Here is a 57,671-nt window from a genome sequence, read left to right on the forward strand (position 1 = left end):
TGCCATTTTTTATTGCATAATCTTCGAGTTTGACATTTGCAGGTAATCCAAGAGATTTTTTAGTTAATTCGATGGTTTCAAACTCTCTGTCAACTTTTAAATTGTTGGTAACAGTTATGATTTTATTCTGAGAAAAAGCAGTAAAATTGGCTGTCAGAATGGCTATGATAAAAAGATGTTTTTTCAAAATTCTTGGTTTTAATATTTTCGAAATTAGAGTTGATAAGAATATAAAAGTACAAATCTAATTATAATTGAAAATACAGAATAGGTGTAATTCTGTACATAATGCTGAAAATCAGAAAACAAAATTTAGATTTTTGATTCGATTTATTTTTACAAATAAATTATTCCGTTAGAAATATCGGGTCAGTAGAAAAAAGCATTTATGAATTTGCATGGTGTCCTGTAAGGCATCTTTTTTTCGGAATAATGGTGTGTGCGTAATCAAACGTTCTTACGGAACGTATTTAATTCTCTAATTATCAAATTCTCTTGTTAAAATGTAATTTATTGCATTAAAATAAAATTTTATATATTTGAGTTTCGACATTCTCTTTTTTGTTTTGATAATACTAAATAATTGTTATTAGTACATTTAAAAAAAAAGAATGTTTTTGTCTAGAAAATTACTTTTCCCAAAGAAGTATTTTTCAAGATTGTGATTTTTAAAATCACAAAACTAACCTACAGATTCAAAGAGAATGATGAAATTTAAAATTAGAATTTTACTTCTATTCCTATTATTTTCTCCAATTATCAATTCCCAAATCAAAAAGATTGGAGTTCCTTTTATAGTCAATTATAGTCCGAAAGCATATAAAGCAGCATCAGAAAATTGGGATGTTTTGCAGGATTCTAAAGGCATGATGTTTTTTGCCAATCATTTTGGTATTATGCAATTTGATGGTGTTCGCTGGGCAATTGTCACACAGCCGGAAAACAGAAGTATGGTGCGTTCGATGGCGATAGATAAAAACGATAAAATGTACGTTGGCGCTCAAGGCGATTTTGGCTTTGTCATTCAGCTTCCAAATGGACAATATCAATATACTTCTTTGGTAAAATTGCTTCCAAAATCGGCTCGAAATTTTGGTGATGTACTGCATACGGTGATTCGAAATAACGAAGTGATTTTTTCTCTTATGAAAGGATTTTTATTTATAAAAACAAAGAAATCAAGGTAATAGACGCTAAAACTGCTTTTGATGATTTCTTTGAAGTTGGAGGAGAAATTTATGTCTCGGATAATGGAAAAGGATTATTAAAGCTAAAAGACGGTGCATTAATTTCTGTTGAAAATGGTGAGAAGTTTGTTGGAATGCATGTTAGAAAGATTTTCCAAACGAAAGAAGGACTTTTGTTGTTCACGCAAAAAAATGGTCTTTTTACATTCAATGAAAATCAAATAAAACCATTTGTAACCGAAGTAGATCATTTGCTAAAACAGAATCAAATTTCAGCAGGAATTGAACTTTCTGATGGATATTTCGGAATTGGAACCCGCCAATCAGGGTTGATAGTTATAGATAGTGATGGACATTTGGTTCAACATATTGATAAGCAAATGGGACTTCAGAATGAATATGTAACCAATTTTAAAATTGATAAAGAAGGCAATTTATGGGTGACGCTCAAAGGTGGAATTTCGCTGATTCAGATTTCGTCTCCTTTGTCAAAAATTATAGATGGCACAAATTCTGAAACCAAAATTTATTGCAGTCAGATTTATCAGAATAAATTGTATATCGGAACAGATAACGGTTTGTTTTGGCTGAATTGGGAAGCTTATAAAAGCGGAAAAAGAGAAAATGTAACTTTTCAGCATGTTTCTGGAATGTCTGAAAATGTCTGGAATCTTGGTGTTTTTGGTAATTCTTTGTTGGCTTTTGAAAAAAACGGAATATTCGAAATCAATGGAAATTCTGCGAAATCGCTGGCCCAAATAGATGGTGCTTGGCAAGGAATTCTAATTCCGAATCGGTCAGATTTATTGGTAGTTGGTGGATACACAGGATTATATTTGCTGAAAAAAGTAAATGGATCTTGGGTTTTTCAGCATCGAATAAAAGGTTTTGAGGAAAGTAGTAGAATTATGGAAACCGATAAACAAGGAAACATTTGGATTGCGCACGGTTATAAAGGAATTTATAAACTTAAATTCAATTCAACATTTGATTCCGTTACCGATATTCAATTTTATAATGATAAGAATGGATTTCCGTCGAGTTTGTTTTTAAATACTTTTAAAGTAGATAATCAGATATTATTTGGAACAACAAAAGGCGTTTACAGGCAAGATGTTTCTTCAAAAAAAATGATTCCGGATCCTGTTTTCAAGAAATATCTCGGATTAGAAAATCATATTCGATTATTAAAACCAGACAATCAAGATAATATTTGGTACGTTTCTGGCGAAAATACTGGAAAAATGAGCAAACAGAAAAATGGGAGTTTTAAGATTGAAGAGCTTCCATTTCGAAAACTTCGATATATATATGTTCCTGGTTTTGAAAATATTCAAACCACAAACAGTGGTGACGTTTTCTTTGGAACACAAGAGGGTTTGATACATTACAGTGCAATTAAAAACAAGAAATACGAAACGAAATACAAAGCAGTTATTTCGGAAGTAAAATGTATTTTTCCGAAAGATAGTTTGTTGTTTTCCAGCCGTTACGATGTGCTCCCAAATAAAACAGGATCAGTAAATGATAAGTTTTCGACTGTGTTATCTTATGCCAATAATGCGCTTCATTTTTCTTTTGCATCGCTTTGTTTTGATGATGCAGATGCAACAAAATATGAGTATTGGCTGGAAGGTTTTGAGCCAACTTGGTCAGATTACAGTCTTCAAACAGAGAAAGAATATACCAACTTGCCAGAAAATGAATATGTTTTTCATGTACGCGCAAAAAATATGTACGATGTGGTTAGTGAAGAAGCTGTTTTTAAGTTTGAAGTTTTACCTCCTTGGTACAGAACTTTCTGGGCTTATTTATTTTATTTTGCGCTTTATAGTATTGTAATTTATTTAATTGTTAGATATCAGAAATTTGTTGCTGAGCGTCAACGCCTTCAATTAATAGAGAATCAGGAAAGAGAATTGCTTCGAAGTCGTGCAGAACTTAACGAACAGAAACTGACATTAGAACAAGAAAATATGGCAATTGTTCGTGAGAATCTTCAAACGACAATTAATCTTAAAAATGCTAAAGTGGCTTCCAATACAGTCAATTTAATTCATTTAAATGAAATTTTGCTTTCAATAAAAGAATTGATCGCGCAGATTGACAAGAAAAACGAACCGAATGTAAACTTTAGTCTTCTGACAAAAATCAATAAATTAATAGATCACGAATTGCAGGGAGACAAACATTGGAACGAATTTGAAGAAATTTTCAATCAGTTGCATGATAATTTTATGCGCCGATTAAAATCGAGTTATCCAGAATTGACTCCACGCGATATGCGATTGTGTGCTTATTTGCGAATGAATTTCAATACAAAAGAAATTGCACCGCTTTTAGGAATTTCTGTTCGTGGTGTGGAAGATACCCGTTATAGAATTCGCAAAAAATTGCAGTTACCGTCTGATACGAATATCACCGAATTCATTCTTAATTTTTAATTTTTCTCGTATAAGTAGAATCTGAAGTGATTTTATGCTTTTCATCGATGATTTGTTACATTTCTTCGATAGTACCGTAGTCAAACCGTACTCAAAAATGTAAGTCTTGCCTGATTTTTTAGTTAATATTGCGCTGTTATTGTCGGAAAATACAATCTGTTTTTATAAATAAGATTTATTGAAGAAATAACAAATACTAACTAAAAACCTATTTAAAAATGAAGCAAAATGACTTTTTTTTCGGCCGACCACCGAAAAGCAATTCTTATTTATTAAAACAATTTTGTGTAGCGGTTTTGTTCTTACTGTTGCCATTTCTCAAAACTCAAGCGCAATGCAATACGCTCGTTTGGTCTGATGAATTTAATGGCACAACGGTAGATTTAACCAAATGGCAAAGCATTTCAGGAAACGGATGTCCGTCGCTCTGCGGATTCGGAAATGCTGAAGCGCAGCGTTACGATCCCAATCAGGCGACAATTGTAAAAGAAGGAACAAATAGTTACTTAAACATTGAGGCAAAATATGCGCCTAACGCACAATTTCCAGATCAGCCGTATGCTTCTTCAAAATTGACAACGGAAGGAAAGTATTCTTTAAAGTACGGAAGAGTAGAAGCTCGTATGAAACTTTCTAACGCACAAGGTGCTTGGCCGGCTTTCTGGATGCTTCCAGTTAATGGCAATTGGCCTTTTACTGGAGAAATTGACATTATGGAAGCCAAACACAGAAATCCAAAATCGGTAGATGGAACGATTCATTATGATGGTGGAGGATATCAGTTTACAGGAAGAAGCTACAGTTCTCCAATTGATTTGTCATCAGATTTTCATGTTTATGCTGTAGAATGGGGACCAAATTTTATTAAATGGTTTGTGGATGATGTTCTATTTCATACGGCAACACCAAACACAACTGTAAACGGCGGATGGCCTTTTAATGACAACAATTTTTATATTATTTTGAATCTCGCAGTTGGAAGCTACGGAACACCTTATACGAGAGTTAACGGTGCAGGAGTAGAGCCAATTCCTGCCGATTTTCCAGCAAAATTACAGGTCGATTATGTTCGTGTTTACGATGGAAGTTTTAAATATGCAGTAACTGGCGATAACAAAGTTTACCAAAACGAAACTAGTAAAACGTATTCTGTAAATGCAATTGCGGGTGCAACTTATAATTGGACTGTTCCAGCAGGAGCAACAATTACATCAGGGCAGGGAACAAATTCTATTACGGTAAATTGGGGAACTTCTGGAGGAGATGTTTCGGTAACGGCTACAGTTTCAGGCTGTAATGTAAATAACTACAAATTGGCAGTAACAACCGAACCAGCATTGCCTGTTGAAAAAATACATGATGATTTCCAAAGCAATCGAAATGTATTGTATCCTGTAAAAACGGGAGTTTTGACCGAAGCTGTAGCGAATCCTTCTGCTACCGGAATTAATACTTCGGCTTTGGTTGGAAAATATGTTCGAAATTCAAGCGAATTGTATGATGTGTTGAACATCAGAAATGTAACCATTACTAATGCTAATGATTATGTTTACGGAAGAAAAAGACTTTCGTTTGATATTTATACTTCGGCTCCGGTTGGAACAAAAATTTCGATGCAGTTAGAAAACAGCAATGTTACGACTGCGACGAATTATCCGTCAGGTAGACATAGTGGTTTTAAAGCTACGACCACAGTTCAGAACAAATGGGAAACAATCGAGTTTGAATTTGAAAAAATAATTGATCCAAATACGAGTGCTTTATCAATTAATAATGTGGTACTTCTTTTTGAATCGAATTCGAATTCTGGAGCGACTTATTATTTCGATAATCTGCTGACAAAAGCAGCGCCAGAAAAGCCAATTATTGCAACAGATGTGCTGCAAAATTACGACGGAGTAAATAAAATCATAAAAGGAACAACAACTGGAACGTATTCTGTTGTGGCAAATCCTGCGACAAATTCGGTCAATTCTTCTGCAAATGTCGCGAAGTATGTTCGAAATGTATCTGAGCAATATGATGTGCTTTTCTTCAATACACAAAGTACGATTGAGGATGCCGGTTTGTTGAAAAATCAGACGAATAAAATTTTGATTGATGTGTACACTTCTGCACCAATTGGGACAGTGGTAAGTTTGAATTTAGAAAACAGTGCAACATCACTTCCAGCCAATTATCCTACAGGAAGAAATAGTACCTACGTAGCGATTACAACCAAACAAAATCAATGGGAAACATTGACTTTCTATTACAATTCTAGTCCAGATGGAGGAACTTCAAATTTGGCAGTAAACCAAATGGTTTTGTTATTTAATTCGGGTTCTTACACAGCTGATACCTATTATTTCGATAATATTCGAATTGGCTCTACTAAACTTCCAGATACATTTACGCAAGGTGTAATTTATGAAGATTACCAGACGATTCACAATATTACATTTAGAGATGCAATTGGAACGTATACGGCAAACACAGTAAACCCAAATGCAAGCGGAATTAATACTTCTTCAAATGTTGGAAAATACGTTCGCAAATCGACAGAACTGTATGATAATTTCTCATTTAATACTACAATAGCCAATATTGGAGATTTTAAAGGTGGAGTTAAAAAGTTCGCAATGGACGTTTACACTTCTGCACCAGTCGGATCTATTATTTCTTGGCAAGCAGAAAGCAGCGCTTCAGTTCCAGCAAATTATCCTGTTGGAAGACATAGTATTTATCAAGGAGTTGTAAAACAAACCAACGCCTGGCATACAGTAACTTTTACTTATGCAAGTTCACCAGATGCTTCAACAGCAGACAGTGAAGTAAATCGTTTTGTTTTCTTATTTGAACCGGGAACAAATTCTGGAAACACGTATTATTTTGATAATTTAAGAGCTTTAAATTTAGTCTCTACAGAAACTCCAGCGGGATTACCTTCGCCTTGGATTAGCACCGATTTAGGAGCAGTTACTCCAGCGGGTGAAGCGACACATTCTAACGGTACTTTTACCATCAAAGGAGCAGGAAATGATATTTGGGATACAAGCGATCAGTTTCAATTTGTAAATCAATCTATTACTGGAGATGCAGAAATTATTGCTAAAGTAAATTCGTTAACCAATACAAATACTTATGCAAAAGCGGGAGTAATGTTCCGTGAAACGCTTACGCCAACATCAAAACACGCCATGACAGATGCTAGCGCAGCAAGCAGGAATTGAGTTTTTAACTCGTGATACTGCTTCGGGAGTAACCACTGCTGAGGTTACAACAGGAGCGACTCCAAAATGGGTTCGTTTGGTAAGATCTGGAAATGTGTTTACATCTTATTCTTCAGATAACGGAACAACATGGACACAAGTAGGAACGCCAAGAACGATTGCAATGGCTAGCACTATTTATGTAGGAATGGCAGTTACGTCTCATGCAAACGGAACTCTAACAACAGGAGTTTTCAGCAATGTAACTGTTCGAAATATAACTGCAAATCCGAATGTGAATTTAGCTTTAGCTAAAACAGCAACAGCTTCTACAGAAGAAAATCCTACGCTTTCTGCAAATAAAGCAACAGACGGCGATAGCACAACGACAAGATGGGCGAGTTCTTTTGCTAATGCGACTGAATGGATTTATGTTGATTTAGGAAGCAATTACAACATTAACAGAGTGGTTTTAAAATGGGAAGCGGCTTATGCAACACAATACAAAGTTCAGATTTCAACTGATAATGTTTTTACAGAAAACGAAACAGTAAGCAATCAAACTGCCGGTGATGGAGGAACAGATGATTTAACAGTGAGCGGAACAGGAAGATACATTCGAATTTTATGTAACGCTAAAGCTTTGCCTCCGTACGGATATTCATTGTATGAAATCGAAGCATATGGATCATCTTCTACAGCTAGAATGGCTATGAATGTTGTTGAAGAACCGCAGGCAGAAGAAGTTGTTTTTGCCATGTACCCAAATCCGACAACTAATTATATTCAAGTTTCATCTCCTGAGAACTTAGATAATAAAATCATTACGATTTACGACGATTCTGGAACTTTAATTTTAGAAAACAAACCTCAAGGAAACGAAAGCGTAATTGACATAAGTAAGCTTCGTAGAGGAATCTACATTCTAAACTTCAAATCAGATCAAAAAAGCTGGACTAAAAAGCTTATTAAGAAATAATTTTAAATCTTTTGGGTGCAATTTAAGGAGGGCATACCAATTGCACCTGGCGGATTTATTTAGTCATTCATTTGAAAATGGCTTTGGTTTAAAACTTATTTGCGTAACCCCAAAATTATTTAGATATGAATAAAATTAGACTTCAAAGATTTTCTTTTCTGATGACACTATTTCTAGTGTTTTCAAACCTGATACACGCTCAAGGGCCTGTACCTTTTACGATTAGTAATAATTCGACGTTTGCTGACAGCGAATTATATGTTGCAATTGTCGGCATCGATTATACAACGGGAAACCACGTTTGGGTAAATGCCAAAACGAGTCAGATATTGCCAATGAACGCTTCTTACAATACAGTTACTGGGCCAACTTATGGAGGAAATACAGGACCGGGCAAAATTCTAAATATGCGACTTTGTTTTACTAAGTTGAGCGAAATTCCAAATAAGACCTTTACACTTCCTTTAATTGCAGGATGTAGAGTTTTTATATCTAAAGGTTCACAATTGTATTTTTACTTTTTTGGCGCAAGCGGAGCTCCTTCAGGATATGCATCGCCAAATCCGCAAAATGCTACAGATCCCAATCAGGGAATTTTGTATGAAATGATCGAATTGACAAATAATCAGTATGGTTTCTTCGGAAATCCAACAAGAGTCGATTCATACAAATATCCAATGGGATTGGAATTATTTGGTGCAAACGGCTACCAAAAGAAAGTGGGTGATTTAAAAAAACACGCAGATATTGTTGTCGCTTTTAAAGCGAATGTTCCTGCAGAGTTTCAAGGTTGTGTGAACGATGCAACTGGCGAAATTACTGCACCTTCTAAAACGGCAGCTTACGCGGAAGGATCTGGACCATATGCAAATTACTTAAAATCGTACATCGATGCGATTTGGAACAAATACAAAAATGAAGACTTGATTTTTTATGCTGGAGATGCTGGTGTTTTTAAAGGAAGAGTTATTGGAGAACAACTAGAAATGGTTGGACAATCTGGTGCTTTTGTTGGAAGAACAGGACGTGTTCAAAATAGGCCAACAACGCAAGAAGCTCTTGAAGGCAAAGGCGTTTTGGACAGAAGATTGGTCGACGGAGATTTAGATCTTGTAATTCAATCGCAATTAACAGCTGCGATTAATCGTCATGTTGTCAATACAACGACCACAAATCCAGGACAGCAAAATTGGTACGATGCATCGAAATATTATCAAGTAAATCCAACAAATCATTATTCTAAATTCTGGCATTTGCCAGGAATCAATATTGACAATTTAGCTTACGGATTTGCGTATGATGATGTTGCAGATCAGTCGCCATCACTTCATTCGCCACAGCCAACAAAAGTTATTGCTACATTTGGAGGTTATTACGGACTTACGACGCCTTCAGTTCCAGCTACAACAGATGTAATCACAGTTTACAAAGATTGCAATTACACTGGATTTTCTGGCGGATTAACAATTGGAGATTATAATTTGGCTCGTTTAAATTCTTTAGGAGTTTTAAATGATGATATTTCTTCGCTAAAAATTACACAAGGTTATCAAGCGATTTTATATCAAGATGATAATTTCGGCGGAGCTTCAACCGTAATTAATTCTGATAATTCATGTTTGAATGCTACTTGGAATGATAAAGTGAGTTCGATCAGAGTAATTGCTAATGGAACAACAACTTTAGGAAACCAGACTTTCTTTCTTCAAAACAGAAACAGCGGTTTGTATATGGATGTTTGGAATTCTAGTATGTCAAACGGAGCAGGAATTAATCAAGGTGCTCTAAATTCTGGAAACAATCAGAAATTTACTTTTACGCATTTAGGAGACGGAATGTATAAAATCATTGCAAACCACAGCGGCATGTCAATGGATATTAATAACTTCAATAAAGCTAATGGTGCAAGAGTAGAACAATATCCATATAATGCGACCACAAATCAGCAATTTATTTTGGTTTCTACAGGTGATGGTTATTATAAAATTGTTGCCCGTCACAGCGGAAGAATTGTTGAAGTGGCAGGAGCAAGTACAGCTTCTGGAGCAATTGTGCAAGCAATGGGACAATAACAATCAGACTTGCGGACAGTGGAAATTAGTTCCTGCTACAAGTTCTCAAACTTCAGTTTTAATTCAGGCAGAAGATTATTCAGCAATGAGCGGTATTCAAGTTGAAGCAACTACAGATACTGGCGGAGGTTCAAATGTGGGTTATACAGAAACCGGCGATTGGTTAGCGTATAATAATATCAATTTTCCAACCACTGGTTCTTATTTGATTGAATACCGTGTAGCAAGTGCCGTGACTGGCGGAAGATTATCTTCTGATTTAAATGCTGGCGCAGTAGTTTTAGGAAATGTTAATATTCCAAACACTGGCGGATGGCAAAATTGGCAAACTGTTTCTCAGACTGTAAACGTAAATGCAGGAACATATAATTTCGGAATCTACATTCAGAATACAGGAATGAATATCAACTGGATTAAAATTACAAAAGTAGCAGGAACAGCAAAAATGGTCGCAACTGAAACGATAGCAGAAGAAGAGCCTACTGCAACAGAATTGAATGTATATCCAAGTCCAGCAGAAAATACTCTTTTTGTGACCACATCTGTAAGCGGAGAAAAAATAAGTATTATAGATCAGACAGGAACGCTAGTTTCTGAGCAAAAAATCAATAATAACAGCATTGATGTTTCGCGTCTTAGAACTGGAATCTATTTTGTTATTTTCCATAAAGATGGTACAAAAACGGTTAAGCGTTTTATTAAAAAATAATTTAAGAATGCAGGTTTTAGATCAAAATCTGAAACCTGCAATTTTTCAATATCCCCATAATTTACAAATTAAAACAAATCACTATGAAAGACAACTACACAAGAATGTCGGCAAAATGGATTCTTATTTTAGTATTGGGTGTTTTTAATTTTTCTGTAGCCCAAAAAAAGTAATTGCATATATTCCCAATTGGATTGATTTAAATGCTTTTTCAAGTACCATTCAATACAGTAAATTAACGCATATTAATATTGCTTTTGAAAATCCTGATGCAAACGGATATTTAAGTTTTAATTCAGGAAGCAATACAATTATAAATGCCGCGCATGCACAAAATATAAAAGTTTTTGTTTCTCTTGGAGGCGGTGCCGTTTCTGAAGGAGGAGCAATTAGAGACAATTATTTTAATCTGATAACACCAGCAAACAGAACAGCTTTCATTCAGAAAATATACGATTATGTTGTTGCTCACAATTTTGATGGTGTCGATGTCGATTTAGAAGGGCCAGCTATTAATGGCGATTATGGAGGGTTTGTGATTGCTTTAGCGAATAAATTGCATGCCAATGGCAAATTGATTTCAGCAAGACTTTCAGAAGGATATGGTGGTGCAAATGTACCTTCATCTACTTTTGCCGCATACGACTGGATCAATATTATGGCTTATGATGCAACGGGGCCTTGGGCACCAAACAGCCCAGGACAGCATTCTCCTTACAGCATGGCGGTTAATCAATTTAATTATTGGACAGGAAGGGGATTGCCTGCAAGCAAGGCTGTAATTGGACTTCCTTTTTACGGATATGGTTTTGGAGCTTCTGCCAATCAGGGAATCTCTTATGCCAATATCGTAGCGCAATATCCGGGTGCTGAAAATTTAGATCAAGTTGGAAACACAATTTATTACAACGGAATTCCGACTATCAAACAAAAAACAACTTTTGCGATTCAAAATGCGGCGGGAGTTATGATTTGGGAGCTGTCTCAAGATGCTACAGGTTCTAAATCTTTGCTTACTGCCATTAATCAGGTTATTACAGGAAGTAATCCGCCAGCAACAGGAACTTTAATTCAGGCAGAAAATTATAACGCGATGAGTGGTGTTCAAACAGAAGCAACCACAGATACAGGCGGTGGATTAAATGTTGGATATTGTGATACGGGCGATTGGATGGCGTATTATAATATTAACTTTCCAACTTCTGGTTCGTATCAAATAGAATATCGTGTGGCAAGTGCTGTAACAGGCGGAAGATTATCATCTGATTTGAATGCTGGAACTATTCAGCTTGGAGCTATAAATGTACCCAATACAGGAGGATGGCAAAACTGGCAGACGATTACACAAACTGTAAACGTAAATGCTGGAACCTATAATTTTGGAATCTATGTTCAAAATACTGGTTTTAATATCAATTGGTTTAGAATTACAAAATCGGGTTCAACGGCAAGAACAGCTGCGCCAGCTACCGAACAGTCTATTGCAAGTTTAGAAATTTATCCAAACCCAACAGAAAGTGAAATCTTTTTTACGGCAGAAGTTTCAGGTGGAAATGTAAATATTATTAATACTGAAGGTGGAGCGACAGTTTCATCTCAAACGGTAAATAACAATAGTATAGATGTTTCGACTTTGAAAACCGTATTTACTTGATTTCGGTTGAGAAAAACGGAATCAAAACCGTAAGACGTTTTATTAAGAAATAATCATAACCCATTTGCCATAATGGTTTTAGATACATTAAATTTTTTAGGTTTTAATGTGTTAAGAAGGCTGTCTTTTTGGACAGCCTTTTTTTATCTGCAACCTTGATAGCTATAAGAACTGTAGTTTTAAAAAAAACATTATCATTTCCATAACAATAACATAAACTGATTCTAGGTTTAAATCGATAAAATTGCGTTCGATTAAAAGCTCCAAAACTTCTAATAAAGTGTCCCCAATTTATTAAAGTTAAAACCTATGAAATTAAAATTTACTTCACTTTTTATAGTGTCTGTTTTTGTTGTTTTTAATAGTTCTGTTTCGGCACAAAAAACAAAGAATTTAAACGGAACACAAATCGCATTTTTATCTGATGTTCATTTGCAGGATTTATTTGGCAGATTTTCAGATTCAGATTACAAAGGCGTTCTAAATCCAAGAACAAATCAATATGCTTTGGTGCGAACCATGTCATCGCAATTGCATTCAACTCGAATTTTTAATGAAAACTATTTTGCTTTTTTAGCGACTTTAGATGATATCGCAAAGCGAAAGATCAAATATGTCGCACTTCCAGGTGATTATACCGACGACGGACAGCCAATTCACATTCGCGGATTAGCTAAAATTTTAGAACAATATTCAAATAAATACGGAATAGAATTTTTCATTACCACAGGAAATCATGATCCAGTTGGACCTTTTGCACAAGAATCTGGCAAAGAAGATTTTTTAGGCAAAGAAGGTAAAAGTCAACCCATTTATAGCAAAGACGGCATGTATGCGCCAAATCTCACCATCGAACAGCCTATAGTGGTTACCGCCGATATTGCTAAAATGGGTTATTTAGAAATTACTGATAATCTGAAAGATTTTGGTTTTCATCCGAACAAGAAAAATAAATTTTGGGCAACTCCATTTTCAAATTATTCTAGTGAAAGTTATACGTTTGATAAAGCTTTAGAAAGTGCAAAATTAGCTAATCGCGTTTATGAAGTTGCGCCAGGTTATGAAGTTCCAGATGTTAGTTATGTTGTTGAGCCGATTGATGGACTTTGGTTAATGGCAATTGATGGAAACGTTTACATTCCGAAGAAAACCGATGGCGACCCTAAAGATTCTAAAAGTTATGCTGAGGCTAGTACAGGATATAATAATGTACTTTCAAACAAAAAACATTTAATTAATTGGGTTTCTGCTATTTCTGATCAAGCTAAAAAACAGGGAAAAACTTTAGTTGCTTTTAGCCACTTTCCAATGATTGATTTTAATGATGATGCTTCTGCAGAAATAAAAGAATTGCTTGGTCCAAACAAATGGCAGTTAAACCGAGTTCCAGTTGAAGAAGTGGCACAGGTTTTTGCAGATGCTGGATTGAAGATTCATTTTGGAGGCCATATGCATATTAACGATACAGGAGTGAGAACTTCTCCAAAAGGAAATACCTTAGTTAATATTCAAACTCCTTCGCTTGCGGCCTACATTCCGTCTTACAAATTATTGACTTTAAAGAAAGATAATGTGGTCGATATTCAGACTATTACAATCGATAATGTTCCGAGATATGATGAACTTTTCGATTTGTATAAAATGGAATATCAGTTTTTAGAAAGTCAGAATACAAAAGATATTTGGAATGCTTGCTATTTTAAAGACTAAAAATTATCATGATTTTACCGATTTTCATTTGAAGGAATTAGTGCGTCTTCGTTTCTTAAAAGACGATTGGCCTTCTGCTTTTAAAGATTTTATTTTGAATGTTTCAGCGAAAGATTTATTGGTTTTAGCGAACATTAAATCAGCAAAAGATTTTGATTTTATTTTGAAAAATAAAGAGCAGTTTCAAAAAGAATGGAAAGAAGCGGAGACGAAATCGGAACAGATTTTAATTAAAAATAAACTTAAAAAAACAGATTTCAATTGGACAGGAAATGATCTTTTAATTGATTTTTATCGCTTTAGAAGTGCAGACGAATTGGCTCTTGCCGATGTTGGAGTTGAAAGAGCAAAACAATATAAAGTATTATCTGATTTGTTTTTAGAAGGTGGTAAAGCTGATCTTTCAAGTGACACACCACTTCAAAAACAAATGAAGCTGTTCTTAATTATCTTCAATAAATTTATGCATGAAGTTCCAGCAGATCATTTTTCTGTTGATTTGAAAAGTGGTGCTGTTAAAAGTTTGAAGTAATTTTTTTTAACCGCAAAGAGCGCAAAGGTTTACGCAAAGTTCGCAAAGTTTAATTTTTGAGTTAGATTTTATAAAATAAAAAAGTTCGCAAAGCTAGATTAAAGCTTTGCGAACTTTGCGTTTATGAGCGTAACCTTAGAGAAAAAATCTTAGCGAACTTTGCGTAAACCTTTGCGCTCTTTGCGGTTAAATAAAACAGCTCAAAAAAATTAAGGTGTCGTTACGGGATTATTTCGAACATAACTTCCATCATCATACTTAATTTGGTATGGAGAATTAAAGAAAATGCTTGGCAGATAATAATCAGTTGTAATGATTTGTGCTCCAGATTTTTTTGCGGCTTCAAAATGCGAATAATCGTTGGCGCGGGCTTCTTTGGTATCAGAATCGGCTCTGGTTCTTATGATGTAACCTTTTTTTACTAAATCTTCAATTGTCGGATCTTCAGCATTATTTCTGAATAAAGCTGCGAGCTTCTGGTTTTCCTGGTTCTGCGTTAATAAAAACGGCGCGTCCCTTAAGGGACGGATGATTCAATGCGTACAAATCTCTTTTTGCGCCGTTGTTATCTAATAAGAATAAAAATCGTCCTTTGGCTTCTTTTAAAGTCGGCCAATTGTTATTTAAAACTGCTTCTTCGAGAGTTTTATATTTTCCGCGAACCATGTCTGGCGTAATCAGTTTGTCTTTTCCTAATTCTTTACGGATTACTTTGTCCATTTCGTCAAAAACTGAGGCTGTGAAATCTTCTGGTTTTGTACCGAAGAAATTCGCATCTCCGTCTTTTGGTTCCAAAGTAATAAAAACAGGAACGTGTCCCAGATTAGCATCTGACCATTTTTTTAATTCCTGAAGACAGATTTCGAAAGTATAAGCAGAAGTTCTAAAATCGATATCTGGCATATGGAAAACCTTAAAACCTGGTTTTTTCATTAATCCGTTTGGGTCGTAAACTTCTTCAGATTTAGCTATATCCAAACCTTTTGGGTGTGCATATTTTCCGCCTTTCGCATCTGCAAAAATGTCAATTTCTAGATTGCGTAAACCTTTGTTTAATTGATCGGTAATGCTAATATGAGTGTATTGCAAGCCTTTAAGAGAACGAGAAGTATCTCTAGCTTGGATAAGATTGTATAAATCGGTTTCAATCGCATGACGATAACTGTTGTGCGATCCGATAACCTGAATCTGGTTAATTTTCAGATTGTCGTTCTGAGCCTGAGCGCTTAAAGCTCCTGCAAATAATAAAGTGAAAAAAAATGGTTTCATAATTCTAAAATGTAATTGATACTGTTGACTGGGACGCATCAAAAGAAAATTGCATTTTTTGAAAGGCACTAAGTTAAAATCTGAAGCCGATTTGTGTGTTAGATTAAAAAAAGAAATCGCAAAGTGATTCTTTCTTTTGCTTTAAAAAAGTAGTATTTCTACAACAAACGTGTTTATTTATTAATTTAAAGATAACCTTGACGCAAAAAACATTGGGTTTTCATTTTATTATTTTACGATATTAAAAAGCCTGTAATTAGTATATGAATAATCCTGAAATTTTTGAAAAAACGTATAACCAATATTGGAAAAAGCTTAATGCGTTTTCTTATACGATGACTCAGGATAAAGACTTGGCGCAGAACATTGTTCAGGATGTTTTTGTGGATTTATGGGAAAGAAAAGAAGAACTGAATATTAATGCTATTGAACCTTTTTTATTTCGTGCAGTAAAAAATCAGGTTTTCAAACATTATCAGAACAATCGTTTTGATAAGACGATTTTAGAAGAAAAATTCGAAGACTACATTATTGACAATTTTTCGACTATTGATCCAGAAGTGATGGATTTGCTTTATTCTTTATTAGACAAACTTCCAGAAAAAAGAAAAGAGCTTTTGTTGATGTATAAATTTCAAGACATGACAATCGATCAAATTGCAGACGAACTTGGAATTTCTAAACAAACTGTAAAAAATCAAATTTCATCAGCTGTAAAACAACTTCGAGAAGGCTTAAAAGACTTGGTTTGGCTGGCTCCATTCATTATTTTCAATCAAAAATTTTAAAATAACTTTCGCTTGATGTTTTCATAATATTCGGCAATAGTACGATTTCTGGTTTCTGGTACTTATCTATAACAATAAGTATTATGATAAAAAGAATTAAACATAGTTTAGAATATCTGCTCGATAAAAGTTCGCGAGGAAAAACTTCATCGGCAGAAGAAAATTTATTGCATGATTTTGCTTTCGACGAATATCAAAATTCAAAATGGGATAACGATCTTATGGGAAATCCAGAAATCGAATCTCAAAACATCTACGACGAAATTCAGATAAGAATTGGAAAGAAAAGATCTTTCAGTCCTTATTTAAAATATATGGTCGCTGCCAGCATTCTTTTTCTGCTTGGTTTAGGATTTTTCTTGAGACCAAATGTTTTAAACCAAAAACAAATCACATTTAAAACGTCATCGATTCCCCAATCTATCCAATTAAGTGACGGTTCGAAAATTTATCTGGCAACGAAACTCATCATTTCAGTATCCTGAAAAATTTGAAGGCGATCAAAGAACGGTTTCTTTACTAAAAGGAAACGCGTTTTTTGAAGTGGCCAAAGACAAAAAACACCCATTTATTATTCATTCTGGCGAAATACAAACCAGAGTTGTCGGAACTTCATTTCACATTCAATTATCAAAATTAAACTGTAAGGTAATTGTCGTAACCGGAAAAGTAAATGTTTCTGGAAAAGGGCAGAGTGTAGATTTAGTGCCAAATCAAGAAGCTTTGTTTGAAGGCCAAAAATTAACCAAACAAGTTGCCGATAAAGCTTTTTTGGTGAATTGGTACAATCAAGATGTAACACTTGACCAAACTACTTTAAAACAGGTTATTGCCATTTTACAATATAAATACGGAGTTTCATTTCGGTATAACAACGAACACGTATTAGCAACGCCGTTAACGGTATTCATTAAGAAGGACGCGACATTAGAAAATGTTTTGGAAGAAATAAATTATATCACAAACCTAAAATTCAAAGTCTATGGCGAAGTAGTAAAAGTGGATTAAAAACAAAAAAAGCAGTTGCTGGAACAACTGCTATTAATAACTAAGCATCGTAAAAACAATTACTTAAATCATGTATTTTAAACCTTCTTATTTAAATCTAAAGAGTTTTGTCTTTTTAGTCCTGGCTTTACTTGCCTTTCAGAGTGGCTACAGTAAAACTAATTTATTAAAAGAGTCAAAAGTAGCAAATAAAATAGAAAAAGCTACTCTGGTTTCTATTTTTTCAAAATTAACGCAACAAACCGACTACAAATTTAGTTACGGACAAGCTGTAATTGCTGATAATACAGCTTATACGGTAAATTATAGTAATGAGTCTATTACTGCAATTTTGAATGATCTTTCGCAAAAGGCAAATTTCAATTATAACATTAGTGGAAAACTGATTTTAATTCAAAAAACAGTCGCGCCAAAAGCAATAAATGCAAAAGCAGTTGATAGAATTAAAGTAAAAGGAAAAGTTGTTGACGAATTTAAAGTGCCAATTCCTGGTGCAACAGTATCAGAAACAAGTTCTTCAAATTCAACAGTTACAAATTTTGATGGAGAATTTGAAATTACGGTTGGAGAAGGAAAAACATTGGACATTTCTTATATGGGTTATAAAACCAAAACAGTTGCTGTACAGACTGGTTTTATGAATATTCAATTAGAGCCAAATACAGCTGAACTAAACGAGGTTTTGGTTGTAGGTTATGGTAAACAATCTAAGAAAGATGTTACTGGTGCAGTTACACAATTAGAAGCAGGAAGTTTCAAACAAGGTGTAAACGTTTCGGTAGATAATTTAATGCAAGGAAAAGTGGCTGGTGTACGTGTTGTAAATACAAGCGGTGAGCCAGGAGCTGGAGTAAATGTAACAATTCGTGGAGTTGGATCTATCAGAAGCGGAAGTACGCCTTTGTTCGTTGTAGATGGTGTGCCTTTGTCAAATGATGATGTAAGCCCTTCTGGAAGTAATGTAGGTTTTGGAACTTCTTCTGCTAAGAATCCGTTGAACTTTTTGAATACGAGTGATATCGAATCGATTACGGTTTTGAAAGATGCGTCGGCTTCTGCAATTTATGGAGCAAGAGGTTCTAATGGAGTTGTTTTGGTAACAACTAAAAAAGGTTCTAAAGGTGAAGGAACACTAACTTTTGATTCTTATATGGGAGTTTCGACTGTGGCTAACAAACTAGATGTTTTAAGTGCAAGCGAATATAGAAATGCAATTACAGACAAAGCATTTGATCACGGCGGAAATACAGATTGGCAAGATGTAATTTATAGAAGTGCTATAACTAAAAACAATTCGCTTTCTTTTTCTAAACAAACAGAAACTGGAAATTATTATGCTTCGATTGCACAAATGGATCAGGAAGGTGTGGTTCGTAACAGTAATTTCAAACGTCTTTCTGGAAGAATTAACGCCGCAGAATCATTTTTAGATAACAAACGTTTGAAAGTAAAAATGAATCTTACTGCAAGTGAAACTAAAGATGACGGAGTTCCTACGAGTGATGATGGTGGTTCTAACGGACAATTGATCGTTCATACTTTGATGGCAAATCCAACACGTTCTGTTTTTGATGCGAATGGAAACTACACCAATTTCAACATGAATGCACATTACAATCCTGCATATTTGTTGAGCATTTACCAAGATCAAACGAGAACATTAAGAGTTTTAGGAAACTTAGAAGCTTCTTTAAGAATTATTGACGGATTAGAATACAAATTAAATATTGGTATTGACCGTTCGATGGCAGAAAGAAACACAACTATTTTTCCAAACTTAACAGATTTGAATCCGAAAGGAAAATATGTTCAGAATAATTTAGATTCTAAAAACTCTTTGGTAGAGCATTATTTGACTTACAATTTAAATTTAGACAAGCATAAAATCGAAGCTTTGGCTGGTTTCTCTTATCAAAAATTTGAAAGATCAGGAACAAGTTTTAGCATTGACGGAATCTCTGATCAAGGAGAAGGAGTTCCTCCATCAATTAATCCTGGATTTAAAGGAACACAATCTGGTACAACAGGTTATGCGCAGGAGAATGAATTACAGTCTTATTTCGGAAGGCTGAATTATAGTTTTGACAACAGATATTTGGTTACGGCTTCTATGAGAGGCGACGGATCGACTCGTTTTGGTAAAAACAATAAATATGGTTATTTCCCATCTTTTGCTTTAGGATGGAATATTGCTAACGAAAGTTTCTTAAAAGAATCTTCTACTTTAAATAATTTAAAACTAAGAGCAAGCTGGGGTCAAACAGGAAATCAAGAAGTTGAAAATAAAATTACTCAGGCAAGTTACTCTTTAGCTGGAGCTGACGGATATTATTTATACGATGATTTAAATTTAGTAAACGGAGTTTCTGTAAATAGAACGCCAAATCCTAATTTGAAATGGGAAGTTGTAACGCAGTATAACGTTGGTTTAGATTTTAATTTATGGAACGATAAATTGTATGGAACATTAGATTATTTCAATAAAACAACAACCGATGCAATTTTAAATGTTCCTTCTCAAGCGTTGAGTCCAACAACTACGATTTGGACTAATATTGACGGTAAGATTATCAATAAAGGTATCGAGTTTATGTTAGGTTCTAAAATAGTAGATACTAAAAACTTTACTTGGAATATCGATATGAATGGTGCGACTTTGAATAATAAAATTCAAGATCTTCCGGTTTCAGAAATCTTAACAGGAACAATTTCAGGTCCTGGACAATCTGGTGTAAATGCTAATATTTACAAAAGTGGATATGCTGCTGGTTCATTCTACTTATTAGAGCACATTGGTTTTGATGCAAACGGAGCAAATATCTTTAAAGATCAAAACGGAGACGGTAAAATTGATAATAGCGACAGAATTATTATTGAAGGAGCATTGCCAACTTTCTACTACGGATTCAACAGTGACATGAGATACAAAAACTTTTCGTTCTCGTTCTCTATCATCGGACAAACAGGTGGTTATTTATTGAATAATACAGGTTTGAATGCATTAAACATTAACAACTTAGCATCAGACCGTAACGTAGCTACAGGTTATTATGAGTCTGGAGCAAATGCAACAAACTCACCAATCTTGTCTACTTTATTCTTAGAAAAATCAGATTTCATTAGATTAAATACAGCTCGTATTGGTTACAATTTTGATTTAAAAGGATTAAACTGGATCAACGGATTAACACTTTACATAACAGGTCAGAACTTAGTTACGATTACAAATTATACAGGTTACGATCCGTTAATCAACAGTCCGAAATCAAACGGAGGAAACCAATCTATCGGTATCGATTATGCAAGTTATCCAACTTCTAGAACATTCAGTTTTGGAGCAACTTTAAAACTATAATTATTATGAAGACAAATACAATTTTTAATATAAAAACATTAGCGATATTTTCTTTTATATGGCTTTTTGCAAGCTGTACAAACCTTGACGAAGTTGTTTTGGATGAGGTTTTAGGAGAAGATACTTCAAATCCGGCTGGGGCTCTTGCAGCTGCTTACGACCGTTTAGGAGACGGAACTTTTGTAGATCACGGAGGTGTTTTCTCTTTGCAAGAATACACTACAGATGAAGCAATATTGCCAACGCGCGGAAGTGACTGGGGAGACGGTGGAAAATGGAGAGACATGCACGAGTTTACATGGAAATCGGATAACGCGATTGTAGTGGATAACTGGAATAAATTGACAAACGGAATTACACGTTCATTAACCGCAATTCAATCAGTTGAAGAAAGTTCAATTCCAGAGAAAAAATTGTTTTTAGCGGAAGCGAAAGGACTTTTAGCGTATTATTTATATACTACTTTAGATTTGTACGGACAAGCTCCATACAGAGATCCGATGAATCCGAACGCGCCTTTGCAGATTTTAAAAGCTGATACACAAATTGATCAATTGATAAAAGATGTTGAAGCTCTAGTGCCAGATTTGGCAGAAATGGGAACACAGCAAACGCATCACGGTAGATTTACAAAAGAAGCCGCGTATGGATTCTTAGCGCAGATGTATCTGAATCGCGCTGTTTTTAAAGATCGTTTAAATGCATCTTCAAGCTTTAATTTTACTGAAGCTGCTGTAACTGGTACAGGAACAGATATGGATCGTGTTATCTATTATACTTCATTGCTAATTAATTCTGGGAAATATTCTTTAGAAAGCGATTACTTCAAAAACTTCGCAAGAGACAATGAGAAAGGAAAAGAATTGATTTTTGCGATTTCTCAAAAGATAGATTACATCAGAAACGGTTCAAACAGTTTTGCTTATGTGTGTATGGAGCGTAACCAAAGAACTTCTGCAGCAAATAGAGGAACAAATGCAGCGTGTACAACTCCTGAGTTTTTTGCAACTTGGGATGGAAATCACGATGACCCAAGATTCCAACAAAAATACCAATATGGAGACGGAACTTGGTTTATGAATGATGGAACAGATATTAGCGTTCCTGCAACAGACATTGTACCAAAAAGTGCCAATTTACCTTGGTTTCACTTTAATAGAGGAATTCAATACGGACTTCAATACGGTCCAATCTTATTGTCTTCTGGTTCATTAGAAATGATAAACGGACGTATTAAAGTTTCTCCGTTAGTTATGGAAAAAAGCACAACAACAAGAATGGATTTTACGCCTTCTTTAACTTTCAAAAATCCAGCTCAAGCTGTTTTTGCTCAAAACGAAATCAATCAAGGAGCGCGTATTTTTAAATATGAATTTGATCCAGAAGGAGGAAACGGAAACAGTAATGTTGATATTCCATTATTCCGTTTAGGAGGAATTTATACAATGAGAGCTGAAGCTTATTTCAGAAAAGGGAATACAGGTCAAGCTATGGAAGATTTGAATAAATTGCGTACAAGCAGAAAAAGAGAATCTCTGTACGGAGGCGTAGCAGGAAAAGCTTTGACTTCAATCGATCAAACGGTTTTATATAATGAAATTGGCTTCGAATTATACTGGGAATTGTACAGAAGACCACAAATGATCCGTTTCGGGAAATTTGATCTTCCAGGAACAGCAAAATCAGCTTCAGAGCCATACAGAAGAGTATTCCCAATTCCGCAGTCAACAATAGATGTGACTAAAGAATTCAAACAAAACCAAGGATACAATTAAGCTTGTGTGTTTATTTTTTATTTTTTTTCAAAAAGGCCTGTTTCGAGTAGAGACAGGCTTTTTTTTTTAAAGATGCTAAGTTTCTAAGGTTCTGAGATGCTAAGGTTTTATGCACTGTATGCATTTTGTGTTAGATGCACTGGAGTGCATCTCTGCTTAAAAATTTACATGCTAAGCTTTTAAGGTTCTGAGCTTCTAAGATTTTATGTGCTGTATGCATTTTGCAGTAGATGCACAGCATTACATTTCTGCATAAAAAACTTAGAACCTTAGCATCTCAGAACCTTAGAACCTTAAAAAAATATAATAAACGAATAGTTAAATGTAAGTGTTATCTGATTGATAATGAGTATATTTGAGTTAGTGAAAAACACGCTGAAAATGTTTAAGAATAAAACGCTATTAAATAACTCAAAAAGTGTAAAAAATCATGATACATCAAATTGACACCACAGATAATATTGTTGCTTTTAGAGCATTGGCAGAAGTGACAAAAGAAGATTTTGTAACTGCTGTAACTCCAGCTGTTGAACATTTGGTAAAACAAATCAATGAAATTAATTTTTTGCTGGTTTTAGATACCGATATTAAAAATTTTACGCCGGGAGCTTGGTTGCAAGACGGACTTATGGGACTTAAGCATTTAGGAAAGTGGAATAGGGCCGCAATTGTTACAGATACAGAAGAAATTATCTCTTTTACAAACGGATTTAGTTATATAGTTCCAGGTGAGTTTCGTGGTTATAAAAAAATAGATTTCAATAAAGCATTAAATTGGGTCGAGGGAAATATTTCTTAATTCAATTGAATCAAAAAAGAGCGCTTATCTTAGATAAGCGCTCTTTTTTTTATGATAGTTTATTTATAAACGATTAGTGGTTGTATTCAATACCGCTGCTCGATTTAGCATCTATTTTATCTTTACTAACTTGATTGTATTTTTTATAGCAAGCTGATGCTAAAATTGGCAATGCAAGACTTCCTACAACAGCACTTGCTTTTTTGTGCCCCGTTTTTTTCAAAACTGCCGATGCCAAAAGAACACCAACACCAGCGCATACCATTTGTTTTACTGACAGATTTAACGGTTTACTTTCAGGTTTAATTCCGTGTAATAATGGGTCTATAAAATTTAAATTCTCCATGATGTCAACTTATTTTAATTATACTTACTTATTTAATTACTATTTTTTATTTTTTACTGTCGTCGCTGTCAGTTTCGCTTTCAATTTTTTCAATTTCAACCTTTTCTTTCTTTATAGCTTGGCGTAAAAGTGCAAAAAGGCTCATATAAGCATTTGCCATAAAAACCAGAGAAAACCCTGCCAAAATATACCCTCTCCAATCATTTAACAAAAGTTTATAATCGCAGATGATCAGAAAGGCAATTGTAACATAATGGCTAAAGCAATATTCACAGGTAAAGAGATAAAAGAACTTTCTGGATAAAATGTGTCTGTCATTTTTAGAATGCCTGACACACCATTCATGAGGCTCTCTAAAAATCTCCTCGTGTGTTACAGTCCAGCTAATACAGGCAATTGGAATTGCGAGAATAAAAAGCCAGACAATTTGATCAGCTAAAGTCATGATTAATGCATTACAATTTACGATATTTTTTCGTTATTCTCTCGGATGATTTTCTGGATAATGTTCTGCGTCAAAGTCATCTAAATTTTCATCTTTGTCAAAATCACTATCTTTTTCTACGTCATTTTCGTAATCTAAATCAGCATCATATTCATCATTTAAATCGTCTTGAGTTCCGTCATTCGTAATGTCATCATCTTCATTGACAATTCTTTCTTGATTCGGAATATTTTCTGCTTTAATATTGGTTTCAAAGTCTCCTTGTAAATGAGAAGGATCTTGAATAAACTCTTCATGATATTGATACGGATCTTCATCGCGAGCATAATCGTCATTATCTATAAGAGTGTTTTGTTCGTAATAATCAGGATCACTTTCGCCAAATTCTCGATTATCGTATTTTTTCAGAACTTGTTTAAACTCATCTTCATTAGAATAAGAACCGTCAACAAGCGTGTTTTGTTCGATATAATCAGGATCAAATTGACCATAATCATGGTTGTGTTGCTTTTCCATAATAGTGTTTTTTTGATTTGTTATTTTTCCAATATTGAATCTTCGCATAGAAGACTTGCTAATTCTTTACAGTTTTACTGTATTCACGTTCTACAACATTTCTGTTGATGTAATTTTTTTCGGCTTTAACTTTAATTATAGGCTTGTACTTCATAGCATTTTTTAAAATGCTGTAATTACAAATTTAACACGTAAATAGAAGGGAGGTTTTATAGAAAAAAGTATTATAGTTGCATAATTAACAGTTACTTATAATGTAAATATTGTAAGAAATTATGTAAGTTTACTATAAGAGAACAATTTACATTTGATATGAAATCAATGTGCAATTAAATTTGAATCAATATGGCATCAGAAAAGATAACGGCATGCTGTGAGGCTTTAATAGAAAAGAACTTAACGATAGCATTTGCAGAAAGCGCGTCTGCAGGCAAAATGTGTTATGAGTTTTCTACGGTTTTTAATTCTGGAAGAGTTCTAATAGGGGGAATTGTTTGTTATCATTCGTCTATGAAAGAAGATTTATTACAGATTCCGTGGGGGACAATTGAACAGCATAGTGCCGAATCTGCAGAAGTCACCAAGTTAATGGCGCAGAACTTTTACCGTTATGTTAATTCTGATATTTGTGTTGGATTAACAGGACTTACAACGCCAGGAGGAAGCGAAAGTGATTCAAAACCAGTAGGAACTATTTTTATACACATTATTTTTGGAGAAAAACAAATAGCCAAACGTTATGAATTTAAAGGAACGCCAGAAAACATTATAAACCAAGCAATAGATGTTGTGGCAGACTTGATTTTGAGAGAAATTTAATAAACCAATCAAACGTCCCTACGCGACGAAACTCGACAAAACATTTTTTTTGTCTACCGATGAGATGTTCCTAGCGGAACATTTTTGTTTTGAATTGATATTTTCTAGGTGTTGTTGCCGATTTGATTTTGAGAGAAATTTAATAAACCAATCAAACGTCCCTACGGGACGATGATCACACAAACATTTTTTTTCTACCGATGAGATGTTCCTAGCGGAACATTTTTTTTGTCCTAAACTAGTACTCTTTAGACTTTTGGGAGTCAAGCTAAACATATGCATTTTTAAAATTTGTATCATCAAAAGGTAAATGTTCCGTTAGGAACATCTCATCGGTAGAACTTTAAATGATTAATGTTTTTTCGTTCCAGAGGAACGTTTGGTTGGTAATGGCAAATACATACACACAATTGCATATACAATTTGTATTTGCAGTCAAATATAGAAAAGCATTAATTGCACAGGATTGGAAAGACAAATTGCATCAATATATTACGGGTATAATACAATCCAACAATCACAAAATGTTATGTGTTAATAGCATGCCAGATCATATACATATTTTTATAGGAATGCGTCCAACACAATCTATTTCTGCGCTAGTTCAAAATGTAAAGACAGAAACTAGTAAATGGATTAAAGAACAAAAACTGTCATCCGATTTTTCATGGCAAGAAGGTTATGGAGCTTTTTCATATTCAAGAAGTCACGTTCCGAATGTCATTCGATATATTCAAAATCAAGAACATCATCATAAAAAAGAAACTTTTTTAGAAGAATACCAGAAACAACTGAATGCTTTTGAAATAGAATATGATAAAGAGTATATCTTTAAGGAACTCCTTCAGTAATTCTAAAGATCATTTTAAAAAACGACACATTTCTTGCAATCAGATGTTTCAATGGAATATTCTTTCATTCATTTAATTACTTTTTAATATATAAAGAACCATTTTTAATCGTCTTTTTATTCAATAAACCTTGCTGATATAATTTCTCTAAAATAGAAGTAGCTTCAGAAGTCGATTTATCCAAAATAACAGCATATTCTTTTGGTGCTAATGTTGGAAAAATCTCAAACAGATTTAGCGGATTTTCATTTTTAATACTCTTCTTTTTTGCTTCAGGAAATAACGCTAATAAAGCATTTTCATAAGCATCATAAGGTTTAGAGCCGTAAACAGTTAGTTGATTATTATCTGCATTGGCTAAAAATAAAGTTGGAAAACCTCTTACGCCAAGAGTTTTTGCTAAATTTAAATCATCTTGAAAAAGTTCTTCGGCATCATCATAATCTGCTTTTAGTTTCGGAACATCTAGACCTGCGATTTTTGCGGCTTCTGCTATGTTTTCCCATTTGGCAATGTTCTTTTTATCTAGATAAAGTTTTTCGCGAAGAACACGCATAAAATTAACCGCTTTTTCTTTACTCTGCATTTGTCTTGCTTTCACAGCAATACAGGAAGGATAAGAAGAATCTAACGGATCTTCAATCCAAACATTTCCATCAATTGGCATTTCGTAATACAAACTAGCTTCATCCCAATGATGCGCCACATCAGAAGGTTTGCTTATTCCGCCGCTGTTATAGCTCCAATCTGGCAATAAACCGCCCATTCGATAATCAATTTCGAAATAATCGCCGTATTCTAGTTTTAGTTTTCTAAGCTGAGGTTCAATTCCCCAGCAAGAAGAACAAATTGGATCGGTATAGTAAATTATCTTTATAGGTTTATTTTCTGTCGGAATAGCTGTTTTGGCATTTGAACTTTCGCCAAGAGGCATTTCACACATTCCGCTTACAGGATCACATAATAACGGATTTGTTTTTTCTTCACTCATTTTAGTGCTGGTTTGTGATTGACAGCTTACACTGAAAATCGAGATTAATAGTATCGACAGTATTTTCATAATAGTTTTAAAAAGGACTCTCGGATTTATGAATATGTTGCAAAGTTGAGCTGAAAATCATAGCCAGTCAATTAGTCAAAAAAACATGACTAGAAAATACACCTTAATTTTCGGAAATTGCTTTTTCGGAAAAGTAGGATTATCACTATAAAGTAATTGCAGGCTTGTAATTAATTGTTTATTTTTGACTTCCTAAAAATAGAAGCCTAACATGAATTATATTCAAAAAATTAAACGCCTTTATAACCTGTCTGAAAATGAAAACTACGGATTTTCAGAAGATCAAATTCTCAACTTAGAGAAAACATTAAATGTAAATCTTCCTTCAAAACTCAAAGAATATTACTTAGAACTAGGAAATGAGGAAAACCTTAATTACTCCTTTAACAGACTTTTGAAACCTGAAAATGAAATTGGATTTTCTGATGATGATTTTTTGGTTTTTTATGAAGAAAATCAAAACGTAGCTTTTTGGGGAATTAAAAAGGAAGATCTATCACAGGATAATTCACCAGTATATGGTAATTACGACACAATAGAAAAATCGGATTGGGAGATTGAAACGGAGACAATAGAAGACTTTTTTTTGCTAATGGCTGTTTTCAACGGTACTTTGGGCGGACTTCAATTTAATGGAAATTACTTGGGAGAAATTGACCTGCAAATTGTAAAGTTTATAGAAGAGAATTATACGCTTGTTCCTAACATCAGCAGAGAAAATCAAAAAGTATATACGGATGATTTTTATGAGGTGATCAGTTTGTCATTCGATCAGGAAAACAATTGTACAGGAGCTTTTATCGGATCAAGCGATCAGGAACGATTTGATGCTGTTTTGGATAATATGTGCATAGATTGGTCCTATCTTTCTTATGATGATGAAGAATATGATGAGGAGGATGAAGAATAATCAAATTAAAAATGTGACAATAAAATAGAGAATGAGAGAATTAAATTATTTAGTAAAAATAGAAGGTAACGAAGCGCTTTTAGAAAAATTCATTGAAGCGATTGATAATAATACCGTTAAAATTGATAAAGCATATCCGAATCCGTATCTATTAGATTCGGGAGAAAAATTTCTGTTATCTCCCATAATTGAATATTTTTTCCAGACGAGACCTTTTTCAAAAGAGTTTTATATTTCGTTTGTTGAAAAACTTAGAAAACTTAACGGATTCGATAGCTACCGTTATACATTAGGGTTGCAAGCTGAAGAATTGGTTTTTAATAGTTTTGAAAGAGTAAAAAAAGGTAAATACAAGATTTTTATACCCAAAACAAAAGAAGAACTTCCGAAACCTATATTGACAGAAGAACAAAAAGAACTTCTGAGCTTTATATGTTATATTGCTGTTTCTCATATAAAATACGGACCAAGTTATGCCACAGTTACGGCAAATGAATATTTTGATGTGGTAACTGAATTAGGTTCTGATGAAGTAGAACAACTTAAAAAGCACGGAACAGGAAAGCTTTCAAAAGAACTGACAGAATACAAAGACAAAGATTTTGTGGGTAAAGCAAATGATGTTTTTGCTAAAATAAGTCTTAAACTGATTACCGAAACAGAAGAAAGTTATGCAAAAGCACTAAACTTCGTTAACAATCTTCTAAAATCTGATTTTCCTAAAAGCTTTGAAATTAGTTTTTCATCCAAAACAAAAGAATTACTTCCTGTAAAAGGACTTCCAAAATGCGGACAGAATTATTTTTTTGCTGGAGCGGTAAAATATCCAAATCTGCATAATGGTATTTTAGAATATATTGCTCTTACAAAAAAGAAATACGAATGGTACACCAATCTTGAAGCTGAAAATTGTGCTATGCCTTCAACTTTTGCTGTTTTTGCTTTAGGATTACAAGATGAAAAATATTTTGATACGCTGATCGATTATTATCAAACAATAGATGGGGAACATCAGTCTATTCAACAGAAATTTACACCAGTGTTTCTGGAGAAATTCGGAATAAACGAAAAATCAATAAAAGTTTATATCAATGCTGTTTTATCCATGCAAGAACATCCGCATAATAAGGTTTTCACATCTTATTTTATAAGTGAAAATAGCTTGAAGTTATTATTGGATAGTAAAGAGAATTTTGTTTCGTATTATTTTACAGAAGAAGATTTAAAAGAATATTCAGAAAGTGGCACTAATGTTCAGGAAATGGCAGATTATTGCTGGGAAAGTGTAATGTATACTACGTTTGGACAAAGCAAAGGTTTTACTAAAATTAGTAAACAGCTTACGGATTCAGAAAGAGAAATCTTTGAAAAACTTTTGTAATGATTAGTTATGAATAGACAAATAGAAATCGAAGAGCTTAGTCAAAATACCTTTTTCTGGAAGTATTATTTCTGTTGGTCAAGAGGCTATGATGAAAAAGAAGAAATAAATATTGATGAAGCTCTTGAAATTGTGGAAACTAATGAAACTGAAGCTCATGAATGGGAATGGAAGTTTTTTAATCAAAATGATATAGAAGAAAATCCTAGATATGTTGCGGGCAAAATAAATGATGATTTGAATTACGCTGTTGAATTTGCCGAATATGAAATCAATTTTTTTCTTAATGATATTTACATCGGTAATTTAGGAGGACATTTTGAATCTTGGTTTTTTACTTTGGATGAATTATTGGCTTTTGAAAAATATTCTAATCTATTTCTTCTTTTTCTTCCAATGGTGGGAATACAAGAAAATGAAAAAGCTGTTTTAAAACCCATAATTGTAAAACATTTAAACGCAATTCCAAAGTTTGAAGCACATTCAGAATATATCTCAGACTGTATTTTAAATGGATTAGTAATGCAATCTCCTTTTGTAGAAATAAAAGATATCGGATTGACAAATATCGAAAATCATAGTGTAAGAAACATAACAGATTATCCGCGCTACAAAGAAGATGTGACGAAATTGAATAAGATTCTGAAAAACAACTTAGTCCCTTAGAATCTTAGTCGCTTAGCGACTTAAAACACTCATTAAACTTTCATTAACAAAAACTAATTTATCATTATTTTATATTTGTAGGAAACAAATTAATTCTAAAGCATTCTTCTCATGAAAATAAAGCCTTTTTTTTATCTATTTTTATTCGGTATTATTTCAGTTTCAGCTTATAGTCAGAATGTGAAACTGATAAATATTAATCAGCTTAATGAGAGAATCAAAAATGGGAAAGACAGTACGTATGTCGTTAACTTTTGGGCGACTTGGTGTGCGCCTTGTATAAAAGAACTGCCACATTTTGAGAAATTAGGAGCAGAGTACAAATCAGAAAAATTGGCTGTTTTATTAGTAAGTCTAGATTTTAAATCGAAACTAACTTCAAATGTGGTTCCGTTTGTAAAAAGGAAAAATCTAAAGAATGAAGTCTTTCTCTTAAACGAAAGTAATCCACAAGAATTTATTGATAGAATAGATCCAAGTTGGTCTGGAAGTATTCCAGCAACACTTTTTATTAAAAATGATAAACGAAAATTTGTCGAAAGTGAATTTACCTACGAACAATTATTAACTGAATATAAAAAACTGTAAACCATTATGAAAAAAATAATCTTATTACTAGCATTAGCATTTTCTGCTTTTCTTTCGCATGCACAAAGTGGCGTAACACTAAAAGCAGGCGACGCAGCACCAGATTTCAAACTGAAAAACGTGGACAATAAAGACGTTTCTTTTGGAACTTTTAAAGATGCAAAAGGATATATTGTTGTTTTTACTTGCAATACTTGTCCTTACGCAGTAGGATACGAGCAAAGAATTATCGATTTGGATAAAAAATTCAAACCGCAAGGGTATCCTGTAATTGCAATTAATCCAAACGATCCTGAAGCTTCTACAGCAGATACTTTTGCTAAAATGCAAGATTTGGCAAAAGACAAGAAATATCCTTTCCCATATTTATTTGATCCGGGACAAAAAATTACCGATGAATATGGAGCAAAACGTACGCCTCACATCTTTATCGTTTCTAAAACGGCAAAAGGAAATGTTGTAGAATACGTAGGAGCAATCGATAATGATCCAGAAGGAAATAATCCGCAAAAAACAAAATATGCAGAAGATGTAATCGCATCATTAAAAAGCGGACAAAAACCAGCAATTACACAAACTAAAGAAATTGGCTGTACAGTAAAAAGAAAAGCTAAAGCTTAATTGTTTTGTTTCAGGTTTCAAGTTTCAAGTTTCATGTTTTATTCCGTTGCGTTTAACTTGGAACCTGAAACCTGAAACCTGAAACAAAAAAATAATAAAATACAAACGCCCCATATTTGGGGCGTTTCTTTTGGCATGTATAATGAACAAGTTTACTTTTTATCTATTCTATAAAGTCTTCCTTGATCGGTAACGGCGTATAATGCTTCATCTTTTCCTTGAGTAATATCTCTAAATCTTTGTCCTTCTCCAGCCAATAATCTTTCTTCTCCAGCTACTTTATTGTCTTTAAAAGCTAAACGCACAATATGCATACCGCTCAAAGCACCAATAAAAAGATTATTTTGCCATTCGGGAACTCGGTTTCCAGCGTAGAAAGTCATACCACTTGGTGACACTACAGGATCCCAGTAATAGACAGGCTGTTCCATTCCAGTTTGTTGCGTAATTCCTTCTCCAATTTTCGTACCACTATATTCGATTCCGTAAGTAATTGTTGGCCAGCCGTAATTTGCTCCGCCTGTAATTCTATTAATTTCGTCACCACCTCTTGGGCCATGTTCACTTTGCCATAATTCGCCCGTAGTTGGATGAATTGCCAATCCCTGCGGATTTCTGTGTCCAATGCTATAAAGTTCTGGTAAAGCTCCCGTTTGTGTAAAAGAAGGATTTCCAGGCGCTGCTTGTCCGCTTGTTGTAATGCGAACAACTTTACCCAAACTGCTGGTAACAGATTGTGCTAAAGGACGCGTTTCTAATACAGATCTTTCACCAATGCTTACAAAGAGATTTCCTGTTTTGTCAAATAAAACTCGGCCTCCGTAGTGTAATGTGCTAGCGTTTGGTGTATTTGAACGATAAATAACCGTTACATTTTCGATAGCTGTTTCGTTGTCTGAAATTCTACCTTTCGCGACAGCGGTAATATTTCCGCCAGCAACAACTTCAGAAAAAGCCCAATAAATCATTCGGTTAGTAGCATATGCAGGATCTAGGCAAATTCCTAATAAGCCACCTTGGCTATCAGGATTAACAGCAGGAACGCCAGTCAAGGCATTGCTAATAACTCCAGCTTGAGTTACAATTTTTATTTTTCCTGCCTTTTCGGTTACCAAAAGACGTCCGTCAGGAAGATAGGCAACTCCCCAAGGAGCGCTTAAGCCGTTGGTAATTATTTTAGATTCAACTTCGGTGGTAGTCTGAATGCTTCCTGCGCGTGTTTGTCCTGAGAATGCGGGCTGATAAGTGGTGTTTGCCGTTCCTGTTTCTACAGGTGGTCCTGTCGGTCCTGGATCTGTGCCTCCTTCAGTATTGTCGTTATTAGAACAGCTACTCAAAGCTAGAAATCCAGCAAGAAGAAATATACTTTTTTGAATAATCATAATGCTTTCGTTTTAATGGTTAAAATTAAATTTTTGCATTATCGAACATTTCTAGAAAGAATAGAGATTCATTAAAAATCGAAATGGTTAATTTCGAGCGAATACTCCGTTTTATTTTCAATTAAGAATGCCTAAATGCTGACGCCATTTTTTATGAAGCAGATGAATTTCAAAAAACAGAAATTAAACTTCTTTTGGAAAGCATTTAGTGGGACATGCCTTATTGGAACGGAAAATTGTTACAAAATATTGCCACAAAACAAGGGTTTGTTCTTTTCTTAGCAGAAATTTAACGTTCTAAAATTCAAGAAGTATTAAGCTGAGGTCTTGCCTTTAAAGGTATTTTTAAAGGCTTTTTAGTTTTTTCATGAAGACTGGAAAAACTTCATTTAGTTCGTCAAAAAGAGGGTTTTTGCGATTTTTTATTTTGATTTCGCTGAATAATTTTAATCCTAAAGCAAACTGAACAGCTTCAGATTCGTTTGCGAAAATGTTTTTAGACTTTATTCTTTCGATAATTCCAAAGATTTCATCGTGATTGTCAAATTCTATTCCGAGTTCTTTTGCTGGTTCGGTTTCACCGTTTGCATATTCCTTAAGGCTTAATGTTAAGTAATATTTGTTTGATCTTTTTTCCATGATTTTGTAATTCTTATTCTAATTTTATTTCAGCCATTTATCGACTAATGTCTTAAAGGCTTCTTTATATTGTTCGCCAACCGTTATTTCTATTTTATCAATAAAAATAGAGTTTTTACTAATGGCGCTTATTTTATCTAATGAGACAATGAAAGAACGATGTACGCGCATGAATTTTGAAGAAGGAAGTTTTTCTTCTAAAGCTTTAAGCGAAATAAGTGACAGCAAGGCTTTCTGAGAATCTTCAAGATGTACTTTTACATAATCTTTTAAACTTTCTATGTACGTAATATCTTTTAAAGAAATTCTAACCCATTGGTATTCTACTTTCAAAAAGATAAATTCATCATCTGCTGTAATAGTATTAAAGTTATTATTGGCTTCTTCGGATAATTGTAAAACCTTGCTCGAAGCACGGAGGAATTCTTCATAACTAAAAGGTTTCAAAAGATAATCTACCGCATTAACTTTATAACCTTCAATTGCATAATGATTGTACGCCGTAGTAAAAATAATTTTTGGCAAAGGTCCAGGCTGATCTTGTATTAATCTTGCCAATTCCATTCCGCTTAAATTAGGCATATTAATGTCTAAAAAAACAAGATCTGGTTTTGTTTCCCTGATAAGCCCCATTGCATCGACAGCATTGTCGCAGGTCGTAATTAATTCTAAAAACGGAGTCTGCTCTATAAAGGTTTCTACCAGTCTTAAAGCCAATGGTTCGTCATCTACTGCTATACATTTTATTACTGTCATTGCTCTAAATTTATCTTCAATTTAATTTTATATGTTCCGTGATCGGTAACTCCAAAAGAAATAAAATGCTGATTCGGATAAATCAATTGCAGTCTTCGTTTGGTGTTGGTCAAGCCAATTCCGCCTACATCAGAAACTGCTGTTTTTTCAAAATAAGTATTTTCAACTTCAAATTCGAGCTCGCTTCCATTTTGTGTAAGCTTAATGTAAATCTCACTTTTATCGGTGGCATGAACACCATGTTTAAAAGCATTTTCTACTAAAGGTAGTAATAACATCGGAACAATTGGGTAATCATGTATTTTTTCAGGAATATCTGTTGTAATAGTCAATTTGCTGTTGGCACGAAGTTTCATTAATGCAATGAAATCTCTCATAAATTCAGCTTCTTTTAGCAACGTAGTTTTTTCTTCTGTGCTGTAAAGCAAATAACGCATCATACGGCTCAAAGTGTGAAGCGCATTTCTAGAATCTTCAATATCGGTGTAAGTAAGTGAATAAATGCTATTAAGCGAGTTAAAGAAAAAATGCGGATTGATTTGTGCCTTAAGCATAGCTAGTTCCGCGGCCGTTTTATCTTGTTCTAATTTTTGCTTATGCTGAGTCGCTTTTTGCCAATATTGCAACATGGCCCAGCTTGTGCTTATTCCTAAAACAAGCAAACTAAGCATTAAAACGTAATTGTCAAAATAAGGATTTTTGTATTTTTTGAATCCTAGAATCAAACTTATTTTGGTGTGAAGATCGGTTTGTGAAGTATAAAAATATGCAATAACCTGCATGACAAAAATCGTAATAAAAGCCCAAACTAGAAATGGAGAAGTATTGTCTTTAAAAATGGTTCTTGGAACTATAATTCTTGCATTCGAATAAAAAATGATGATCAGTAAAATCAATAAGACCATTTGCCAGAGCCAGAAGACACCAGGTAGTGTTACATTCCAAGTTAAAGGTATGTAAAACAGCATTATAAATCCTAATAATACCCAGCTCAGTATGTGTAATCCGGTAAATAAGTAAGGTCTGAAAAAGCTTGGTCCCATTGTAATTCTTGATATTTATGGACAATATTACATTTTATTCAAATACAATTTTTGGGTAATCGCTAAAACGGGATTTAGAGTCTCTAAAAAGCATTTTAGAGCCGATAAGACGAAAATTAAACGCTTGTTTAATATTTTAAATAAAACCATCGGTTCTCATCTTGCCTTTATCGATTGTCTCTTGCTGTTCGTCTATTTGAAAAATTTCGTATCTTATATTTTATTTCTTTTGTTCACATATAATCGATAATTACACATTTTTCACAATGACTAAGCAATCATTTTTAAGCATCCTCGCAGCATCACTTATTATCGCTTCTTGCGGTAAAAATGATAAATCGGCTCAAGCCGGAGGTGCGCCGCAGATTAAAGAATATAAGACTGTGACATTACAGCTAAAATCAGCGACACTAAACAGCGATTTTCCTGCTAGTATCCAAGGACAGCAAAATATAGAAATTCGCCCAAGAGTTGAAGGCTATATTGATAAAATTTTTGTTGATGAAGGTGCTGTAGTTAAAGCAGGACAGCCTTTATTTAAGATTAGCGCTCCAGAATATGAGCGAGCAAGTTCGTACTGCGACAGCAAGCATTAAAAGTGCTCAAGCAGAAGTTAGTTCGGCTAAATTGGCTGTGAATAAAGTAAAACCATTGGTTGAAAAAGGAATTATTAGCAAATATGATTTAGAGTCGGCTCAATATACTTATGAGTCAGCTTTGGCATCTCTAGCACAAGCAAATGCAGCTTTAGTAAATGCTAAAGTTAATTTAGGTTATACGACCGTTACAAGTCCGGTAAATGGAGTTGTAGGTTCAATTCCTTTCCGATTAGGAAGTTTGGTAAGTTCTAATACAGCCGAACCTTTAACAACAGTTTCAAGTATTGGTAATGTATACGCTTATTTTGCAATGAATGAAAAAGTACTGCTAAATTTTACTAAAGACGCAGGAGGTTCATTAAACCAAAAAATTAAAAGCATGCCAGATGTTTCTTTGGTACTTTCTGATGGTTCGACTTATGATCAAAAAGGAAAAATAGAAACCGTAAACGGATTAATTAATACAGAAACAGGTACTGTAAATTTTAGAGCTCGTTTCCCAAATCCAAAAGGAATTATCAGAAGCGGAAGCAGTACTACAGTGCAAATTCCGAACTACGTTAAAGACGCCATTATAATTCCTCAAAGTGCCACTTTCGAATTACAAGATAAAATGTTTGCAGTTGTTGTAGGAAAGGACAAAAAGACGACAAATGCTAATATCACAGTGTTGGACAACTCTGCAGGAAACTATTATGTGGTAACAAGCGGTTTAAAAGCTGGAGATGAAATTGTATTAGAAGGAGTAGCTTCATTGAAAGAAGGAACTGAAATTAAACCTAATAATCAAAGCCAAGAAGCAGTTTACGCCGATTTAAAATAAAAAAAATGTTTAAAAAATTTATACAAAGACCCGTACTCTCGACGGTAATATCTGTTATTATCGTCATCTTAGGTGTTTTAGGCCTAATTGAGTTACCGATTTCCCAATATCCGGATATCGCGCCACCAACTGTAAACGTTGCGGCAAGTTATACTGGAGCCAATGCAGATGTGGTACTTAAAAGTATCGTGATTCCGCTTGAGGAGCAGATTAATGGTGTAGAAAACATGACTTACATGACTTCTACAGCAACAAATGACGGAAATGCTTCGATCAAAGTTTTCTTTAAAGTAGGAACAAATCCTGATTTAGCAGCCGGTAAACGTTCAGAACAGGGTTTCTAGAGCAACCAGTTTATTGCCAGTGGAGGTAACTCAGGCTGGGGTTACAGTAACCAAAAGTCAGAGTAGTAACTTGTTGATTTTCTCTTTATATAGTGATGATAAAGCTTACGATCAGACGTTTCTTCAAAACTATGCAAAGATTAACCTTGTACCGCAAATTCAGCGTGTAGTTGGGGTTGGAGATGTAACGGTTTTTGGTGCCAAAGATTACTCGATGAGAATCTGGCTAAAACCAGACATAATGCAACAATATAAACTGATTCCAAGCGATATTTCGGCAGCTTTAGCAGAACAAAATATAGAAGCAGCACCAGGTAAATTTGGTGAAAACGGAAATCAGGCATTTCAATATGTAATTAAATACAAAGGACGTCTAACAAGTGCTCAGGAATTTGGGGACATTGTTATAAAATCTGTTGGAAATGGACAGATGTTAAGACTTAAAGATGTGGCCAAAGTTGAATTGGGATCTTTAAGTTATTCTTCAACGATTAAAACAAATGGAGTAGAATCGGCAGCAATGGCGATTAGCCAGACTCCTGGATCTAATGCTCGTGATGTAATTATCAATTCTAAAAAACTGATTGAAGAAGTCGCAAAAAGTTTCCCAAAAGGAATGAAGTACACTATTATGGTGGATGTTAACGAGAACTTGGATGCTTCTATTGAAAAAGTAATTCACACTTTGGTTGAAGCCTTTATATTGGTTTTCATCGTAGTATTTATTTTCCTTCAGGATTTTAGATCGACTTTAATTCCGGCAATTGCGGTTCCGGTTGCGATTGTGGGTACATTCTTCTTCCTGAATTTATTCGGATTTACGATCAACTTATTGACGCTTTTTGCAATGGTACTCGCCATTGGTATTGTGGTCGATGATGCGATTGTCGTCGTCGAGGCTGTTCACGCCAAACTCGACCACGGATATAAGTCGGCTAAAAAAGCGACTATTCACGCGATGGACGAGATTTCAGGAGCGATTATTTCGATTACCTTAGTAATGGCCGCGGTATTTATTCCAGTAACCTTTATTAACGGATCAACAGGGGTATTCTACAAACAGTTTGGTATTACACTGGCGGTTGCGATTATTCTTTCGGCAGTAAATGCCTTGACTTTGAGTCCGGCTTTATGTGCGCTTTTATTGAAACCACATGCTGATGATCACAAACATAAAAGTTATTTACAGCGTTTTTATACTTCATTTAACGTTGCATTCGACAATGTTACAGCACGATACAAACGTTCTGTAAGTTTCCTTTCTGCGAAAAAATGGATCGCATTGGCTTCAATTGTAATTGCTGGTGCTGCGTTGGTTTATATGATGAAAACTACGCCTTCTGCTTTCGTACCTTCGGAAGATCAAGGAACTGTTTTTGCTAATATTAGTTTGCCGCCATCAGCTTCTATGGAACGTTCGGATATTATTGCTAAAAGAGTAGATAGTATTGCGAAAACAATTCCAGGAGTTAAAAATACACTTCGTATTGTTGGACAGAACTTTACGGCAGGAGCAGGTAGTGCTTACAGTATGGTAATTGTAAAATTATATCCTTGGGATCAGCGTGATCTTAGTGTTGATGATGTAATTGGACAGCTTTTTGCTAAAACAAGTGGTATTCGTGAAGCAAGTATTTTCTTTATTTCTCCTCCAACTATCCAAGGTTTTGGACAAAGTGGTGGATTCGAATTCCAATTGCAGGATAAAGGAGGACACACGACTTCTGAATTTTATAAAGTGAATAATGAATTCTTAGCGAAATTATCTGAACGTCCAGAAATTCAATATGCGACAACGCCATTTAACCCTGGTTTTCCTCAGTATATGATGGATATTAATTTAGCGAAAGCGAAAGACGCAGGAGTTTCTGTAAATACGATTTTATCGACCATGCAAGGATATTACGGAGGATTGTATGCTTCGAATTTCAACAAATTCGGAAAACAATACCGTGTAATGGTTCAAGCAGCTCCAGAATTTAGAGCGAATACAGAAGGATTGAATAAAATTTTCGTTCGAAACAGCGCAGGAAACATGGCGCCAATTACCGAGTTTGTAAAAATGACTAGAGTTTTTGGACCAGAATCTATTTCGAGATTTAACTTATTTACATCAATTTCGATTACAGGAGCACCAAAACCAGGTTATAGTTCTGGAGATGCTATTAAAGCAATTCAAGAAGTGGCAGCGGAAAATCTTCCAGCAGGTTATGGATATGAATTTTCAGGTTTAACGCGTGAGGAATTAGCTTCAGGAAGCGAAACGATTTTTATTTTCCTTTTATGTTTGGTTTTCGTTTATTTCTTACTGAGCGCACAGTACGAAAGTTACATTTTACCATTTGCGGTATTATTATCGATTCCGTTTGGATTAGCAGGAGCGTATTTATTCTCGATTATTTTTAAATTAAATAGTAATATTTACCTACAAATTTCCTTAATCATGCTTATCGGACTTTTAGCGAAGAACGGTATCTTGATTGTCGAATTTGCTTTGGATAGAAGAAGAAAAGGACTTCCAATTGTACAAGCTCGCTATTGAAGGAGCAGTAGCGCGTTTACGTCCAATTCTGATGACTTCGTTTGCCTTTATTTTAGGATTAGTTCCGTTGATGTTTGCCAAAGGTGCAGGTGCTGTTGGTAATAAATCTATTGGTACTGGTGCCGTTGGTGGTATGTTAATCGGAACCATTTTAGGAGTATTTGTTATTCCGGTTCTGTTTATCATTTTCCAAAACTTGCAAGAAAGAATAAGTGGTCCAGCGAAAGATGGTTATGATGATGACGATGATGATGAAGACGAAATTCATTTAATAGAAGCTCACAAAGAGTAAAATTTAATTACAACAAAAATGACGAATAGTTCTAATAAATATATTTTACTGGTAATAACAGCCGCACTCATTAGTGCGTGCTCTGTTACCAAGAAATACGAACGTCCCACAACTTTAAAAACAGATCAATTGTATCGTGATCAGTCTACAACAGATTCGACTACAATTGCAGACATGCCTTGGAATACTGTTTTTAAAGATGAAAAATTAAATGCATTAATTCAAAAAGGTTTAGAACAGAACCTGAATTTGAAAAATGCAATTGAGAATATTGTTCAGGCAAGAGCTTCTCTGCGTCAGAGTAAATTGGCTTATTACCCAAGTTTGCAGTTAGATGCAAACGTAACGCATAACAAGCAATCTCAGGCAGGATTAAACTTTCCGGCAGGAATCAATATTAATACCTTAACTACAACTTACAAATTAGGTGTAAGCAGTTCTTGGGAAATTGATGTTTGGGGAAAATTAAGCAGTTCTAAAAGAGCGGCTTTGGCAACTTATTTAGCTTCTGATGCTGCAAAACAAGCTGTTCAAACACAGCTTATTGCTGATATTGCCAATAATTACTTCTTGCTATTATCGTATGATGAATCGTTAAAAATTACGGAAGAAACCTTAAAAAGCCGTATCGAAAACGTTGCAACCATTAAAGCTTTAAAAGAAGGAGCAATTGTAACTGGTGCAGCTGTTGTTCAGAGTGAGGCCAATCAGCACGCGGCTGAAGTTTTGATTCCAGATTTGAAACAAAGCATTCGTGAAACCGAAAATGCTTTAAATATTTTACTTGGACAAGGGCCTGGGCCAATTGATAGAGGTGTTTTGGGAACACAAATTATTCCTGAACAAATCGCAATCGGAATGCCAGCACAGTTATTGAATAATCGTCCTGATGTCCGTCAAGCGGAATTTAATTTCAGAGTCGCTTTTGAGTCGACTAATTTGGCTAAAACTTATTTTTACCCAAGTTTGACGCTTACAGCAAGTACTGGATTTTCAAATTTAGAGTTGAATGATTTCTTCAGCCACTCTATTTTTTATTCGATTATCGGAGGATTAACACAACCTTTATTTAATCATGGTTTAAATAAAATGAGATTGACTACAGCGCAGTCACAACAATTGCAAGCATACAACAATTTCCAACAAAGTCTTTTAGTAGCTGGTCAGGAAGTTTCAAATGCATTGTATGCGTACCAAATGGCTGTTGAAAAAGAAGATTCTAGAGCGAAACAAATTGCGGCTTTAGAAAAAGCAGTCGACTTTACACAAGAGCTTTTAGAATACAGTTCGGCAACTAACTATACAGATGTATTAACATCTCAACAAAATCTTTTAGCAACGACAATTAAACGGAGTTAATGATAACCTGCAAAAATTACAAGCTGTTATTAATTTGTACAGAGCGTTGGGTGGTGGTTGGAAATAATTGTTTATAATGATAAAAACCGTCTCAAAACCTGAGACGGTTTTTTGAAAAGTACGTCGTTTAAAAAACGCTCTCCGTCGATTAGTTTGATGATTTTGTATAATGAATGCTTGAATCGTGAATCTTTGGCATTACTTTCGATTAATATCTAATAAGATTAACATTTAAATTCTAAAGACATGAAAAAGTTTATATTCGCCTCAGTGCTTTTTATGAGTGCATTTTTTGCTCAAGCTCAGGTATCAGTAAATGTAAATATTGGTACACCTCCAAATTGGGGACCACAAGGTTACGACAACAGCAGATACTATTATTTGCCAGACATCGATGTATATTATGATGTAAATCAAAGCGTATTTATTTACGACAACAGCGGAAAATGGGTTCGTGAAAGAAGACTTCCGTCAAGATATAGAAGTTATGATTTGTATTCTGGTTATAAAGTAGTTTTGACAGATTATAGAGGAGATGCTCCGTACTATTATCACACAAAACACAGAACTGAATATCCGAAAGGTTACCACGGAAAACCTCAAAAAAATAGAGGAGAAAAACCAAAAGGTAACAACGGAAATCATTACGGAAACGATAAAGGAAAAAACAAAGAAAATAAGTCAGACAAAAACCACGATCACGGTAATGGCAAACACCATTAAATAAACATGACTAAAAGAAAACGCCTCCAATTGGAGGCGTTTTTGATTTTATACCATGAGTAAATAGAAAATATATCGTTTATATATTTCAAACATAGCCCGCGGTTTCAACCGCGGGAAACGTATTGTGTGTTTTGTCGCTCCTCCGTTGCTATAAATATGTCGCTCATCTAGAGCTTTTTTCTTGCGCTGGGAATTTTTGCTATAAATATTTCGCTCCTCTGGAGCTTTTGCATTTTAGTTGCTAATTCGTAGCTAAAATGAATTGCCTCCAGCTTTAGCTGGAGGTTACTAGATTCTACATTTATTGGCTTTAGCCAAACTAGGCGCAAAAGTTTGGCTAAAGCCTTTTATTTGGATAAACAAAAAACCTCCAGCTAAAGCTGGAGGCAATTGATATTTAAATTTTTTATTAAAATAAATTTGTGCTAATTCGTGAAATTAGTGGCTAAAAAAATCCTTTTTAATCCAAATAATCTGTGGCAAAAAAACTATTCAGAAACCGTTTTCACCTTATGGCCAAAAGCCCCAAAAGAAAGAATAATCAAGAAACAAACTAGCGGAATAATATATCCTGACTGAATATCATCGTGATTCATATCGATTAAAGTTCCCATTCCGTACGGAATAATAGCACCTCCAACGATCGACATTACTAACCAAGAAGAACCCGTTTCTGTATTTGATTTTAAGCCTTTAATTCCTAAAGAGAAAATGGTTGGGAACATAATTGACATAAAGAACCCAATTCCTCCAAGAGCGTAAATAACCACAATTCCAGAACCGTAAATTGCGACTAAACACAATAAAACACTCATTACGCAATAGATTGAAAGTAAAACATAATCTTTTACAAAACGTAAAAAGAAAGTTCCAATAAAACGTCCTGCCATAAAAAGGAAACCATAGATTCCTAAATAATATCCAGCCGTTTTTTCATCTAATCCAGCTCCTTGCTGTGCAATTCTGATAAAGAAACTTGTGATACAAACCTGCGCACCAACATAGAAAAATTGAGCTACAACACCCCAGCTTAAATGTCTGAATTTTAAAACAGAGAAAAATCCTGGTTTAATTTCAGCTTCAGCATGAGTCGCTTTCATTGAAGGTAATTGTACGAAATAAAATATAACAGCAACCAAAACTAAGATGCTCCCCAAAACAATATAAGGCATTTTTACAGAAGCAGACTTCGCCCAATAAATAAGCCGCTTTTTCGGCCTCAGGCATTGCCGCCATTTGTTCTTTTGTATGATTTGTTCCAGATAAGATAAATAGCGAACCTACAATAGGAGCTACCATTGCCGCTAATCCGTTGAAAGAAGCCGCTAAATTCAATCTTTTTGAAGAAGATTCTGCTGGCCCTAAAATCGCTGCGTATGGGTTTGCACTGGTTTCTAAAATCGTTAAACCGCATCCAATTACAAAAAGGGCAAATAAGAACAATTCGTAAGTTCTAGTATTAGTCGCTGGAACAAACAAAAATGCTCCTGCTCGCAAAAACTAATAATCCAGTAATGATACTGTTTTTATAACCAAATCTTTTAATCAGCATTCCAGCTGGAATCGCCATAATGAAGTAAGCAAAGAATACAGAAGTATCAATAAGAGTAGACTGGCGATTATTTAATTCGCACGCTTTTTTCAAGTGCGGAATTAAAACTGAATCTAAGTTGTGGGCCATTCCCCACAGAAAAAATAGGCATGTAACTAAAATAAAAGGCAAAAGGTACTGATTTCCTTTTCCGCCTTCTGTTGGCACTTCGTGTTGATCGCCAGCTTGGTTTGTAATTTGCATTTAGATAGTTTTTAGTTTTTAGTTTATTTTTTATAGGTTCTAAGGTTCTGAGATGCTGAGATTCTAAGTTTTTTTCTTTTGCCATAAAGGCATTAAGTTGATAAGTATTTAAAAACTTAGCACCTTAGAATCTTAGCATCTTAGAACCTTTTCTTCACAAGCAATAGATGATCACATACCAAAACGACTTCACCGCGTTGGTTAATGATTTCTACATGTTCGGTTACAGTTCCCATTTCTGGATTTTTGGCTTCGCCTTTTTCAGAAATAGTTACTTCAGAGTGAATAGTATCACCGATATGAACTGGTTTTACAAAACGCATTTTATCGTAACCTCTAGAAAAAGCTTCGGGGTTTATTTCAGATGCTGTTAATCCAATTCCGATCGCAAAAACCATGGTTCCGTGCGCAATTCTTTGTCCGAATGGCTGAGTTTTGCACCATTCTTCGTCCATGTGATGAGGAAAGAAATCTCCCGTGTGTCCGGCATGAACCACAAAATCGGTTTCTGTAATGGTTCTGCCTAAAGTTATTCGTTTGTCGTCGATTTGATAATCTTCGAAAAAAGTTGATTTAAAATACATAATTTATTCTTTTTATTCGCCAGCTCTTTCAAATAGATTTCAAAATCAGGTTTGTTTTGAAGAGGACTTAAATTTTGTTTTTTGGTTTTGAAATATAGTGTTTTAATTACACTTCATCAAAAGAAATTCCGCCGTTTTTGTTACTTTCATAACAAGCTTCTACAACTTTCATCGTCCCCAAAACATCTTGGACACTTGCAGACAATGTTGAGTCAGAACCTTCTTTGTAACGCATCAGATTAGACATTGCGCCAATAAAAGCTTCAGGAAACCACGAACCTTCCAATTTTACTTCTGTCCATTCGTATTCATTTTCATTATCTTTTTTGGGCAATGCATATTCAAAAACATCAGGAAGACCGTCAGGATAGTTCATTAACAAGCCCATTTTTGCTTTAACAGCGCCTTTTGTTCCTTCCCATTTGATGTAACTTTCTTCGTGTTTTGGACCAAAATGATGATCGTGATTCGTATTGATTACAACATGTTTATTTTCACCATAATCTAAAATAATTGTAGATCGGCTTGATGATAATTTTTTAAGCGGATGTTTGGCTGTTTTAGCATAAACACTTTTCGGATTTCCCAGAAAAGATCGAATGCAGTCAATATAATGCACGCTATGGAAAAGAATTTCCAATCTTGGATGTTCTTTTATTAAAGGAAACAATTCCCAAGGCGTATTTACGGTTACTTTGAATTCAAAATCGTATAATTCGCCAATAATTCCCTGATCGATTAAATATCTCGCAGCGCTTACAAAAGAGGCAAAACGCAGTTGGAAGTTGATTGCAGCTACGAGATTCTTTCTTTCGCAAACCGCTACAATTTCACGTGCTTGAGCTAAATCATTTCCCATTGGTTTCTGAATCAAAACTGCAGCGCCGTCAGGCAATTGTTCCAGAATTTCAATGTATTGATCAGGTAAAACGGTAATATCGTAAACAGCGTTTGAAGGCGCATTTTTTACTGCATCGGCAACACTTTCAAAAACATAATCGATTTTGAATTGTTTCTGTAAATCGTATGCTTTAGAAATCGTTCTGTTGGTAATACCAAAAACTTTAAAACCAGCCATTTCGTAAGCAGGAAGATGCGCATCTTTTACAATTCCGCTCGCTCCAATAATCACAATGGGCTGTTCTGTTTGGGGAAGTAAAGGTTTATAGGGAATATTCATTTGTTCTATATTTTGAAATTAAGCCTGCCAAGTTTAATTTTTGACAGAGCTGTGTAATGTTGTTCCTTGACTTAATTCTCTAATTTTTTTCTGAGTTTCTTCTAAAAGTATTTCAGATGGAATATCGGTTTCAATGGCTTTTAAAACAGTGCCATCAATAAGTTCGGCTACTTTTGGCCAGATTGGTGTTTGCGGCAGTGTTAATGCATTTTCATGAAGCATTTCCAGTTTATGATAAAACGGAATCAAAGTATTGATTTCTGCATCTTTCCAAGTCGATTTTCTGCATCCAATACCGCCTTCAGTAGTTAATAGTTTATCGCTTTCGGGAGTAGTGGCAAAACGTAGAAAATCGTAAGCCAGCTTTTGGTGTTTGCTTCCAGATCCAATCGTATACAACCAATATACATTTAAAGAAGCTGTTTTGTGACCAGGATCGGATGGGAGGGAAGTGATATCGATTTTTCCTTTCACTTTCGATTCTTCAATCACTTCTGCCATAGAAGCAAATCCGAACCAGTTGATAGCCATTGCCGCTTGTCCTTCGGCGAAAGCCAAACCTGCTTCAACCGAACCAAATTCTCTAGATTTTGGATGGACTGCAGTTGCATCATTAACCATTTTCCTGTAAAAATCCAATGCTTTTATTGCTCGCTTCGTTATGAATGTCAATCTGATTTTTGTTGTTTAATAAAGAACCACCGCGCGTCCATAATTGCAGACAGAAGTCAAAAACCATATTATGTCCGTCTGGATAATTGGCAAAAACAGCACCGTATAAATTTTGTTCGGGACGATTAAAAAATGTGGCTATTTCTGCGAATTCCTGCCAAGTTTTTGGAGTTGAAAGCTCGTAACCAAACTGTTTTTTAAAATTCTCTTTCTCTGTTTTGTTTTCGAATAAATCTTTTCGGTAAATCAGACATTCAGGCCCGTCGTGAAAAGGAAGTCCGAAAATACCGTTACTCAGCTTTTGTAAATGTAAAAGCGATTTATGCCATCCAAAAGGATAATTTTCTGGTGGATTTTCTCCAATTAATGAAAATAAATTAAGAACCGCATTTTCGTTTGCAGCGTCATAAATCCAATCGGTGTTAATATGGGCGATGTCCCATTTTCCTTCTTTTAGACCTTTTTCAGAAATGGTAGTTTCGTACAAATCATGAAGTTCTAAGGCAACCATTTCGGCTTCAATTTTTATATTATTTTGAAGTGAAAATGCATCCCATAATTTTCGAAGTGTACTTTCGAAAGGATCGAATTTACGAACGGCGATTCTAATTTTTTCCATTAACAGTCAATAAATTCTTTAATAATTTTTTCGTTATCCTGACCTAGTTTTGGCGACCCTTTTCCAGAAGTCAGATATTCGCCGTCGATTTTTATCGGACAGCGCGTTGTTTTATACGTATATCCATCCAACATTTCGACTTGCTGGGTAAAATTCAAAACTTTAAATCCGTCTTCAGCAAATAGTCGCTGATAGTTTAAAACTCCTGCACACCAAATGTCTGCAGGTTCTAAAATATCCAACCAAAACTGTGTTTCCTGCGTTTGCAAATGATCGGCAAGGATATTTTTTATGTCGTCTCTAAGTGTAAATTTATTTTCAGGGAAAGCCAATAAAGCATCACATTTTAGTAAAGAAGCCAAAAAAGGAATCGATCCCATTGCCAATGCTAAATAACCGTTTTTGGTTTTGTAAATGCCGTATGGAGCGCCCAAATAGGCGTGTGCGTTATTGGTTTTAGTTCGAACAGGCAATTCGCCTCCGTCATTAAAGAAAGTGGTAATCGTTTCAAACTGAAAATCAAATGCCGATTCTAGCATGCTGACTTGAATTTGTGCACCGATATTATGAGTTGCTTTTCGATATAAAGTCGCTAAAATTCCTTGCGCTAAATGCGCTCCGGCAAGCATATCAACAATCGACAATCCCATTGGAACTGGGCCATCTTCCTGATTGCCGCTTAACCACGTTAAAGCGGTTAAAGATTGTAAAAGCAAATCTTGTCCCGGTAAATCTTTCAAATCTGGATGTTCTCCAAACCCTGAAATTGACCCATAAATCACATTTGGGTTAATGTTTTTTACGTCGTCATAACTCAAACCAATGCGTTCCATAACTCCGGGTCTGAAATTATGCATCACAACATCGGCCTTGGCTAATATTTTTTTTAGTTTTTGAAGTTCCTCAGGCTGTTTAAAATCAATTGCAAAAGATTCTTTGTTTCTGTTGATGGTATGAAAAACAGACGATTCGCCGTTCATAATCAAATCAGAAGTATATAAAGTACGGCAGATATCTCCTGTTCCTGGTTTTTCAATTTTGATTACACGAGCACCCAAATCTGCTAGACGCAAACTCGCCGAAGGCCCCGAAAGAAACTGACTGAAATCTACAATTAAATAATCTTCTAATGGTTTCATTTTTTTATTCGTTTAACCGTTTAATCGGTTATTTGTTTAATCGTTTTCATTCAACAATTAAAATCTAATTTGATCTGCTGAAATCTTTTTAAATCTGCGTGAAATACTTTTTTGCGTATAGATTTTTTCACGCAGATTTATTTAGATTAAAGCGGATTAGGCAGATTTTAATCTAAGCTGATGAATAATAAATTTTAGTTTATTGTTGAATAAACTCTTTATGTATCGCTAAATTATCTTGACCTACTTTTGGTGTCGCTTTTTCACTTAATAAAATTTCACCGTCTAACTGAATCGGACTTCTGGTTGTTACCAAGGTTTCGCCTTCGGTATTTTTTACGGTTTGTTTCAGCTGTAATTCATTTACAAAAGGCTGACTGTCTAGTTCCCCGTAATTGAAAACTTTTCCGCACCAAATGCCTTCTTTCTGCAAGATTTCAATCCAATAATCAGAAGTTTGAGTTTGAATTCTTTCACTTAAAATTGTTCTGATTTCATCGCGTTTTTCAAACCAAAGATGTTTATCCGTGTAAGCGTTTAAATCCAAACCTAAAGTTTTTCCAATAAAAAGTAAATCGCCCATAGCAAGAGACAAAAAGCCGTCTTGTGTTTGGTAAACTCCGTACGGAGCACTTAAAAAAGCATGCGCACTTCCTTTAATATCGCCACGTTCAGGCAATTGACCGCCATCATTTAAGAAAGAAGTAATCGCTTCAAATTGCACATCCAAAATAGATTCCAGCAAACTGACTTCTACCAAAACTCCTTTTTTGGTTTTAGCTCTTTTAGAAGCGCCGCTAAAATTCCTTGTACAAAATGATTTCCGCACATTAAATCGGCTACAGCCAAACCAAAAGGGACTGGGCCTTGGCTTTTGCGTCCGCTTAACCAGCTTAAACCTGAAAGCGATTGTAACAATAAATCTTGTCCCGGTTTTTTTGCCCACGGTCCTTCATTTCCGTAACCTGTAATGGTTCCGTAAATAATTTGTGGATTTATAGAAAGGGTATTTTCAAAATCTAAACCGATTTTTTCCATCACTCCAGGTCTGAAATTATGCGTCATAATATCAGCCTTTTCGATTAGTTTTTTAATCAAAACCAAATCGTCAGGATTTTTTAAATCGAGCTGCAAAAGATTCTTTATTTCTGTTAATCGTATGAAAAAGCAAACTGCTATCATCAACAAATAAATCTTTGATGCTCAATTGTCTGCAGGCTTCACCTTTTATAGGACGCTCAATTTTGATAACGCGTGCACCCAAGTCGGCTAGTTTTAATCCTGCCGAAGGTCCTGCCAAAAACTGGCAGAATTCCAGAACAATTAATCCTTCTAAAGGTCTCATACGGTCTGAATTTTTAGAGATTCCGAGTAAAGCGAATTCATTTCTTCCAACACTTTTAATTCGTCTCCGCCATTCATCAAATAATTACGAACCACATCTCCAGCATGATCTTGGAAATACATGTGACCATAATATCTCGGACGAAGGAAAGCACGTTCTAAAGCTGGTAAAGTATTTTTGAAATAATCGTGTGTTACACCATTAATTCGCTCACTTTTCCAAGCTTGCAAATGTCCTGGCTGACCGCCATTATCGGTATAAATATTCTGCTGAACTTGTGATGAACATGTAAATTCGGCATATTTTATGGCAGTTTCAATATGTTCGCTGAATGAAGAAACAGCCAATCCAGTTCCTCCCAAAGAAGAAATCATCGGATTGTCATTCAATTTAACTAAATCATAAAAATGTAAAAGGTTTTGGCTGTAGCCAATGCGAGAGTAATTGGAATAACCATAAGCAAACGGACAATAGGCAATTTCGTTTGAATTAACCATTGCTTCGTAAACCTGAATAGGATTACGGTTAAAGTTTGCGGGATCAATCAACTGCGCCAATTCTCTAAACATTTGAAGGGCTTTGATTCCTGTGGATTCAGAAATCACTTTTTCTTCAGAAAGAAAAGGAGCTTCACCCAAACTGCGACAGAAACATATAAAAACTCATTAAAACATCTACCGGAATTCCAGCAAAAGCGACTAAGCCTTTTTTGGCTAAAGCCAATAAATCGTCATAAGTTTTAGGAACTTCTAAATTGTTTTTTTCTAAAATATCCAAGCGGGCAGAGGCAACCGGAGTTGCAGCGTCAATTGGCAGCGCCCATAATTTATCGTGAAAGACATAACTTCCGTACGATTTTCCAACAGTATTACTTTCTTGATCTTTAATATATTCGTTTGATAAATAATCAGATAACGGAAGAATTGCTTTGGTTTGCGCTCCAAAACCTGTCCAAGGATGATCGATTACTAATAAGTCAAACCTTTTGGCTAAGTCTTCGATAGAAGCATCGGCAAATTCTTGCAAACTTCTTTTCTCCCAAGAAATTTCAACTTCAGGATGTAATTCTGTAAAACGTCGCGATGTAGCAACCATAGGAAGCAAACCTCTTGTATGATTCCATGTTATGCCTTTTAATTTTATCATTTTGTATGGGATTTTTTGACAATGTAATCGATTGTATTAATAAATGTAAAAAATACAATTACAAAAGTAGGAATAAGATTTAAATGCACAAGAAATCCTTTCTTTTTAAGAAATCTTTTTTACATAAATCGATAATTAGTGATATAATTTTTACAAACCATCTAAAAAATGTTATAAAAATTTAAAGTTTAGTCATTTTAAGAATAGGAAAACGAAATATATCTCGAATATTAATTTTTAAAAAGTATTTTTGTAATTGTGTTTTTTACATTTATTAATTTTGCTTTGATCTTTTGATGAATTTCGAATTTGATTAAAGCGGAGTGGCAGTGATAATTATACAATTGATGAACTCATTTCATCAGAAAAAATAAACTAACAACTAAAAATATACGATTATGAAATTAATACGTTTTGGAGAAATCGGAAAAGAGAAACCTGGAGTTTTGATTGGAGAAAAGAGATATGATGTTTCTTCGATTGTAACCGATTTTAACGAAAGTTTCTTTGAAGAAAACGGATTAGAAAAATTAGAAAAAGCATTAGAAAGTAACCCGACTTTACCAGAAGTTGATGCTTCAGTACGTTTAGGTTCGCCAGTGGCAAGACCTTCAAAAATTATCTGTATTGGATTGAATTATATTGATCACTGTAAAGAAACAAACGCTCCGATTCCGACAGAACCTATTATTTTCTTTAAATCAACAACTTCTTTATGTGGGCCAGATGATGATTTGATTATTCCGAAAAATAGTGAAAAAACAGATTGGGAAGTAGAATTGGCTTTTATTGTGGGCAAAAAAGCAAGTTATGTTGAAGAAGCAGAAGCTTTAGATTATGTGGCTGGTTATGCTTTATTAAATGATTACAGCGAAAGAGCGTTTCAACTAGAGCGTGGCGGACAATGGGCAAAAGGAAAAGGAAGCGACACGTTTGCGCCACTTGGACCATTTTTGGCAACAAAAGATGAAATCGCAGATATTGATAATCTAAAAATGTGGCTGACGGTAAACGGTAAAAAATACCAAGACAGTAATACACTAAATTTAGTTTTCAAAATTCCTTATCTGGTACATTATTTAAGTCAGTTTATGACTTTGCTTCCGGGCGATATTATCAGTACAGGAACGCCTCCGGGAGTTGGTTTAGGAATCAAACCAGATCCAATTTACATTAAAGCGGGTGATGTTGTTGAATTGGGAATTGAAGGTTTAGGAACAAGTAAACAGAAAGCCGTAGCATATCAAAAATAAAAATTAAGAAAGTATAAAATGAAATATATTGTTTGCGAAAAACCTCAGGAATTTCTATTAAAAGAAACCAATATTCCAGAACCAAAAGAGGGTGAAGTTTTATTAAAAATTAAAAGAATCGGAATCTGCGGAACTGACATTCATGCTTTTGGCGGAACTCAGCCGTATTTTGAATATCCAAGAATTTTAGGTCATGAATTGGTCGCTGAATATGTAAAGGGAAGTGCAGAAGGATTTAAACCAGGAGATAAAGTAACTTTTATTCCGTATTTTAACTGCGGAAAATGTGTTGCCTGCAGAAATGGACTAACAAACTGCTGTGTAAATATTAAAGTTTTTGGTGTTCATATTGATGGCGGAATGGCGGAATATGTTTCGATTCCAGAACAATATTTATTGCACGGTCAAGGTTTAGATTATGATGAATTGGCTTTGGTTGAACCTTTGGCAATTGCGGCGCACGGCGTTAGAAGAGCGACAGTAAAACCAACAGATACCGTTTTAGTAATGGGAGCAGGACCAATTGGAATTGGTTTGATTCAGTTTGCTAAAATCGCTGGAGCAAAAGTAATTGTAATGGATATCAATGATTACAGATTAAACTTCTGTAAAACAGAGCTAAATGCAGACGAAACGATTAATCCGTTAAACGATGATGTTGCGCAAAAGTTAGCTGAATTGACAAACGGCGATATGGCAAATGTTGTTATTGATGCAACTGGAAATCAGAAAGTAATGAACAGCGCTTTTAATTATATTTCGCATGGCGGAAGATTTGTTTTAGTTGGACTTCAAAAGGGAGAATTAAGTTTCAGTCATCCTGATTTCCACAAAAGAGAATCAACTTTAATGAGCAGTCGAAATGCTACTATTGAAGATTTTGAATATGTAATGAAATGTTTGAAAGAAGGTAAAATCGATCCTAAAAAATACATCACGCACAGAACCAGTTTTGCTGAAATGATTACTGATTTTGGAAACCTGATTGATCCGAAGAATAATGTGATCAAGGCGCTGATTGAAATTGATTAATTTGTGAAAAGTGAAAAGTAATATGTGAAATGTGATTTTCATTGTAAGATACAAAGCGATCTGATTTTTAGATTTCACATTTTACATCTCACAAATCACTTTTCACAAAAGACATTTTACAAATCACATTTAACACACAAAAAAAATGGATTTAAACTTAAAAAATAAAATAGTTATCGTTTCTGGTTCGGCTGGAAAAGAAGGCAGTATCGGAGAAACGATCGTTAACAGATTAGCAGATGAAGGTGCAATCCCAGTTTTAGTGGACAGAAATGCAAGAGGTTTCGAATACGTGGAAAGACTTCAAAAAAGAGGCATTAATTCACTATTTGTACAAACTGATGTAACAGATCCTGTTGCGATAGAAAATGCTGTAAAAGTAATTGGAGCAAAATATGGAAGAATCGATGCAATAATTAATAATGTTGGTGTAAATGACGGTGCAGGATTAGATTCTAGTTATGAAGATTTTATGAATTCTTTGAAATTGAATGTGGTAAGTTATTTTTTATTGGCTAAATATTCGCTTCCATTTTTAAAAGAATCAAAAGGAAATATTTTAAATATTGGTTCAAAAGTGGCTTTAACAGGGCAGGGAGGGACTTCGGGTTATGCTGCTGCCAAAGGTGGGGTTTTAGGCTTAACCAGAGAATGGGCTGTAGATTTGATTCAGTTCGGAATTCGTTCAAACGCGATTATTATTGCCGAAAGTTATACGCCAGCTTACGAAGATTGGATTAAAACTTTGCCAGACGGCGAAACGGTTTTGAATAAAATCAACAAAAGTATTCCGCTAGAAAGTCGTATGACCAAAACAGAAGAAATTGCAGATACGGCACTTTTTATCATTTCAGAAAAATCATCACATACTACAGGACAATTTGTTTTTGTGGATGGAGGTTACGTACATTTAGACCGTGCATTAATCAGCGATGTTAATTAAAAAGTTATGAGTAAAAGAATAGATTCCCATCAGCATTTTTGGAAGTTTGATCCCGTTAGAGACAGCTGGATCGATGAAACTATGCAGAATATCCAAAGAGATTTTCTTCCTGAAGATTTACAGCCATTATTAAATGTAAATCATTTTGAAGGTTGTGTTGCCGTTCAGGCTAGCCAATCGGAAGAAGAAACTCATTTTCTATTGGATTTGGCTTCTAAAAATGATTTCATAAAAGGAGTTGTCGGCTGGATTGATTTACGAAATGAAAACATTGAAGAACGTTTGAAATTCTTTTCAGATCAAAAAAAGCTGAAAGGTTTTAGACACGTAGTTCAAGGCGAAGCTGATGATTTTATGTTGGGAGCAGAATTTAGAAGAGGAATCGCAGCTTTAAAGCCATTCAATTATACTTACGATATATTGATTTTCGAACGTCAATTACCAGCGGCAATAAGTTTAGTTCAAGATTTTCCAAATCAAATGTTTGTAATCGATCATATTGCAAAACCAGACATCAAATCAAGAAGTATTGATTCTTGGAAAAAGGGAATTGAAGAAATTGCAAAATACGATAATGTTTGGTGTAAAATCTCAGGAATGGTCACAGAAGCCGATTGGAAAAACTGGAAACCAGAAGATTTAAAACCGTATTTAGATGTGATTTTTGAAAACTTTTCAGTTGATAAATTGATGTACGGCTCAGATTGGCCAGTTCTCAATGTTGCTTCAGATTATAGTGAAGTTGTAAAAACGTTGGAAGATTATATTTCGAAGTTTTCAATTGAAGACCAGAATAAGATTTGGTTTGAAAATGCTAATTCTTTTTATAAGTTATAAACTAGTCATAAGATTATCCGTTTAGGATGTCATTTCGACGAAGGAGAAATCTCCGCAAGAAACTCCGCAAAGATTTACTTTGATTGTCGAGCTACTTGCGGAGATTTCTCCTTCGTCGAAATGACAAAATTGAGAAAAAAATAGCCACGGATTAAAGGATTTCATAGATTTTTTTTAATCATTTTAATCCTGTAATCTGTGGCTAAAAATTTTAGATCAATATTATTTTTACTTCTTTAAAACATCATCATTTGGCACCCATTTTTTCTGCCAAGCTAGATATTTCTTCAAAGCCTTTTCAGGTTTATCAGTATACCAAGCATAGCCCGTTCTTCTTTCACGGCTTACTTCCGCTAAAGAATATAAAAACTCGCTGTCACGATCAGAGAATAAAGGACGATGTGTTTTTAATTCGTAATAACGAGTCCAAATAGGCGGAGCAGTTGTATCGTGCACCACTCTCACATCATTCTTGATTTTCTTGTATTTGGATTCCATTTCTTCAGCAACAAAACTCTCGACCCTAGTATTGTAGATTTTAGAATCCTGAAACCATTTTACGGCACTTTGCACGGCATTAATGATCTTTTCATTTGGATTTTCAATATCCATTAAAAACAAAACTACATCAACGCTTTCGGCATTACAGATGCTTGGCGGTTCAAATTTACGTGCCCAAGCAGGTTCAAGTGTTATTTCGTCGTGTTGCTGGCACCAAGCAGTCAATTTTCCATTGTCTTTAATTTGCATTTTCAAAATACAATCCAATCCTTTTTGGTAAGCATTAGCTACTTTTTTTCTGGTTTTAGCGTCAATAAAAGCATAATCAGGATCATTATTTACAATCTTTTTTAAAAGATTGATGATGCCCATATACGCTCCATCATTAAAAGTAATGTGTCGACTATAACCTTTTTCTAAAGGAAAATATTGTGGCCAGCCTCCATTTGAATATTGTGCTTTTATGACAAAATTAATACCTTTTAAACACCCATCTTTATATTTCGGATCTTTTGTGAGCGTATAAACCTGTGCCAGATAATGAATATGAGTATAAGTCGTTTCATTATCGAAAGTAGTATGTTCTATGTATTTTGTTTTAACTACGCTATCTATTTGCTGTGGCGTTAAAATAGCTTTCATGTCATAATTCTTTGGCCACCCACCATTATCACGCTGGAAATACAGAATATTATCTGCAATTTTAGTATAATCTGTTTCAGCATATTTCGGCTGATTCGGAATCGGATTTATGATATTGGTTTTGTCTTTAATAAAATACCAATGATTCGTGCCATCAGTAAAAGGTTTTGTGCTGATTTCACTATTTGACTGCGCATGCGAGCATAAAAATGAAAAAACACAAAAAGCAGATGCCAGTAATTTCGAGCTGTTTATGGAATTGAACATAGAATCTCGTTTTTAGAATTTAACAGCTTTCTTAGGCACGTTTTTGTCAATAGTAGTCGTCTTAGAAAAATTAGCAGAAGAACCACTTAAATCAATATTTTTACTCGCTTCACCATTAATCGTAATTGCATTTGATGAAGAAGGATTAAATTCGATATTTTTCAGCGAAAGGTTTTTGGTATTATAAATTTCGAAAGCATTCTTCGCTTCAATATCCAATTGAGCGTTATTGATTTTAATTCCGTTAGCGTCAATTATAGAAAAACCTTTTTGTGCTTTCGCAATTAGATTTGTGATTTCAATATTTTCTAAGTTCATTTCCGGAAGACCTTGTAAAAACACAGCTTGCTGAGCGCCTTTGATTGTAATGTTTTTGATCACGATATTTTTAAACTGAGGCGTTTCTTCGTTTACCGGAATTGCTTTTGTGCTAACAGTATTTCCACCTTCTGCTAAAGTCTCAGCGATTGATTTTCCTCCATAATACAAATCAAAAGAAATTGCCTGAGATGGAATATCAGTCATAAAAACATCTGAAATGTAAATGTTTTCAACAACACCGCCACGTCCGCGAGTACTTTTAAAACGAAGACCAACATCAGTTCCCATAAAAGTACAATTGGAAACGTGCAGATTTTTTACACCACCAGACATCTCACTTCCAACTGTAACTCCACCATGACCATGATACACAATATTGTTTTTTACAATGATATTTTCGCAAGGAACGCCTCTGTCACGTCCGTCTTTATCTTTACCCGATTTAATGCAGATCGCATCGTCACCCACATCAAAACTTGAGTTTTCAATCACTACATTTTTACAAGATTCTACATCAAGCCCGTCGCCATTTTGAGAAAACCACGGATTGCGAACGGTTATATTTCGAACAATTAAATCTTCAATTAATAACGGGTGAATATTCCACGCAGGAGAATTTTGAAAAACTGGTCCGTCAAACATCACTCTTTTACTATTTTGAATGCTGACCAAAACTGGACGCAGGAAATCATGAATAGCTTCAAAATCTTCTTTTGTTTTTAAGTCAAGACGAATGTTCTGATCGGCACCTTTAGCACCTTTTAAATATTGTTCAGAAGGATACCAGCTGTCTTTCTTTTCATTTAAAACTCCGCCAGAAGCTACAAATTTCTTCCATTGTTCATCTGTCAATTTACTCTTTTTAACTTGTCGCCAAGCTTCACCAGAACCATCCCAAACACCATTTCCAGTAAACGCAATATTCTCTAAGTTTTTTCCATAAATAGGAGAGATACAGCGCCAAGTGTTTAAACCTTCAAAGCTGGTTTCGATTATTGGATATAAAGATTTATCCGTACTGAATTTGATTAATGCACCTCTTTCTGCATGAAGTTCAATATTACTTTTTAAAATGATTGGACCAGTCAGCCAAATCCCTGGCGGAATAATTAATTTTCCACCGCCTTTTTTCGAAAGTGCATCAATCGCATCCGCAAAAGCTTTTGTATTTAAAACATAACCGCCATTTACTGCCCCAAAGTCTTTTAGATTCAC

54 protein-coding genes and 2 pseudogenes (2 of these 56 only partly in view) are annotated in these 57,671 nt (G+C 34.6%); 31 read left to right on the forward strand and 25 right to left on the reverse strand.

Annotated features, from left to right (window positions below; all coding sequences use genetic code 11):
• On the reverse strand, positions 1-187 hold the 5' end (the start) of the coding sequence (locus P5P87_RS01075; protein ID WP_198857435.1) for a DUF4861 family protein. It extends 977 nt beyond the left edge of the window; 187 of the gene's 1,164 nt are visible here — the first part of the coding sequence; it begins with the start codon at positions 185-187; its stop codon lies off the left edge, out of view.
• Between the two features lie 517 nt (positions 188-704).
• Here P5P87_RS01075 and P5P87_RS01080 point away from each other — a divergent pair.
• The 9 genes from P5P87_RS01080 to P5P87_RS01120 all read left to right on the forward strand — a co-directional run bounded on the left by P5P87_RS01080 (position 705) and on the right by P5P87_RS01120 (position 14,478).
• Entirely contained in the window at positions 705-1,187 is a 483-nt protein-coding gene (locus tag P5P87_RS01080) for a hypothetical protein (RefSeq protein ID WP_278021219.1), read from the forward strand.
• Between the two features lie 134 nt (positions 1,188-1,321).
• Positions 1,322-3,631: a triple tyrosine motif-containing protein gene (locus P5P87_RS01085; protein WP_278021220.1), complete on the forward strand. Its 2,310-nt coding sequence runs from the start codon at positions 1,322-1,324 to the stop codon at positions 3,629-3,631.
• Positions 3,632-3,849: 218 nt separating this feature from the next.
• Positions 3,850-6,843, forward strand: a complete 2,994-nt coding sequence (locus P5P87_RS01090; RefSeq protein ID WP_278021221.1) for a family 16 glycosylhydrolase — start codon at positions 3,850-3,852, stop codon at positions 6,841-6,843.
• Entirely contained in the window at positions 6,818-7,801 is a 984-nt protein-coding gene (locus tag P5P87_RS01095) for a discoidin domain-containing protein (protein WP_278021222.1), read from the forward strand. Before P5P87_RS01090 ends, P5P87_RS01095 begins: the two co-directional genes overlap by 26 nt.
• A gap of 125 nt (positions 7,802-7,926) precedes the next feature.
• Positions 7,927-9,873 (forward strand): beta-1,3-glucanase family protein, encoded by a 1,947-nt coding sequence (locus P5P87_RS01100; RefSeq protein WP_278021223.1) that lies wholly within the window; start codon positions 7,927-7,929, stop codon positions 9,871-9,873.
• Positions 9,812-10,582, forward strand: coding sequence for a carbohydrate-binding protein (locus P5P87_RS01105; protein ID WP_278021224.1), 771 nt, complete (start codon positions 9,812-9,814; stop codon positions 10,580-10,582). The genes P5P87_RS01100 and P5P87_RS01105 overlap by 62 nt, the downstream gene beginning before the upstream one ends.
• 220 nt (positions 10,583-10,802) lie before the next feature.
• The gene (locus P5P87_RS01110; RefSeq protein WP_278022845.1) at positions 10,803-12,236 is read left to right on the forward strand and encodes a carbohydrate-binding protein; all 1,434 of its coding nucleotides are present in this window, start codon (positions 10,803-10,805) and stop codon (positions 12,234-12,236) included.
• A gap of 309 nt (positions 12,237-12,545) precedes the next feature.
• Positions 12,546-13,946, forward strand: a complete 1,401-nt coding sequence (locus tag P5P87_RS01115) for a metallophosphoesterase family protein (RefSeq protein WP_278021225.1) — start codon at positions 12,546-12,548, stop codon at positions 13,944-13,946.
• Positions 13,924-14,478 (forward strand): hypothetical protein, encoded by a 555-nt coding sequence (locus tag P5P87_RS01120; RefSeq protein ID WP_278021226.1) that lies wholly within the window; start codon positions 13,924-13,926, stop codon positions 14,476-14,478. Before P5P87_RS01115 ends, P5P87_RS01120 begins: the two co-directional genes overlap by 23 nt.
• A gap of 209 nt (positions 14,479-14,687) precedes the next feature.
• On the opposite strand, the gene P5P87_RS25690 is transcribed toward P5P87_RS01120, so the two are convergent.
• Both P5P87_RS25690 and P5P87_RS01125 read right to left on the reverse strand, forming a co-directional pair.
• Positions 14,688-15,011: a Ca2+-dependent phosphoinositide-specific phospholipase C gene (locus tag P5P87_RS25690; protein WP_340696702.1), complete on the reverse strand. Its 324-nt coding sequence runs from the start codon at positions 15,009-15,011 to the stop codon at positions 14,688-14,690.
• A complete protein-coding gene (locus P5P87_RS01125) occupies positions 14,929-15,747 on the reverse strand; it encodes a Ca2+-dependent phosphoinositide-specific phospholipase C (RefSeq protein WP_340696609.1) in 819 nt (272 codons plus the stop codon). Before P5P87_RS01125 ends, P5P87_RS25690 begins: the two co-directional genes overlap by 83 nt.
• A gap of 263 nt (positions 15,748-16,010) precedes the next feature.
• Between P5P87_RS01125 and P5P87_RS01130 the strand changes: the two genes are divergently transcribed.
• The 6 genes from P5P87_RS01130 (at position 16,011) to P5P87_RS01155 (ending at position 23,472) form a co-directional block, all read left to right on the forward strand.
• Positions 16,011-16,535 carry an RNA polymerase sigma-70 factor gene (locus P5P87_RS01130; RefSeq protein ID WP_278021227.1) on the forward strand — a complete coding sequence of 175 codons (525 nt, stop codon included), beginning with the start codon at positions 16,011-16,013 and terminating at the stop codon, positions 16,533-16,535.
• An 83-nt stretch (positions 16,536-16,618) separates the two neighbouring features.
• Entirely contained in the window at positions 16,619-17,020 is a 402-nt protein-coding gene (locus tag P5P87_RS01135; protein WP_278021228.1) for a hypothetical protein, read from the forward strand.
• Complete coding sequence (locus P5P87_RS01140; RefSeq protein ID WP_278021229.1) at positions 16,968-17,543, forward strand: FecR family protein; 576 nt, start codon at positions 16,968-16,970, stop codon at positions 17,541-17,543. Before P5P87_RS01135 ends, P5P87_RS01140 begins: the two co-directional genes overlap by 53 nt.
• A 70-nt stretch (positions 17,544-17,613) precedes the next feature.
• On the forward strand, positions 17,614-20,898 hold the full coding sequence (locus tag P5P87_RS01145; protein ID WP_278021230.1) for a SusC/RagA family TonB-linked outer membrane protein: 3,285 nt from the start codon (positions 17,614-17,616) through the stop codon (positions 20,896-20,898).
• Positions 20,899-20,903: 5 nt separating this feature from the next.
• Complete coding sequence (locus P5P87_RS01150) at positions 20,904-22,673, forward strand: RagB/SusD family nutrient uptake outer membrane protein (RefSeq protein WP_198857426.1); 1,770 nt, start codon at positions 20,904-20,906, stop codon at positions 22,671-22,673.
• A 430-nt stretch (positions 22,674-23,103) separates the two neighbouring features.
• Positions 23,104-23,472, forward strand: coding sequence for a SpoIIAA family protein (locus tag P5P87_RS01155; protein ID WP_198857425.1), 369 nt, complete (start codon positions 23,104-23,106; stop codon positions 23,470-23,472).
• 73 nt (positions 23,473-23,545) lie between these two features.
• Here P5P87_RS01155 and P5P87_RS01160 read toward each other — a convergent pair whose 3' ends face one another.
• The 3 genes from P5P87_RS01160 to P5P87_RS01170 are packed head-to-tail and all read right to left on the reverse strand — an operon-like array spanning position 23,546 to position 24,779.
• Positions 23,546-23,818 (reverse strand): PrgI family protein, encoded by a 273-nt coding sequence (locus tag P5P87_RS01160; protein WP_278021231.1) that lies wholly within the window; start codon positions 23,816-23,818, stop codon positions 23,546-23,548.
• A 46-nt stretch (positions 23,819-23,864) separates the two neighbouring features.
• Positions 23,865-24,263, reverse strand: coding sequence for a hypothetical protein (locus tag P5P87_RS01165; RefSeq protein WP_198857423.1), 399 nt, complete (start codon positions 24,261-24,263; stop codon positions 23,865-23,867).
• A gap of 33 nt (positions 24,264-24,296) precedes the next feature.
• Positions 24,297-24,779 (reverse strand): hypothetical protein, encoded by a 483-nt coding sequence (locus P5P87_RS01170; protein WP_278021232.1) that lies wholly within the window; start codon positions 24,777-24,779, stop codon positions 24,297-24,299.
• A 345-nt stretch (positions 24,780-25,124) separates the two neighbouring features.
• On the opposite strand from P5P87_RS01170, the gene P5P87_RS01175 reads away from it, so the two are divergent.
• Positions 25,125-25,598 carry a CinA family protein gene (locus P5P87_RS01175; RefSeq protein WP_278021233.1) on the forward strand — a complete coding sequence of 158 codons (474 nt, stop codon included), beginning with the start codon at positions 25,125-25,127 and terminating at the stop codon, positions 25,596-25,598.
• A gap of 389 nt (positions 25,599-25,987) precedes the next feature.
• Positions 25,988-26,449, forward strand: coding sequence for an IS200/IS605 family transposase (gene tnpA / locus P5P87_RS01180; RefSeq protein ID WP_198857420.1), 462 nt, complete (start codon positions 25,988-25,990; stop codon positions 26,447-26,449).
• A 76-nt stretch (positions 26,450-26,525) separates the two neighbouring features.
• Here tnpA and P5P87_RS01185 read toward each other — a convergent pair whose 3' ends face one another.
• Entirely contained in the window at positions 26,526-27,440 is a 915-nt protein-coding gene (locus tag P5P87_RS01185; RefSeq protein WP_278021234.1) for a DsbA family protein, read from the reverse strand.
• Between the two features lie 280 nt (positions 27,441-27,720).
• On the opposite strand from P5P87_RS01185, the gene P5P87_RS01190 reads away from it, so the two are divergent.
• The 5 genes from P5P87_RS01190 (at position 27,721) to P5P87_RS01210 (ending at position 31,675) form a co-directional block, all read left to right on the forward strand.
• Entirely contained in the window at positions 27,721-28,419 is a 699-nt protein-coding gene (locus tag P5P87_RS01190; RefSeq protein ID WP_198857418.1) for an SMI1/KNR4 family protein, read from the forward strand.
• 31 nt (positions 28,420-28,450) lie between these two features.
• Complete coding sequence (locus tag P5P87_RS01195; RefSeq protein WP_278021235.1) at positions 28,451-29,800, forward strand: DUF6138 family protein; 1,350 nt, start codon at positions 28,451-28,453, stop codon at positions 29,798-29,800.
• Positions 29,801-29,809: 9 nt separating this feature from the next.
• Positions 29,810-30,466, forward strand: a complete 657-nt coding sequence (locus P5P87_RS01200; protein WP_278021236.1) for an Imm19 family immunity protein — start codon at positions 29,810-29,812, stop codon at positions 30,464-30,466.
• Between the two features lie 111 nt (positions 30,467-30,577).
• On the forward strand, positions 30,578-31,054 hold the full coding sequence (locus tag P5P87_RS01205) for a TlpA family protein disulfide reductase (RefSeq protein WP_278021237.1): 477 nt from the start codon (positions 30,578-30,580) through the stop codon (positions 31,052-31,054).
• Positions 31,055-31,060: 6 nt separating this feature from the next.
• Positions 31,061-31,675, forward strand: coding sequence for a thioredoxin family protein (locus P5P87_RS01210; protein ID WP_278021238.1), 615 nt, complete (start codon positions 31,061-31,063; stop codon positions 31,673-31,675).
• Between the two features lie 152 nt (positions 31,676-31,827).
• Here the strand turns inward: P5P87_RS01210 and P5P87_RS01215 are convergent, their stop codons facing one another.
• From P5P87_RS01215 to P5P87_RS01230, 4 genes are all read right to left on the reverse strand, one after another.
• Positions 31,828-33,057 carry a PQQ-dependent sugar dehydrogenase gene (locus tag P5P87_RS01215; RefSeq protein WP_278021239.1) on the reverse strand — a complete coding sequence of 410 codons (1,230 nt, stop codon included), beginning with the start codon at positions 33,055-33,057 and terminating at the stop codon, positions 31,828-31,830.
• 345 nt (positions 33,058-33,402) lie between these two features.
• The gene (locus P5P87_RS01220; protein WP_198857411.1) at positions 33,403-33,696 is read right to left on the reverse strand and encodes a DUF3861 domain-containing protein; all 294 of its coding nucleotides are present in this window, start codon (positions 33,694-33,696) and stop codon (positions 33,403-33,405) included.
• A 24-nt stretch (positions 33,697-33,720) separates the two neighbouring features.
• The gene (locus P5P87_RS01225; RefSeq protein WP_278021240.1) at positions 33,721-34,452 is read right to left on the reverse strand and encodes a LytR/AlgR family response regulator transcription factor; all 732 of its coding nucleotides are present in this window, start codon (positions 34,450-34,452) and stop codon (positions 33,721-33,723) included.
• The gene (locus tag P5P87_RS01230) at positions 34,449-35,495 is read right to left on the reverse strand and encodes a sensor histidine kinase (protein ID WP_278021241.1); all 1,047 of its coding nucleotides are present in this window, start codon (positions 35,493-35,495) and stop codon (positions 34,449-34,451) included. The genes P5P87_RS01225 and P5P87_RS01230 overlap by 4 nt, the downstream gene beginning before the upstream one ends.
• 266 nt (positions 35,496-35,761) lie before the next feature.
• On the opposite strand from P5P87_RS01230, the gene P5P87_RS01235 reads away from it, so the two are divergent.
• From P5P87_RS01235 to P5P87_RS01255, 5 genes and pseudogenes are all read left to right on the forward strand, one after another.
• Positions 35,762-36,091 carry a biotin/lipoyl-binding protein gene (locus P5P87_RS01235; RefSeq protein WP_278021242.1) on the forward strand — a complete coding sequence of 110 codons (330 nt, stop codon included), beginning with the start codon at positions 35,762-35,764 and terminating at the stop codon, positions 36,089-36,091.
• The gene (locus P5P87_RS01240; RefSeq protein ID WP_278021243.1) at positions 36,054-36,917 is read left to right on the forward strand and encodes an efflux RND transporter periplasmic adaptor subunit; all 864 of its coding nucleotides are present in this window, start codon (positions 36,054-36,056) and stop codon (positions 36,915-36,917) included. The genes P5P87_RS01235 and P5P87_RS01240 overlap by 38 nt, the downstream gene beginning before the upstream one ends.
• A 5-nt stretch (positions 36,918-36,922) precedes the next feature.
• Positions 36,923-40,095, forward strand: a pseudogene (locus tag P5P87_RS01245) (efflux RND transporter permease subunit).
• An 18-nt stretch (positions 40,096-40,113) separates the two neighbouring features.
• Positions 40,114-41,454, forward strand: coding sequence for an efflux transporter outer membrane subunit (locus tag P5P87_RS01250; RefSeq protein ID WP_278021244.1), 1,341 nt, complete (start codon positions 40,114-40,116; stop codon positions 41,452-41,454).
• 246 nt (positions 41,455-41,700) lie between these two features.
• The gene (locus P5P87_RS01255; RefSeq protein WP_278021245.1) at positions 41,701-42,177 is read left to right on the forward strand and encodes a hypothetical protein; all 477 of its coding nucleotides are present in this window, start codon (positions 41,701-41,703) and stop codon (positions 42,175-42,177) included.
• Positions 42,178-42,668: 491 nt separating this feature from the next.
• On the opposite strand, the gene P5P87_RS01260 is transcribed toward P5P87_RS01255, so the two are convergent.
• From P5P87_RS01260 to P5P87_RS01320, 12 genes and pseudogenes are all read right to left on the reverse strand, one after another.
• Positions 42,669-43,352 (reverse strand): MFS transporter, encoded by a 684-nt coding sequence (locus P5P87_RS01260; RefSeq protein ID WP_340696610.1) that lies wholly within the window; start codon positions 43,350-43,352, stop codon positions 42,669-42,671.
• Entirely contained in the window at positions 43,261-43,677 is a 417-nt protein-coding gene (locus P5P87_RS01265; protein ID WP_278021247.1) for an MFS transporter, read from the reverse strand. The genes P5P87_RS01260 and P5P87_RS01265 overlap by 92 nt, the downstream gene beginning before the upstream one ends.
• Positions 43,640-43,975 carry a hypothetical protein gene (locus tag P5P87_RS01270; RefSeq protein WP_278021248.1) on the reverse strand — a complete coding sequence of 112 codons (336 nt, stop codon included), beginning with the start codon at positions 43,973-43,975 and terminating at the stop codon, positions 43,640-43,642. The genes P5P87_RS01265 and P5P87_RS01270 overlap by 38 nt, the downstream gene beginning before the upstream one ends.
• A 140-nt stretch (positions 43,976-44,115) precedes the next feature.
• Positions 44,116-44,559 (reverse strand): MaoC/PaaZ C-terminal domain-containing protein, encoded by a 444-nt coding sequence (locus P5P87_RS01275; RefSeq protein ID WP_278021249.1) that lies wholly within the window; start codon positions 44,557-44,559, stop codon positions 44,116-44,118.
• Positions 44,560-44,665: 106 nt separating this feature from the next.
• Positions 44,666-45,739: a Gfo/Idh/MocA family protein gene (locus tag P5P87_RS01280; RefSeq protein ID WP_278021250.1), complete on the reverse strand. Its 1,074-nt coding sequence runs from the start codon at positions 45,737-45,739 to the stop codon at positions 44,666-44,668.
• Positions 45,740-45,772: 33 nt separating this feature from the next.
• Positions 45,773-46,360 carry an extracellular solute-binding protein gene (locus tag P5P87_RS01285; RefSeq protein WP_278021251.1) on the reverse strand — a complete coding sequence of 196 codons (588 nt, stop codon included), beginning with the start codon at positions 46,358-46,360 and terminating at the stop codon, positions 45,773-45,775.
• Entirely contained in the window at positions 46,353-47,030 is a 678-nt protein-coding gene (locus P5P87_RS01290) for an extracellular solute-binding protein (protein ID WP_278021252.1), read from the reverse strand. Before P5P87_RS01290 ends, P5P87_RS01285 begins: the two co-directional genes overlap by 8 nt.
• Positions 47,030-48,169 carry a CaiB/BaiF CoA transferase family protein gene (locus P5P87_RS01295; protein ID WP_278021253.1) on the reverse strand — a complete coding sequence of 380 codons (1,140 nt, stop codon included), beginning with the start codon at positions 48,167-48,169 and terminating at the stop codon, positions 47,030-47,032. The genes P5P87_RS01290 and P5P87_RS01295 overlap by 1 nt, the downstream gene beginning before the upstream one ends.
• Before the next feature lie 199 nt (positions 48,170-48,368).
• Positions 48,369-49,351, reverse strand: a pseudogene (locus P5P87_RS26040) (CoA transferase).
• Positions 49,278-49,514, reverse strand: a complete 237-nt coding sequence (locus P5P87_RS01310; RefSeq protein ID WP_278021256.1) for a CoA transferase — start codon at positions 49,512-49,514, stop codon at positions 49,278-49,280. Before P5P87_RS01310 ends, P5P87_RS26040 begins: the two are co-directional and overlap by 74 nt.
• Positions 49,511-50,119, reverse strand: coding sequence for a type 2 periplasmic-binding domain-containing protein (locus P5P87_RS01315; protein WP_278021257.1), 609 nt, complete (start codon positions 50,117-50,119; stop codon positions 49,511-49,513). Before P5P87_RS01315 ends, P5P87_RS01310 begins: the two co-directional genes overlap by 4 nt.
• Before the next feature lie 25 nt (positions 50,120-50,144).
• Positions 50,145-50,660, reverse strand: coding sequence for an extracellular solute-binding protein (locus P5P87_RS01320; RefSeq protein WP_278021258.1), 516 nt, complete (start codon positions 50,658-50,660; stop codon positions 50,145-50,147).
• Positions 50,661-51,058: 398 nt separating this feature from the next.
• Between P5P87_RS01320 and P5P87_RS01325 the strand changes: the two genes are divergently transcribed.
• The 4 genes from P5P87_RS01325 (at position 51,059) to P5P87_RS01340 (ending at position 54,725) form a co-directional block, all read left to right on the forward strand.
• On the forward strand, positions 51,059-51,913 hold the full coding sequence (locus P5P87_RS01325; protein WP_278021259.1) for a fumarylacetoacetate hydrolase family protein: 855 nt from the start codon (positions 51,059-51,061) through the stop codon (positions 51,911-51,913).
• 18 nt (positions 51,914-51,931) lie between these two features.
• Positions 51,932-52,945: a zinc-binding alcohol dehydrogenase family protein gene (locus tag P5P87_RS01330; protein ID WP_278021260.1), complete on the forward strand. Its 1,014-nt coding sequence runs from the start codon at positions 51,932-51,934 to the stop codon at positions 52,943-52,945.
• Between the two features lie 145 nt (positions 52,946-53,090).
• Positions 53,091-53,888, forward strand: coding sequence for an SDR family oxidoreductase (locus P5P87_RS01335; RefSeq protein WP_278021261.1), 798 nt, complete (start codon positions 53,091-53,093; stop codon positions 53,886-53,888).
• Positions 53,889-53,894: 6 nt separating this feature from the next.
• The gene (locus P5P87_RS01340) at positions 53,895-54,725 is read left to right on the forward strand and encodes an amidohydrolase family protein (protein ID WP_278021262.1); all 831 of its coding nucleotides are present in this window, start codon (positions 53,895-53,897) and stop codon (positions 54,723-54,725) included.
• A gap of 228 nt (positions 54,726-54,953) precedes the next feature.
• Here P5P87_RS01340 and pelA read toward each other — a convergent pair whose 3' ends face one another.
• The gene (pelA, locus tag P5P87_RS01345) at positions 54,954-56,135 is read right to left on the reverse strand and encodes a pectate lyase (protein WP_278021263.1); all 1,182 of its coding nucleotides are present in this window, start codon (positions 56,133-56,135) and stop codon (positions 54,954-54,956) included.
• 12 nt (positions 56,136-56,147) lie between these two features.
• Positions 56,148-57,671, reverse strand: partial view of a glycoside hydrolase family 28 protein gene (locus P5P87_RS01350; RefSeq protein WP_278021264.1) — the 3' portion only. Its footprint extends 153 nt past the window's final position; the window shows 1,524 of its 1,677 coding nt (coding positions 154-1,677); its start codon lies off the right edge, out of view — the gene reads right to left on this strand; it ends in the stop codon at positions 56,148-56,150.

This window comes from Flavobacterium ginsengisoli (assembly GCF_029625315.1).
GTDB classification, from domain to species: domain Bacteria; phylum Bacteroidota; class Bacteroidia; order Flavobacteriales; family Flavobacteriaceae; genus Flavobacterium; species Flavobacterium ginsengisoli.

What these genes read in the sequence shown, in the direction of transcription:
- P5P87_RS01080 (WP_278021219.1), top strand. Translation starts at nt 705, where the DNA reads ATGATGAAATTTAAAATTAGAATTTTACTTCTATTCCTATTATTTTCT.
- P5P87_RS01085 (WP_278021220.1), top strand. Translation starts at nt 1,322, where the DNA reads ATGCATGTTAGAAAGATTTTCCAAACGAAAGAAGGACTTTTGTTGTTC.
- P5P87_RS01090 (WP_278021221.1), top strand. Translation starts at nt 3,850, where the DNA reads ATGAAGCAAAATGACTTTTTTTTCGGCCGACCACCGAAAAGCAATTCT.
- P5P87_RS01095 (WP_278021222.1), top strand. Translation starts at nt 6,818, where the DNA reads ATGCTAGCGCAGCAAGCAGGAATTGAGTTTTTAACTCGTGATACTGCT.
- P5P87_RS01100 (WP_278021223.1), top strand. Translation starts at nt 7,927, where the DNA reads ATGAATAAAATTAGACTTCAAAGATTTTCTTTTCTGATGACACTATTT.
- P5P87_RS01115 (WP_278021225.1), top strand. Translation starts at nt 12,546, where the DNA reads ATGAAATTAAAATTTACTTCACTTTTTATAGTGTCTGTTTTTGTTGTT.
- P5P87_RS01120 (WP_278021226.1), top strand. Translation starts at nt 13,924, where the DNA reads ATGCTTGCTATTTTAAAGACTAAAAATTATCATGATTTTACCGATTTT.
- P5P87_RS01125 (WP_340696609.1), bottom strand. Translation starts at nt 15,747, where the DNA reads ATGAAACCATTTTTTTTCACTTTATTATTTGCAGGAGCTTTAAGCGCT.
- P5P87_RS01130 (WP_278021227.1), top strand. Translation starts at nt 16,011, where the DNA reads ATGAATAATCCTGAAATTTTTGAAAAAACGTATAACCAATATTGGAAA.
- P5P87_RS01135 (WP_278021228.1), top strand. Translation starts at nt 16,619, where the DNA reads ATGATAAAAAGAATTAAACATAGTTTAGAATATCTGCTCGATAAAAGT.
- P5P87_RS01145 (WP_278021230.1), top strand. Translation starts at nt 17,614, where the DNA reads ATGTATTTTAAACCTTCTTATTTAAATCTAAAGAGTTTTGTCTTTTTA.
- P5P87_RS01150 (WP_198857426.1), top strand. Translation starts at nt 20,904, where the DNA reads ATGAAGACAAATACAATTTTTAATATAAAAACATTAGCGATATTTTCT.
- P5P87_RS01155 (WP_198857425.1), top strand. Translation starts at nt 23,104, where the DNA reads ATGATACATCAAATTGACACCACAGATAATATTGTTGCTTTTAGAGCA.
- P5P87_RS01160 (WP_278021231.1), bottom strand. Translation starts at nt 23,818, where the DNA reads ATGGAGAATTTAAATTTTATAGACCCATTATTACACGGAATTAAACCT.
- P5P87_RS01165 (WP_198857423.1), bottom strand. Translation starts at nt 24,263, where the DNA reads ATGACTTTAGCTGATCAAATTGTCTGGCTTTTTATTCTCGCAATTCCA.
- P5P87_RS01170 (WP_278021232.1), bottom strand. Translation starts at nt 24,779, where the DNA reads ATGGAAAAGCAACACAACCATGATTATGGTCAATTTGATCCTGATTAT.
- P5P87_RS01175 (WP_278021233.1), top strand. Translation starts at nt 25,125, where the DNA reads ATGGCATCAGAAAAGATAACGGCATGCTGTGAGGCTTTAATAGAAAAG.
- tnpA (WP_198857420.1), top strand. Translation starts at nt 25,988, where the DNA reads ATGGCAAATACATACACACAATTGCATATACAATTTGTATTTGCAGTC.
- P5P87_RS01185 (WP_278021234.1), bottom strand. Translation starts at nt 27,440, where the DNA reads ATGAGTGAAGAAAAAACAAATCCGTTATTATGTGATCCTGTAAGCGGA.
- P5P87_RS01190 (WP_198857418.1), top strand. Translation starts at nt 27,721, where the DNA reads ATGAATTATATTCAAAAAATTAAACGCCTTTATAACCTGTCTGAAAAT.
- P5P87_RS01195 (WP_278021235.1), top strand. Translation starts at nt 28,451, where the DNA reads ATGAGAGAATTAAATTATTTAGTAAAAATAGAAGGTAACGAAGCGCTT.
- P5P87_RS01200 (WP_278021236.1), top strand. Translation starts at nt 29,810, where the DNA reads ATGAATAGACAAATAGAAATCGAAGAGCTTAGTCAAAATACCTTTTTC.
- P5P87_RS01205 (WP_278021237.1), top strand. Translation starts at nt 30,578, where the DNA reads ATGAAAATAAAGCCTTTTTTTTATCTATTTTTATTCGGTATTATTTCA.
- P5P87_RS01210 (WP_278021238.1), top strand. Translation starts at nt 31,061, where the DNA reads ATGAAAAAAATAATCTTATTACTAGCATTAGCATTTTCTGCTTTTCTT.
- P5P87_RS01215 (WP_278021239.1), bottom strand. Translation starts at nt 33,057, where the DNA reads ATGATTATTCAAAAAAGTATATTTCTTCTTGCTGGATTTCTAGCTTTG.
- P5P87_RS01220 (WP_198857411.1), bottom strand. Translation starts at nt 33,696, where the DNA reads ATGGAAAAAAGATCAAACAAATATTACTTAACATTAAGCCTTAAGGAA.
- P5P87_RS01225 (WP_278021240.1), bottom strand. Translation starts at nt 34,452, where the DNA reads ATGACAGTAATAAAATGTATAGCAGTAGATGACGAACCATTGGCTTTA.
- P5P87_RS01230 (WP_278021241.1), bottom strand. Translation starts at nt 35,495, where the DNA reads ATGGGACCAAGCTTTTTCAGACCTTACTTATTTACCGGATTACACATA.
- P5P87_RS01235 (WP_278021242.1), top strand. Translation starts at nt 35,762, where the DNA reads ATGACTAAGCAATCATTTTTAAGCATCCTCGCAGCATCACTTATTATC.
- P5P87_RS01240 (WP_278021243.1), top strand. Translation starts at nt 36,054, where the DNA reads ATGAGCGAGCAAGTTCGTACTGCGACAGCAAGCATTAAAAGTGCTCAA.
- P5P87_RS01250 (WP_278021244.1), top strand. Translation starts at nt 40,114, where the DNA reads ATGACGAATAGTTCTAATAAATATATTTTACTGGTAATAACAGCCGCA.
- P5P87_RS01255 (WP_278021245.1), top strand. Translation starts at nt 41,701, where the DNA reads ATGAAAAAGTTTATATTCGCCTCAGTGCTTTTTATGAGTGCATTTTTT.
- P5P87_RS01260 (WP_340696610.1), bottom strand. Translation starts at nt 43,352, where the DNA reads ATGCCTTATATTGTTTTGGGGAGCATCTTAGTTTTGGTTGCTGTTATA.
- P5P87_RS01270 (WP_278021248.1), bottom strand. Translation starts at nt 43,975, where the DNA reads ATGCAAATTACAAACCAAGCTGGCGATCAACACGAAGTGCCAACAGAA.
- P5P87_RS01275 (WP_278021249.1), bottom strand. Translation starts at nt 44,559, where the DNA reads ATGTATTTTAAATCAACTTTTTTCGAAGATTATCAAATCGACGACAAA.
- P5P87_RS01280 (WP_278021250.1), bottom strand. Translation starts at nt 45,739, where the DNA reads ATGAATATTCCCTATAAACCTTTACTTCCCCAAACAGAACAGCCCATT.
- P5P87_RS01285 (WP_278021251.1), bottom strand. Translation starts at nt 46,360, where the DNA reads ATGGTTAATGATGCAACTGCAGTCCATCCAAAATCTAGAGAATTTGGT.
- P5P87_RS01290 (WP_278021252.1), bottom strand. Translation starts at nt 47,030, where the DNA reads ATGGAAAAAATTAGAATCGCCGTTCGTAAATTCGATCCTTTCGAAAGT.
- P5P87_RS01295 (WP_278021253.1), bottom strand. Translation starts at nt 48,169, where the DNA reads ATGAAACCATTAGAAGATTATTTAATTGTAGATTTCAGTCAGTTTCTT.
- P5P87_RS01310 (WP_278021256.1), bottom strand. Translation starts at nt 49,514, where the DNA reads ATGAGACCTTTAGAAGGATTAATTGTTCTGGAATTCTGCCAGTTTTTG.
- P5P87_RS01320 (WP_278021258.1), bottom strand. Translation starts at nt 50,660, where the DNA reads ATGATAAAATTAAAAGGCATAACATGGAATCATACAAGAGGTTTGCTT.
- P5P87_RS01325 (WP_278021259.1), top strand. Translation starts at nt 51,059, where the DNA reads ATGAAATTAATACGTTTTGGAGAAATCGGAAAAGAGAAACCTGGAGTT.
- P5P87_RS01330 (WP_278021260.1), top strand. Translation starts at nt 51,932, where the DNA reads ATGAAATATATTGTTTGCGAAAAACCTCAGGAATTTCTATTAAAAGAA.
- P5P87_RS01335 (WP_278021261.1), top strand. Translation starts at nt 53,091, where the DNA reads ATGGATTTAAACTTAAAAAATAAAATAGTTATCGTTTCTGGTTCGGCT.
- P5P87_RS01340 (WP_278021262.1), top strand. Translation starts at nt 53,895, where the DNA reads ATGAGTAAAAGAATAGATTCCCATCAGCATTTTTGGAAGTTTGATCCC.
- pelA (WP_278021263.1), bottom strand. Translation starts at nt 56,135, where the DNA reads ATGTTCAATTCCATAAACAGCTCGAAATTACTGGCATCTGCTTTTTGT.